Below are 57,671 nucleotides of genomic sequence, written 5' to 3'. Positions count from 1 at the left end.
GGATCAGCGCACCGTCGGCGTCCTCGTAGGCCCGTCCGATCTCGCCCGCCTCGACCGCCTTCTCCTCGAGCTCGCAGATCTTGCGGTACCGGATGCGGCCGCCGTCGGCGGTGTGGATCTGCCGGAAGGAGACCGAGTGGTCCTCGGTCGCCGGGTACATCTTGATCGGGATGCTCACCAAACCGAAGGAAATGTTCCCATTCCAGATAGATCGCATGCTTGATCCCTTTCGTGAGATTCTTATCCTATGTCCCCGATCACGGAGGTGGAGGGGCGGCGGATCGCGCTCAAGAACCTCGACAAGGTCATCCATCCGGCCACCGGCACCACCAAGGGCGAGCTGCTGCACTATCTGGCCTCGGCCTCCGGTGCCCTCCTCGGACATCTCCACGGGCGGCCGCTGGCGTTCCTGCGCTACCCGGACGGTCCCGACGGTCAGACGTTCTTCACCAAGAACCCGCCCCCCGGCACCCCCTCCTGGGTGACGACCGCCGAAGTCACCCGCCACGAGGGGGAGACCGCCCGCCAGGTCCTCGTCCAGGACCTGCCGTCGCTGATGTGGGCGGCCAACCTCGTGGTCGAGTTCCACGCCCCGATGTGGCGGATCGACGTGGGCGAGGGCGTCGCCGACCGGCTGGTCCTCGACCTCGACCCCGGTCCGCCCGCGACGATCGTCGACTGCTGCGCCGTCGCCCTGTGGCTCCGTGAGCGGCTGCGCGCCGACGGGCTCCCCGCCTACGCCAAGACCAGCGGCTCCAAGGGGCTGCATCTGCTGGTCCCGCTGGAGCCGACCCCCTCCCGGCAGACCACCGCCTACGCCCGGCGGCTCGCCGCCGAGGCCGCCGCGGCCCTGCCCCGGCTGGTCATCCGCAAGATGACCCGCTCCCTGCGGACCGGGAAGGTGTACGTCGACTTCAGCCAGAACGCGGCGGCGAAGACCACCGCGGCCCCGTACACGGTCCGCGCCCGCCCCGAGCCCACCGTCTCCACCCCCGTCACCTGGGACGAGATCGAGCGGACGGCGGAGGAGGAGGCGGCGGAGGCGGCGGAGGACACGGGCGGAGCCGGGCCGCTGGTGTTCCGGATCGACGACGTCCCCGCCCGCCTCGAGCGTCACGGTGATCTGCTCGCCCCGCTCCTCGACCCCGGCCGGGCCCATCCGCTGCCCGCCGGTGACGGCCGATGACCCCGGCCGGGCCCCTGCTGCCGCCGGTGGAGGTGGCACTGGCCCGCGCCGTCCCGTCCCTGCCCGTCGCCCCGGAGGGACGGCGGCTGGCGTACGAACCGAAGTTCGACGGCCACCGGCTGGTGATCTTCCGGCTGGAGGACGCCGTACGGATGCAGGCCCGCTCCGGCCGTATCGTCACCCGCGCCTTCCCCGACCTGGAGGCCGCCGCCCGGCCGCTGCCGTCCGGCACCGTCCTGGACGGCGAGGTGGTGGTGTGGGCGGGCGGCCGTACCGACTTCGCCTCCGTCCAGAAGCGCGCCTTCGCCGCCACGGAGTCCCGTGCCGCCCGGCTCGCCCGGGAACTCCCGGCCTCCTACGCCGCGTTCGACCTCCTCGCCCTGGGTGGCGAGGATCTGCGCCCGCTGCCCTACGCACAGCGCCGCGCCCGTCTGCTGGCGCTCCTGGAGCCGCTCGGCCCGCCGCTCCAGGCCGTGCCCATGACCACCGATCCGGAACTGGCCGCCACCTGGTACGACGCGCTCACGGCCATCGGCGTCGAGGGGCTGGTCGTCAAGAGCCTCGACGAGCCCTACCGTGCGGGCCGCCACTGGCGGAAGGTGCGCCATGCGGAGACCCGGGACGCGGTGGTCGTCGGCGTGGTCGGGCCGCGGCTGCGGCCGCGCTCGCTTGCGCTGGTGCTGCCCGGCGACGACGCCCCGGTGGTCTCCAGCCCCCTGTCCCCGGCGGTCCGGGCCCAGCTCGCCGCCGCTCTGCGGGACCTGCCGGAAGTCGAACCTCCGGTCCCGGCGGGGGAGCTGCCCACCGCGCTCGACACCGTCGGCACCCGGATCGCCTACCGCCCCATCCCGCCGGAGCTGACGGTCGAGGTGCGCCAGGAGAGCACGGTGCGCCATGCGGCGACGACGGTGATACGGCTGCGGGGCGGGGAGTAGCGGCACGGTCCCGATGTCACTGCCCACGATGTCACCGCCCACGATGTCACCGCCCACGATGTCACCGCCCACGGCGTCACCGCCCCGGCAGTGCCTCACCCGCCGGGGCCGACGGGGTCCGGGGGGCCGGTGATCACGGCGGTGATCCGGGTGCCGGGCGGCAGCGCCCCGCGGCCCACCAGGTCGTACACGCACCACAGCGCCTTGGCCACGTACCGCCGCTCCAGGGCGATCCCGTGCCGGTCCTCGAACGCCGCCGCGAAGGTGTCCAGTTCGGGAGGCACCCGGCCGTAGCCGCCCCCGTGGTGATCGTGGTCGATCCGCCAGTTGCCGAACGTCCGCCCCCACCCCCGTTCGTGCAGCCGTGTCACCTCGTCGTCCAGATACCGGGCGCCCCGGACCACCGCGATCCCCAGGGCCCGCGCGCCGTCCGGCAGTCCGGCGGCGATCCCGGCCAGGGTGCCGCCGGTGCCCACCGCACAGCACACGACGTCGCGCTCGCCCAGGTCCGGCAGTTCGGCGGGCAGCTCCGCGGCGCCCCGCGCGGCCAGGACGTTCGTACCGCCCTCCGGCAGCACCCAGCAGCGCCCCCACCGTTCCTCCAGCGCGCGCCGGGTGGCCGGGTCGTCCAGGGTGCGCAGCGTCTCGCGGTAGCCCGTACGGTCCAGGAACGCCAGCTCCATGCCCTGCGCCTCGGCTCGCGTCAGCGACCAGTTGCGCGGCGCGTCCGCCAGTTCGTCGCCCCGGACGACCCCGACGGTGGACAGCCCGTACACGGTCCCGGCGGCGGCCACCGCGCGGAGGTGGTTGGAGTACGCGCCGCCGAAGGTGAGCAGCCGGGTGTGGCCGCGCTCGACGGCCGCCCGCAGATTCGGGGTGAGCTTGCGCCACTTATTGCCCGGCACCAGCGGGTGGATGAGGTCGTCCCGCTTCAGCCGCAGCTCCACGCCCCGGTCGGCAAGCCACTCGTCGTGTACGCCCCGCAACGGGGACGGCGGCCAGGGCTCATAGAGAGTGGCGAGGTCTATCGGGGATCTCACCTGTCCATTCTGGACGCTCCTTCCGGGGTCTCGCCCGTGCCGCCCGTGAGCCGGGTGGGCGCGGGGCCCGCTCCAGTCACGCAGCGTAAACATTGGCACGGCGGCCACGCCGAGGTGAGCAGCGGAGCCAGCGGCTCATTGCTGCGGATCACCCGTTCGGCGCCCCACGTCCGGCCACTGTCACGAGAGACACGCAGGCTCATCAGCCGCTGTGCTCTTTTCGTCATCTCCATCACGATCCGCCTCTTCTGTCGCGGTCGGCCGTGATGGTTCCGCCACCGCCCAGGACATCGCGACGACAGAAGAGGCGTTGTTCGGGCGTCCCTCAAAGGGCGTCATTTCGGTGTCATTACCGGGGGATCGTGGCTAGCGTGGACATCATGACAACCGAGGTTCACGTACCGAACGACGCGCTCAGGGCCGTGCGAATCGGTCTGCGTATGAGCCAGGACGACTTGGCGAGGGCGCTCCGCCGGGCGGGTGCCGAATCAGGCGAACCGAACGAGGCCAGCAAGAGGCTCGTCCAGCGTTGGGAAGCAGGTATCAGCAGGTCGCCGAGGCCGGTGTACATCCGAGCACTGGAGAGGGTCACAGGCATGCCGATCGAGTCGTTGGGGTTCGCCCCGCAGGTGCCCATGGCGAGAGTCCAGGGCGACGGTGCCGGGGGGCACGACATGGCTCCGGGCGCAGAGGGTGTCGCCCCTGCCTCCGAGGAGACCCGGCCAGGCCAGCAGACGGCCGGGGACAACTACAGCGGCGTATGGCTCTCCCGCTACGAGTTCTACTCATCGGGCCGTGAGGACGTCTTCGAGGGCAGGCATTACGTGGTGCTCGTCCAGCACGGAAACCGCCTGACAGGGCGGTCCCTCCCCGGGGCGTCCGTGAACCCTGATTCCCCGCTCTCCCTGGACCTGACAGTTGACCGGAGCGTGATCACGGGTACCTGGACCGAGCAGACGGCCACGGACGGCTACTACCAGGGAGCGAGCTACCACGGCGCGCTTCAGATGCTTGTGGAACCGACCAGCCGCCGCATGGCCGGCAAGTGGGTCGGCTTCGGCAAGGACTTCGACGTCAACACCGGACCGTGGGAGCTCAGGCTCATGGATACGTCGACGTCCAAAGCGACCTTGGAGCGGTACAGCCTGCCGCCCGAGTGACCGAACCGGACTCACCGCATGCGGCCCCGGCAGTGACGTCTACGCCACGGCGTCGTAGCGGGCGCGGGACGTGCGGGCCCTCCGTCAGCTGAAACGGGTGAGCACCGTCATCGTGGGGCGCAGGTTCCGTACCGCGGGCAGTCGGCGGATCAGCGGGGCCACCGCCCCGTGGTACAGACCCCGGCCGCGCGGCGGGGGCAGTTCGCGGACCTCGGTGACGGCCGGGTGGGCGGTGCGCACCTTGGGCAGCTCACCCGCGTCCATGCCCCATGGCATGGGCGGCGTCCGGTAGCCCTGCGGGGTGCGCATCCCGCCGGGCAGCGTGCGCGCGCTGAACCAGCGCGGCACCGCGTCGAAGACCAGCGTCCCGCCCCGGAACCGTTCGGCGCACCCCGCGATCAGATCCCGTACCTCGCCCGGCCGCAGATACATCAGCAGCCCCTGGGCGGTGATCAGCACCCCGCGCGAGGGATCGACCTCGTCCCGCCAGGACAGGTCGAGCGCGGAGCGGGCGAGGGTGCGCCGCCGGTCCTCGTCCGGCAGCAGGGCACGGCGTACCTCGGCGGTCTCCGGCAGCTCCACGCACAGCCAGCGCGCCCGTCCGTTGTCCACCCGCCAGTACTGCGTCTCCAGCCCCTCGGCGAGGGTGACGACCGTGCCCTCCGGATGCTCCTCGAGAAAGGCCCGTACGGCGCCGTCGAAGGTACGGACCCGCAGCGCCTGGCCCTGTGCCAGCAGCGGGGCGGGTGGGCCGAAGGTCTGCTCGAAGGGGTAGTCGATACGGTCGACCAGCTCCACGGCCTTGGGGTCGTCGAGCACCGGCCGGGGCCGACGGGCCTCGGCGGCACGCATATAGAGGTTCCACAGCAGGGTCTCGGGCACCCCGCTGAGCTTGACGCTCCAGCTGTCGCCGGCCGCTGCGTCCGCCATGGCGCTGCTCCTCGCATATCGCATGTCGCGTGCGCGGTGGTGGGCGGTTCTCTCCCGCCATTCAACCTCACCTCGCGGGCTCCCGGGCCGCCGAACGCCCCGGACCGGCGGGGATGCCGGGTCCGGGGCGCTCGGGCAGGGCGTGGCCACCGTGGCGGGAAGTGGCTACCCCGCCTCGGCCGGGACCGGGCCGATGGCCCGCCCCGCCCACTCCGGTGTCTTCTCGACCAGGGCCGACAGCCGCTCACGGACGTCGTCCGGGAACGGCGCCGCGCGCCCCGCCTTCCGGTCGGTGTGCACGGCGAGCAGCTCGGTCGTGGCGACCGGCGCACCGTCCGGCTCGCCCACATGCATCTCGTGCGAGAACCGCACCTTCTTCTCGTCGACCCCCAGCACCCGCGTGCGGATGGTGAGTTCGGAACCCTCCTCGACCTCGCGCAGATACCGGATGTGCGACTCCACGGTGTAGAGCGAGCAGCCGGTCTTCGCGCGATAGCTGGAGTCGAGCCCGGTCTCGACCATCATCTCGTCGGTGCTGTGGCCGAAGACGAGGACGTAGAACGCCTCGCTCATATGGCCGTTGTAGTCGATCCACTCGGGCCGGACGGTCTGCTGGTAGTCGGGGAGCGGGGTGCTCATGAGTCGCCTCCCTGGGGCGCGTGGGTGGTGCTTTGCCGCGGAAGCGGGCTGGTGGTGTCGGTGGTGCCGGTATTGCCGGCGGTGCCGCTGCTGCCGACGCGTTGCCCCGGAAGACGCCCGGTGGCCCGCAGCACGTCGATGACGCCCTGGTCGCGCTCGGCGACCAGCTGGGCGATGGTGCGGCCGTCGGCCGCCGTCTCACAGCCCTCGACCATCGCCGTACGCAGCGCCTCGTCCAGCTCCGGCGCCTCCAGACGGGTCCAGGGCGACTTCAGCGAGGGTCCGAAATGGTCGAGCATATGGGCCATCCCGCCCTCGCCGCCCGCGAGGGCGAACGTCAGACACGGACCCATGAAGGCCCAGCGCAGCCCCGGCCCCTCGGTGATCGAGTCGTCGATCTCCCGCACCGTCGCCTCACCGTTGGCGACCATGTGCAGGGCCTCGCGCCACAGTGCCTCCTGGAGGCGGTTGGCGATGAAGCCGGGCAGCTCACGGTCCATGGTGATCACGGACTTCCCGGCCACCGTGTAGAAGCGCGAGGCCCACTGGACGGCCGCGGCCTCCGTCCGCTCACCGCCCACGACCTCGACCAGGGGGATGAGATACGGCGGGTTGAAGGGGTGGCCGACGAGCAGGCGGCCGGGGTCCGCCGCCTCGGTCTGCATGTCCGTCATCGGATAGCCGGAGGTGGACGACGCGATGACCACACCCGCGGGCGTCGCGGCATCCAGCTCGGCCAGCAGCCGCCGCTTCAGCTCCAGCTTCTCGGGAGCGCTCTCCTGGACGAACTGCGCCTCGGCCACGGCCTCGTCGAGCGTCGCGGCGAAGGCCAGCCGACCGGGCGAGGCACCCTCGGCGAGGCCGATCTGCTCCAGCGCGGGCCAGGCGGCCGTGACCAGACGGCGCAGCCGCTCCTCGGCGTCGGGAGCCGGATCCCAGGCGGTGACGTCGTAGCCGCGCGCCAGGAAGTGGGCGACCCAGCCGCCGCCGATGACTCCGGCACCGATGCAGGCGACCCGCCGAACGCCCTCGGGCGGGCAGGGGGGAAGGGGCATGGGGACGTGGTTCCTCACAGTGGTGGGGGACAGGAGTGGGGTCGTGTCGAGGCGCGGTGCCCGGGAAACACCCGCGGGATCATCCGCGGGGCTTGAGTCCCAGCCGCTGCCGCGCCTCGTCGGGTGTGGCGACCCGGGCGCCCAGCAGTTCGGTGATCCGTACGGCACGTTCGACGAGCTCGCCGTTGGTGGCCTTGACGCCCCGGCTGAGGTACAGGTTGTCCTCCAGCCCGACCCGGACGTTGCCGCCGAGCAGGATCGACTGGGCCACCCAGGGCATCTGCATCCGGCCCAGCGCGAAGCTGGCCCACTGCGCGCCCTCCGGCAGCAGATCCACCATCGCCTTGAGTACGCCGGGCTCGGCCGGGGCGCCCCAGGGGATGCCCATGCAGAGCTGGAAGACGGTCGGGTCGTCGAGCAGTCCCTCGGCCAGCAACTGCTTGGCGAACCACAGCTGCCCGGTGTCGAAGATCTCCAACTCGGGCCGTACGCCCAGCTCCTGGATGCGCTTGGCACCGGTGCGCAGCATGTCGGGGGTGGAGACGTAGAGGTTGCTGCCGTCGCCGAAGTTGAGCGAACCGCAGTCGAGGGTGCAGATGTCCGGCAGCAGCTCCTCGACATGCGGAAGCCGCTCGAGACCGCTCACCAGATCGGTACCGGGAAGCTGCCGCAGCGGCTCCTCGGGGTCGATGACCAGGTCACCGCCCATGCCCGCGGTCAGGTTGATGACCACGTCGGTCCCGGTCCCCTTCACCCGCTCGACGACCTCGCGGTACAGCCGCGGATCGCGGGCGGGAGCGCCGGTCTCGGGATCCCGGACATGGACGTGGACCACGGCGGCCCCGGCCTCGGCGGCCTCGACGGCGGACCGGGCGATCTGCGCGGGGGTGACGGGGACATGGGGACTGCGGCCCACGGTGTCACCGGCGCCGGTGAGGGCGCAGGTGATGATGACGCTGTCGTTCATGGGCATGGGTATCACTCCGAATCTGCGGAACCTAGGGCCCGTCGGCGGCGTGGTGGTGCGGGGCGGAGGGGTCCGTACCGGCGGGGGAGGGGCCGGTGCCGGTGACGGGCGTGGCCCCGCCCCCGGCGGCCAACTCGGTGTCGACGTAGGCGGCACAGGCGGTGTGCATGGCCTCGGCGCTCATCCCGACGCCCGCCGCACCGCCCTCACCGGGGGCGGCGGCCAGCACCTGTGCCGCCAGCCCGTCCATCAGCGCGGTCAGCCGTACCGCGGTGGTCTCCGGGTCCACGCCGCGGAAGACGCCCTGCGCGATCCCGCGCCGGATCACCTCGGCGACGGTCTGCCGCCACTGCCGGTAGAAGTCGGCGTGCAGCCGCCCGATCGCCGTGGACCGCGCGGCCTCGGCCCACAGATCCATCCACACCAGCCACTGCCTGCGCTGCTGCACGGTGTACGGCACCTGGAGCGCGATCAGCTGCCGCAGCTCCTCGTACGCGTCGTCGGCGTCCGCGATCCGGGCGGCGCGCCGCGCGGTGTCCTCGTCCATGCACCAGCGCACCGCGGCCTCCAGCAGCTCGGCGCGGCCGGGGAAGTGGTAGTGGATGGCGGCGGTGCTGGTGTCGCAGGCGGCGGCGATGTCGGCGACGCGTACCGCGTGGAAACCGTGCTCGGCGATGAGCCGCACCGTCTCCCGCACGATCTGCAACGGCCGTCCGCCCTCGGGGGCGACGGCGGGTCGCCGCGCCGTCGTCGACCCGGTGGAGGGGGCGGGGGCCGTGGGCTCGGCGGCCGTGGCGGTACCGAGCAGCCACCCCGCGTCCACGTTCCCGGCGTCGGCGATCCGGGCCAGTTCGGCAACGGTGAACCGGCGGCTGCCGCCGAGCGAGCGCGACAGCTTGGACGGGTCCATCACGATCCGCCGCGCGAACTCCCGCTGGCTGCACCCGACTTCGCCGATCACCTGGCGAACGCGCGCGGCCACCTCGGTGCCGGACTGCTGCTGCATGGCCGTCACCGTACGGACGCGTTGAGATAAGCGCAATGAAGGAGTGTCGCGTATGCCCGCTGGGGAGAAGAATGCTCAGCTAATTGACGTCAGTGGGCCTTCGTACCCCAACTGACTCTAAGATCAGTTCACCGCGGCCGCCGACGCCGCGCCCGTCGCTTGCCGTTCGGTGCGGGCCAGGGCACCTCGGCCCGTACCAGTGCCCGGGCCAACGGCTCACCGCTCTCCCGCGCGTACGCCATCCGCTCCCGCACCTCGGCCGTCGTGCGTGGCCGGTAGCCGGGTCCGCAGGAGCACCCCATGGGGAAGAAGCGGATACCCGCGTGCAGCAGCAGCGACAGCGTGCGCCACCCCTCGGTGTCCCGCCGCGGGGGCGGCGCGAAGGCGGGCCCGGCGTGGATCAGCGGCTCCGCGCAGCGCGGACAGCGCCGTTCGGGATGGCGGGCGTCCCGCGGCTGCTTGTAGGAGGCCCGACAGGGGAGGCAGACCCAGGAGGATTTCGCGGGCGGCATGGGGCCGAGGGTAGGTCCGCCGCCGACCGCCGCTCCAGATGTTTTCCCGGGGGTTTTCCCGGCGAAAGCCGCCGGCGGCGCGGTCAGGGTCGGCTCGGTGTGCGTCCGCGGCGGCCGTGCCCGCCGATCCCGTTCTCCGGGCCCCTCTCAGATCTCTTCCTTCTTCTCCTTGAGCTTGTGCCACACCCGGCTGAGGGCGGTCAGGTCCTCCTCGTCGAGGACACCGGTGAAGACCGGGGCGAGGCAGGCCCGGCGGGTGGCGTCGGCCTCCTCGAAGAGCCGGCGGCCCTCGGGGGTGAGGCTGATCTCCACGGAGCGGGCGTCGTGCGCGGAGGGCGTACGCGTGACCAGTCCGCGGTTCCGCAGGGCGTCGATCACCCGCGAGACCTGGCTGCGGCTGAGCATGGTGCTGTTGCCGAGCACGGAGGCGGGGACCGGATCGGGGCTGGAGGCGAGCCAGAGCATCACCTCGAACCAGGAGACCGGCAGATCGTGCGCCTTGACCAGGGCGCGGTCCACCCGTTCGGTGAGGACGGTCCCGGCCCAGACCAGTCCGTAGAAGGCGTGGTCGGCGACGGGCATGTCGGCCTGGGTGAGCTTGCGCTGTGCCATGGTCCGAGCATACCCGCGTTGCGTGTGCACACACACAATGCTTAAGGTGTGTGTACACGCACCTAAACGGGATCGCCTCGGCGGCCCCCCAGGGAAAGGCCCTCGCATGTCCTCCACCGCCACCCCCTCCAAGGTCGTCCTGATCACCGGCACCTCGTCCGGTATCGGCCTGGCCGCCGCCGTGGCCGCGGCCGAGGCCGGCTGGCACACCGTCGCGACCCTCCGCGACCCGGGCCGCGCCGACGCCCTGCGCGAGGCGGCCGCAGACGCGGGCGTCGAGCTGGACATCCGCCGCCTCGACGTCACCGACGAAGCCGCCGCCATCGCCCTGGTCGAGGCCGTGCTCGCCGACTACGGCCGGCTCGACGCCGTGATCAACAACGCGGGAGCGGGCCATCTGGGCACCCTCGAGAACGAGACCGTCGCCGACGTCCGCGAGGTCATGGAGGTCAACTTCTTCGGCGTCCTCCACCTCTCCAAGGCCGCCCTGCCGCACCTGCGCGCCTCCAGCGGCCGCCTGATCACCGTGACCAGCGTCGGCGGCGTCATCGGCCAGCCCTTCAACGAGGCGTACTGCGCGGCCAAGTTCGCGGTCGAGGGCTATATGGAGAGCCTGGCCCCGGTCGCGAAGGCCCTCGGTGTGACGGTCTCGGTCGTCGAACCGGGCGCGGTGGCCACCGAATTCGTCAACAACATCAACCTCGACCTGGACGCCGAAGTCGCCGCCGCCGGTCCCTACGCCCCCACCCTGCGGGCCTACCTGGAACGCACCACCGCCCAGTTCCGCAACGGCGCCCAGACCCCGGCCGAGGCGGCCCACACCGTCCTCGAAGCCCTCACCGCCGACCGCCCCGCCTTCCGCATCCAGACCTCCGACTGGGCCCGTGACTTCACCGCCACCAAGCTCACCGACCACGACGGCTCCGCGGTCATCGGTCTGACGGGCACCTGGATCGCCTGACGGACGCGTGGATCGTCCGACGGCCGGCGGGGCGGCCGTCGGCAGGGCTGGGCACGACAGAGCCGGGCGAGGCAAACGAGGCACGCGTGGCATGGGCCACTAGAACCCCGTGTGGCCGATATTCTGTTGAACACAGAACGGCCGTCCCTTCCCGCGCCCGGTCCCCTTGGGTCCATGCGCGGCGGGCATATGACACCCGGCTGGCGTCCGCTGTGACCCGACCGCGACATGCGGCGGATCGGCTCGATCCAGAGGGCTGGAAGAGGATTCACCCCCTCCTCCTTCCGGTATCACATGGACGATGCACGTACTAGATCCTTCTGCGACGATCAAAATGTTTGCCTGCCCGAGAGGGCCATGAGAGCGTGAAAGCTCACGGGGCAACAGAAAGCACTTGTCCCGTTCGTCGCTTTGGGGGAGCGTGTATGGCAATCTCGTTATGCCTCGACAATCCCGCCGCGGTGCTGTCCGCGTATCTCGCGGACAAGGGTTTCGGCCCTTTCTTCGGGACGCCCTGCGGGATTCTGGCGCCGCTTTACCAGCGGGTGGAGGACGAATTCGGACTCCGGACCGTCCCGCGGGAGGACAATGCGGTGGGCGTCGCCGCCGGGGCCGCCATGGCCGGCCAGTCGCCCGTGGTCATGATGCAGAACTCCGGCCTGGGACAGTCGGTCAACGCCCTGGCCTCGCTGGTCGTCCCCTATGAGATCCCGTTGCTGCTGATCGTGAGCCTCCGCGGGATCCTGCCGGACACCACTCCGGAGAACACCGTCATGGGGCGGCTGACCGAGCCCCTGCTGAGTGACCTGGGCATTCCGGCCGAGCGGCTGCAGGCGGACATGTTGACAGCCCAAGTCGACCGCGCACACGAAATCATCCATGAACAACGGCGTCCGGCCGCGCTGCTCGTTCCCCCGTCACTCTTCGGGTGGCAGGCGTGAACAAGACCCAGGCCATTCAAGAGATCGTGTCGGCCACCGGTGGCCGACCGGTCGTATTCACCACCGGCTATGCATGCCGTATTGCGCAGCACATCGCTGACCGCCCCGGGCATTTCTATATGACGGGCTCGATAAGGCTCGCCGCATCAGTCGGCACCGGTGTCGCCCTGGCGACCGGTGCGCCGACCGTCGTCGTCGACGGTGACGGCAGCCTCCTGATGAACCCGGTCGGCCTGGTCTCCGCCGGCGCGATACCGGATCTGAGGCTGATCCATGTGGCCCTCGATGACGGTGCGTACGCCTCGACGGGCGGCCAGGCGGTCCCGTCGGACCGGACCGATCTCGCGGCCTGGGCCAGGGCGTCCGGCTACGCAACTGTCCTGCGGGCGGAGGATCCCGACACTCTGCGCGTGATGCTGTGCGACGCGCTCGCGCACTGCGCGGCCCCGGTCTTCCTGCACTGCGCACTGACCGCGCGGGACGCCGCGGTGCCACCGCGAGTCCGCGGCGATCTCGGCGACCACCAGCGTCGTTTCAGCCGTCACCTGGCCACCTCTGCCCCCCACGCCTAGGAGAGACAGTGAGCGTCAACGAGACCGCCGCATCTGACCCCTCCCCCCTGGTCACCCGGGAGAGTCCCAGCCTTCTCACCCGGTACTACCGCGCGGTCGCGGAATGCGCGGCCCGCTACGGGACAGTGCCTGCCGACGGCGAGTTCGAGCCCTCGATGCGCCTCCCCGAGATGGACGCCCGGGTGGCGGAGTTCCTGTCCCCGGCCACCGCCGGCCTGTACGACCTCGGCGACCACCGCGGACTGCCGTTACGTCTGCTGGACCTGCGGCAGAACCCGCACACCCAGACCACCAAGACCTTCGCATCGCTGATCATCGTCGCGCGCGCTGTCCGCCACATCCAGGAGACCGGCGAACCCGTCGTCCTCTTCTCGCCCTCCTCCGGGAACAAGGCCGTCGCACTGCGCGACGCGGTCGCCCGCGCCCTGACCGCCGGGCTCGTCCAGCCGGACCAGCTGCGAGTGGTGACCCTGACCCCCGCGCAGACCACGGGCAAGCTGCGCAGCTCGATCCTGTCCGAGGACGCCGAACTCCGGGCTCTGAACCCGGTGTTCGTCCTGGACGACGCACCGCCGGAGACGGTCAAGCAGGTGGGGCGGGAATTCAAGAGCCTCTTCGCTGTCAGCGGCCACGACGGCTTCCGGCTGTGGCACTCACTGCGGCTGGAGAACTACCGGGTCGCGGACATCGTGCGCGCCCTGTACGACTACGAGTTCGGCCAGGCGGGCCGTACCCGGCTGCGCACCGTCCACGCACACGCGGTGTCCAGCGCCTTCGGACTGCTCGGCTATCAGAGCGGTATCGACCTGCTCAAGGAACTCGGCCACCAGGTCGCCGATCCCTCCTTCCTCCTCGTCCAGCACATGGCCACCCGCGACATGGTGCTGCACACGCTCAACGGCTCGTTCGATCCCGCGAACACACCGGAGTACACCAAGGGCCCGGACGGGGTCTGGGTCCAGGATGCCTCCCCCCACTTCCCGCGGCGCACCTGGTCCCCGCGGGAGACGCTGGAGCACACCTTCTACACCCATGAGCCGCCGACCGCCCCGGAGATGAGCGGCCTCATAGCCGCCCACGGCGGCACGGGCATCGTGGTGTCCCTGAAGGAGTGCATGGACCGGTACGGCGAATGCCGCGAGCTGTTGCGGAAGAGCCCCGTACCGTTGCCGAGCGATCCGCGACGGCTGACCGAGTGGTCCCTGGTCATGGCCGTCACCGGGGTGCTCAACGCGATCGATCGCGGACTGCTCCCCGATGCCGACGGTGTCACCGTCCATGCCTCCGGCACCTACGGGCGGGACGACTACACACCCCTGCCCGACGCGTGGATCAATCATGTGGACAGCGCGGGCCAGATACTCGACACCGTGCTCGGCAAGGTGCGCTCCTGACGATCGCAGAGGGGTTTCGGAGATGAATGACAGCCCCGGCTATTTCCTCCGGGAGAACTCCGGTACGACCGGACTCGGTGAGTCGGCCCGCACCGTTTACCTCGGTGCCCAGGAGGGTCTCACCTATATCGCCCCGTTCGTGGAGGACCGCTTCCTGACCGAGCGGTCCGGCGAGCGGACATCGTCGCTCGACGATGTCTCCGACCTCGTCAAGCGCTGGTCATCGGCCGACGCGGAACTGGCCGTTCTGGTGGCACCGACCGATGTGGTCGACTCCCTCGCCGGCCCCGGCGACATCCGCGCCGTGGCCCGCATCCACCAGGTGGTCGACACCAGCCGTGGCCACGCCCATGTGATGTCGCGGCTCCTCTCGCGACGCGAGGGCAGACGCCGCCGCAACGCCGAGCGGGACGGCTTCACCTACGACGTCTCCCACGAGGACGACCACTTCTACGAGTTCTACCGGACCATGCACCTGCCGACCATGCGCGTGCGGTACGCGGACCGGGCCCGCAGTGTGGAGGAGGAGCCGGCCTTCCGTACGCTCTTCCGGCAAGGCGTGCTCTTCCGTGTGCTCCGGTCCGGGGAATGGGTGGCGGGCAGTGTCTGCCAGATCGACCGGGAACGCCGCAGACTCAACGCGCGGTTGATCGGAATCAAGGAAGGCTCCGATGTCCACCGTGCCGCGGGCGCCCAGACCTATATCTACTACGCGAACCTCGACTGGGCCGCGTCGGAAGACGGGATCGCCCTGCTCGACTTCCAGGGCTGCGAGCCGTTCCTTACCAAAGGAACATTCCAGTACAAGAAGAGATTCGGCACCACCGCCGTCATCCCGGACAATGCCTTCGGCCGCCTCCGCATGCTCATCCGTCCGAAGGTGCTGAGCCCATCGGTCCGCCGCTTCCTGGTGAACAATCCGGTACTCGCCGAGAACGGCTCCGGTGCACTGGTCGCCACCTACTTCTTCGACCGGAACACCCCTGTTCGCTCCGACATCCAGCACAATTCGCCGGGAATCACCGAGGCCGTATCGATCAACCTCGACGAGCTGTAGAGGCCACTGATTCATGAAACTGCTGACCGTCGTCGCGTCGGCCGCGATCTACGCCCTGATGAGCGCCGTGATGAAGGAGGCGAGCAGCACCGGCGACGCGTCCGTGGCGCTGGTGGCCAGATATGTCTTCGCCTGTGCCACCCTGGTGCCGATCTACCTGGCGAGCGGACGTCCCACGGTGCGCACCTCCCAGCTGCGCTGGCACCTCCTGCGCGGCGGGCTGGGGTTCGGCATGTTCCTGTGCTACACCCTGGCCCTCGAACGGCTCCCGTTGCAGAACGCGATGGTGCTGAACTCCAGCTATCTGCTGTTCGTGCCGATCCTGATGCTGGTCTTCATGCGCCAGCGGGTCGGGCCCGTCGCGGTGGCGGGACTGGTGCTGGGTTTCGCGGGGATCGTCGTCGTGACCGGGGTGCGACCGGACGGCTTCCTCGACTGGGGCAGCGTCTTCGCGCTCGCCTCCGGAGTGGCCTCAGCGGGCGCCAACGTGATCGTGGCCCGGCTGCGCCGCACGGACAGCAGTTTCTCGGTGGTCTTCTACTTCTTCGGTGTCTCCCTGGCACTGTCCGTCGGGTGGGCGCTGATCACGAGCCATTCGCTGTCCCTGGGCAGCTGGTGGCTGATCATCGCCGTCGGCGCGCTCAGCGCGGTCTACCAGCAGCTGCTCGCCTACGCGCTCAAGCACCTGAGCAGCGAGCTCGTGTCCAGTGTGATGGCCAGTTCGATGGTGTTCGGCTTCGCCCTGGACATGCTGATGTTCCAGCACTTTCCGAGCCCCCGTGATTACGGGGGCTCGGTCCTCATCCTGGCGGGCGCGCTCGTCGTCCTCTGGGCGAACCGCCTCCGCTCCCGACACCCCCGGGCCCCCGGTCTCCCGGAACTGCCCCAGCCCGCCGACACAACGCCGAGCGACCGCACGGCGGGAATCAAGGGCGCGGAAAGGTAGCACCCCGGGGCCGCCACGGAGACGCGGTACTCCGCGTCCTCGCTGCCGCCCTCGTGCCGCTGGACGCCGGGCTCAGGCCATGGTGTCCCGCCCCGGGGGTGAACAACCCCCGGGGCGGTTACGTTTACTCACGTAGGCGCCCCGCCGAGTGTTCCGGCGGGGGCGCTCTCCCGTGGCGCGGGCCTCCCCGCCCACTGCTCACGGGTCTGCTGAGGCAGGAATCGACGGCACTGGATGGGGAGCGGAGCCGTCCCTCGTGGTCTCGCTATATGAACTGGTACCCCCGCTTGCGAGGGTTACGCTCCGTTGCATTGCCATGATCAATCGGTGATGTGGCATCTATGTGGCACTCGATCATGGCGAAGGCCCCTCGAATAAACGAGGGGCCTCGCGACCCTCTGACCTGCTGCGCAGGTGGTGCCCCCGGCGGGGCACCAGACAGATGGGAACGGTGGCGAACGGTGGTTCCCAGGATCACGGATCACTGTGGAGTCCACTCTGTGCCTATGGAGCGGCTCGGTCGTTGGCCGCAGGTTCGAGTCCTGGGCAGGAGCCACAGCCAAGGGCTGGTCGTGCCGTATCCGCTGTGACCTGCGGAGATGCGCTGATCGTTCGGATGGTGACGCATCTTCCGAAGACGTGTGTGGCTAGCCACCGCTTTGTCGCCCCGGAGGGCGACCGCCACGCTGTCTGAACAGCGGAAAGAGCATAGCGAAGGGCCGGGCTGTCCGACGGGGATACCTACTCCGTCAGCTGGCGGTCGTACACCTTCCGGCCTGAAAACCATGTCTGTTCCACTGTGGTTGCGGCGAGTTCTTCGACAGGGACGGAAAGGGGATCGCGGTCGAGGACGACGAAGTCGGCGGACTTGCCCGGGGTGAGGGATCCGGTGACGTCGTCCAGGCCCATAGCGCGGACGGCGCCGAGGGTGTAGGCGTGCAGGGCCTCGGCCGTGGTGATGGCCTGTTCGGGCCACAGCCGACCGGAGAATGTCCCGGTCGGATCGGCCCGGCTCACCAGGCCCTGGATGCCGGGCCAGGGATTCGGAGAAGGCATCACCGGCCAATCGGAGCCGCCGGCGAGGAGTACGCCGGCGTCCAGCAGACTCCGGTTGGGGTGCAATTTTTCGGCACGTTCGCGCGGGACGCATGCGCAGATGGCGTCGAAGATGGCGCCGGGAAACCACAAGGGGGGGGAGATGTCGGCCACGACGCCGAGTTCGGCCAGACGCGGCACATCCTGTTCGGCGACGTACTGCCCGTGCGCGATGTGAAAGGCGGGCACAGTGTGGCCGGCGGCGCGGACAGCCGCGACTGCGTCGAGGGTCATGCTCACCGACCGGTCGCCGGTGCAATGGATCTTTGCCGATAGACCCTGCGCGGCGGTACGCAGCAGCCACCCCGTGAGTTCCTCCTGGCTCATGGTGGTCTCCCCGCGCCAGTCGGCTTCATGCACAGCGTCGGGCAGGTAGGGCTCGAGGAACGCGGCCGTCCTCGAAGGGGGTACACCATCGAGGAAGATCTTGACGAAGTCGGGACGATGATGGTGACTGCGGTAGGTCTCGCGCAGGCCAATGAGGTCCTGGCCCAGCGGATGTGTGCCGAATATCTTGTCGTTGACCTGGAGCGAGGTCACGACCCAGGCGTCGAGGCGGCCGGTGTCGTCGAGGTGCTTGAGCGCCTCCAGCAGCGGCAGGGACGTGGCAGCGTCCTGGAAACTGGTCACCCCGAAGGAGTGCAGGATCTCGACAGCCCGCCGGCTGGCTTCGGCGTGCTGCGCGACGCCGACGGGGGCCAACGATGCGTAGGCGCGTTCTACCGGAATGAGGGCGGACTCAATGAGCAGGCCGACGGGCGCGCGAGTGCTGGGATCGCGGACGACGATGCCGTCGGTGGGGTCGGCCGAGGCGGCGTGGATACCAGCGATGGCCAGCGCCGCGGAGCTGACCCAGCGGTTGTGGCAACTGTCGTCGCGCAGCAGTACAGGCCGTCCTCCGGCGGCCTCGTCGAGGGCGGAGAGGGCTTTGAGGTCGGACAATGCGGGAATCAGCCCGGTGCCCCACCCACCGCCGACCACCCAGGCGCCGGGCGGCAAAGCCGACGACCAGGCGCGGATAGCATCGAGTACCCCGTCCACGTCCGTGGTCGGGTCGAGTTGGAGCTCGAACAGGTCGGCCCGGCCAGCGAGCATGTGATGGTTGTGGACGTCGGCGAGACCTGGCATGAGGAACCCGCCATGGTGGTTCACGACCTCCGGGGTGCCCGCGATTTCGTCGAGCAGTTCCTCGCCGCCCACAGCGGCGATCGCGCCGCCGGCCACCACCAGGACCGAGGCCCAGGGCAGGGCCGGGTCGAGTGTGTAGACGCGGGCATTGTGATGGACCGCGTCAGCAGGGATGGGCATCTTTCTCCTTCAGGTGCTCGCGGCAGGGGCGAGGGTCAGGCGTAGTTATTCTGGGCGTCTGGGGTGGCGGCGGGGTCCGCAGCGCGACGGGCCGCCGGGCGGGTCGCGAAGATCAGGCCCATCGAGGCGAGCACACCGACGAAAGAAACAGCCAGCATCGGGGCGAAGCTGCCGCCGGCGCCGTCGATGAGCATCCCGGAGAGAATGGGGCCGGTCGCGATACCGGTGCCGATCATCAGGTTGGTGGTGTTCATGACGTGTCCGCCCTTGCTGAGGTCGGAGAGCGCGGAAAGCAGGTAGGGCAGGATGAACGTCCACGCGAACTTGAAGAGGATCGCAGCGGCGGCGAAGCGTGCCACGGTCGGCGCGCCGAACAGCAGCGCGACGCTGAGCGCCATGATGAGGTAGCCGCCGAGCAGGAAAAGGGATCGGCGCGGGCTCTCCCCGACGACAGTGGCGATCATCGCGGACGCGATGCCGGCGACGGTCGCGAGCGACAGCACGACGGAGATCGTTCCGGAGGCATTCCCGGCCTGCGCGCCGATCCGCTCAAGGAACGTCCACACACCGCTCAGCGCGAGGTAGAAGCACAGCATGGAGGAGAGGCCGAGCACGTACCTGATGGGATTGGCGGCAGGGCGCTGAGCATCGGCCGGTTCCGCAGATGCCGGTTCCGCACGAAGAGCGTCACCATCGATGAGGCGGATGGTGGGCAGACAGAGAGCGATGAGCCCTGCGAGGGTCCAGTAGACGACCGCGACCGGCGCGGAGGCGAAGACCAGCGGGAACACCCCCAGGATCAGCGCCCCCATGGAGAGCTGGCAGCACACCCAGAGCCCGAACGCCCGCCCCGGATTCGCGGTGCGCCCGCTGAGCGACAAGACGATCACGGTGATCGACCCGGCAGCCAGCGCGGTGCAGACGCGGAGCGCGACGAGCAGCGGGTAACTGTCAATGAACCCCGAGACCAGGTTGCCGACCAGGACGCCGATGGTGCCGAGGTAGCTGGCGGTGCGCAGGTTCACCCGTCGCAGCCACAGGTAGGCAGGCACCGTGGCGATGCTGAACGAGCCGAGCTCGAGAGAGAACAGCAGACCGAGCTGGGACGGTGTGAGGCCGAGCTGCTGGGCGAGCTTGCCTCCGAGGACCGGGGCGATGAGCAACACGGTGTAGAGCGAGGCGCTGAAGGCCGCGATGTACGTGTAGGCACCCCGGTCGCTGAACCGGGGCACGGCTGTGGTCGGTGTGTTCATTCAGCATCATCCTTGATGGGCTTTGAAGCGCCGATTCGGAGAACCGGGCCTGGTACTGGACGCGCCGGCGCGCGCTCAGTAGCCGGAGGGGAGTCGTCGGGTAGTTCCGACCCCGCGATCGGAAAAGTCCGTCGTTTCCGAGGAGCGGGTGTTCAGGGAGACGAGGAGGCCGACGACGAAGCCGGCCGTGATGCGGCCAGGTTTCCCGGCCAAGGCGACGGAGCCTCTGACGAGGGCGGCGCAGTTCATCAGCATCAGCGCGGTGACGAAGACGATGCCAATCAGTCAGCGAGCGGCAGATGCATGCGCCAGGTGTAACCGGCTCCTGCGTCCGCCGCGGCGGCAGGAGACGACACGTTGGCCCTTTTCCATTGTGGTCAATGTTCCGCCGCGCCGGCCACCTGGGAGCGCATCGAACCCGGAGGGGTTCGGTGCGTCACCGCGTGCCTTGCGTCGATACCGCGGCCAGGTCGGCGTGCGCCAAGCGCATCCTCGCGCCGGAGTCTGTGGCGGCGAGCGGGTGACTACGTCTCCGGCCACGAGGCTCTCCTAAGTACGATAATCGCACACTGTGTGCGCTTGCGGTGAGAGTAGACCATCGGCTGATCGAGCGGAACCCTGCCGACGGGACATGTGCGGGCAACACCCGCAGCTGTCGTGCTTCAGCCGAATTCGTCTGGCGGGGCCAGAGCTTTCGCTGGTCGGGGATAGGGCGGTGGTTCCGTGGGAGTGGTGGCCTGTCGGGTCGTCGCTACCGGGGAGGTCGCGAATGCCGTCGGTCGTGGGACTACTGGAACACCACGAGCTCGCCGCTCGCCGTTGAGTCGACAGGCTGCGTGAGGAGGCCGACCGCATCCAGGCCGGGCTGGCCGCGGCCGAGAAGGACTGGCAGAAGTGGGTCATCGCCCGCTCGTGGGTCGGCGAGGTGCCTGCCTTGGTGGACGAGACCGGGCTTTGCTCAGACTGGGATTGGGCTGGCCGCGCCGGCCGCCGAGGGGCAGACTGTGGAGACGTCGTCGGTGTCGGGTGCGGCAAAGCCCACATTCGCAGGTGCCGATGTGGCGTGAGGGGCTGGCCTGGTCGGCATTGTCGGTGGACTGCCAGCGCGCATCCTGCAGGCGCTCGCGGGTCGCGTCCGGCTTGGGCAGGGGCCGCTGCCCTGCCAGGAGTTGGCTGTCTTGTTCGGCATGCAGGTGGTGCCGGCGCGGGTGGAGGCGCCGCGGTCGAAGGCGAAACGACTGGTGGGCCGCTGGCCACTCGAGTCGGCGCCGGGCCGGTTTGCGCTCGCGCAGGTCGGCGGGCCCCGCAGGCATGGATGTCTACCTACACGCTCCAGACACCCTCCAGTCGCTGTATCGACAACGCACCCGCACGCGCGACGTCGGTAAGCGACGGGCACCTCGCTCCCCACGGAACAGCCCCTGTGGAGCACTCATGTTCTCCCGGGATGCGCCCGTAGGCGGGGGAAGATTGCCGTCCGCTCACCGGCTCGACGGCCCCGCTACGCGGAATCCGTCGGCCTGCGAGCAGAAATGGGCAGGCTCTCGTGCATCCCGAGCGCGAATACGCGTGCCGCCTTCGCGACGGAGACCACATCCCGTGTCGCCTCCTCGACGTGGTCGCGTCGGTGCGAAACGAACATGACGCAGGCGTCCAGCAGGTCGCCGTCGCGGGACAGCGGGGCCGCGACCGCGTGAGCCCCGGGTTCCACCTCACCATGGGTGATGGCCCAGCCTTGTCGGCGCACCTGGCGGACGGCGGGTGAGTCGTCCTCGTCCGGCGCCCGGCCGGCCCGGATCGCGCGCGGGGCGGCTCCCCGGTCCAGCGGCTGGCGACTGCCCTTTCGGTAGGCCAGGTGGTAGTCGGCATCCTTCGGAACGGCCGTGGCCACGGCGACGACGCTATCCGGCTCCGCGAAGAAGAGGATCGCCGTGCCGCCGTACCGGTCGGCAAGCTGTTGCAGAAGCGGCTGCACGAACTCCGAGAGGCTCGGCCGCGAGGTGCCCGCGAGTGCGTGCACCTCACCTCCGGGCACATATGCGCCGTCCGCGGTCCTGGCCACGAATCCTTCCGCAGCAAGCGTGTTGGCGAGACGGTGCACCACTGTGCGGTGCAGTCCAGTCCGGGATGCGATCTCCGTCACAGTCAGGCCCCGCGGCTGATGAGCGACGGCACGCAGGACGGCAAGCCCACGGACCAGGGTCTGCGACGGGGGTTGGCTGGGGCGCTTCGCCGACCCCTCGGTTGCGTTCTCCGATTCGTCTGCGGCCTCTGTCCGCACGCTGCCTACCGCCTTCCAGGATGCGCTCACGCGTTCAGCGTATGGCACTACTCCGGCCCGGGTCTTGACGCAGGCGCCGCCGCTTACCATGCTGTGCACTATACGCATAGCCGGTGCGTATAGTGCACAGCATGGTAAGCATGACCCACGAAACAACCGCCTGGCAGGCGAATTGCTCTGGTGGCCTTGCTGGAACCGAGGTCCTGATCAAGACCTCGCCCATCCCCGGAGTGGACATCCGCTTCGCCAATCCCAGGATCACGGAGATGCACCTGGTCGCCGTGTTGCACGCCGGTTCGGACGGCACCCGCGCCGTACCCGGACTTTCGAGGGTGGATGCACCAGTACTCCCGGCCGATACGCCCGTATCGCGGGCAGGCTGGCGATGACCCTGCTTCATCACCGCCTCCTCGTCCCCGCCATGCTCTGCGGCCCTGCTGCCCCACACAAAGGAAAGTCGGAATGACGATCGACGCGGCCTCCTCGCCAACCGCACAGGAATACATCGACGCCATGGCACACGACCGGGGTTACGTCCTCGATTACCACAAGGTCATGGCACAGCACGACTTCGAGGTCCTGCAAGCAACGAACGGCCTGGTCAAGGCGGCCTATCTCGCGCCCCGCGCTCTGGACCGTCGCACCAAAGAGCTGTTGTTCATCCTCAGCCTCACCGTGATGAGGGCAGGCAAGGGGCACATCCAGAGCCATATCCGAGTGGCCCTCGATCTGGGGGTCACCCCTCAGGAAATCCTGGAGGCGATCGAGATCGCCCTCCCCGAGGCGGGCGTCGTCGCGTTCCAGGTCGGGCTCGAGGCCTGGCGGGAAGCAGTCGGCGCCATCGGCGTCGAGCCGACGGTCACCGTGCACGAGGGCGGCTCCGGCACGCACTGAGCGGCCCCGAGCACAGGGCTCATTGGACGGGATCAAGAGGGGTGTGATCACACGGACACACCCCTCTTCCACGTCCCCTGCCACGTACGGCGCTACGTCTGGCCCTTCGTTTCACAGTCATTGCGCGGACGTGGATGGAGTCAGCCAGGCGCTCGATGACCTCGGCGCGCGCTCCGGATCCAGCCTCCTGGCCGGTCGAAGGCAGGCGGGCTGAGGTGACCGCCGCGTCGGCTTCCGCCGCGGTTGCCTACGGCGTGCCGCCGAGAAGCTTGCCGCTGCTGGGATTGACCGGAGTGATCAGGCGGTGAGCGCTGGCGCGAACCCGGGCGCCGCCGAACAGGGTCTCGCGGCTGCCGCCGTCCATGTGCATCCTTTTCTTCCGGTGCGTGGAGTGCGCAGTGACCCTTCGCGGACGGACCGCGGACGATCCCCGTTGGGGAAACGGGAAGCCGTTCGGCCATGCATGCATGTTTCCCTGCCAGCCGGGACGCCCCGGAAGGAACTCGTGCACCTATTTCGCGGACATGGCCGTGACGAGATCGAACTCGTCCTCGGCGGCGAGGCTCTGCTCGCACCAGATGATCTTGCCGTTCCGGGTGTGCCGAGTACCCCATCGCTGGGTCACCTGGGCAATGAGGAGCAGGCCGCGGCCGCCTTCGTCGAAGAGCCGGGCGCGGCGCAGATGCGGGGCCGTGCTGCTGGCGTCGCTCACCTCGCAGATCAGGGTCGTGTCCTTGATCAGACGCAGCTGAATGGGCGAGGCGCCGTACCGGATGGCGTTGGTCACGAGCTCGCTCACCACGAGCTCCGTGACGAAACCCAATGTCTCCAGTCCCCAGGTGCCCAGCCAGTCGGTCGCCCATGACCGGGCCTGGGCGACGAAGGCCGGGTCCGCCGGTACGTTCAGGACGGCCACCCGGTCATCGCCGAGGGTATGGGTGCGGGCGATCAGCAGAGCGACGTCGTCGGGTGGGTGGTCGGGCAGCAGATCGCCGAGCACGTTGTCGCAGCGGTCCTGCAGCGATGCGGCAGATTTGCAGAGAGAGCTCCGGAGGTGCTCGAGCCTCTCGTCGGCATCCAGATTGCGGTGGCTGATCAGCCCATCGGTGTACAGGGCGATCTCGCTGCCTTCAGGAAGCTGAATATCGCGCACCTCGAACGGCAGGCACCCCAGACCGAGCGGCGGGCCTGGCGAGACGTCCAGGAACTCGGCGCGGCCCCCCGGGAGCATGACCGCTGGAGGTGGATGGCCGGCGCTGGCGAGCGAGGCCTTGCCCGAGACCGGGTCGTATATCGCATAAAGGGCCGTGGCACACATGTCTGAGGCACCTGACTGCCGGGGTCCGAAGGGCTCCTCGTCGCCCAGTTGGGTGACGAGATCATCCAGATGGGTCAGGAGTTCGTCCGGGGGGAGGTCCACATCGGCCAGGGAACGGATCGCCGTACGCAGGCGGCCCATCGTGGCCGAGGCATGGATGCCGTGGCCGACCACGTCTCCCACCACCAGAGCGACCCTCGCTCCCGACAGGGGTATCACATCGAACCAGTCCCCTCCGACCCCGTAATGGGACATAGCTGGCAGGTAGCGACTGGCAACCTCCAAGGTGGGCCGCTGGGGCAGACGTCCGGGGAGGAGGCTGCGCTGAAGCGCCAGGGCTGCGGTGCGCTCGCGGGTGAAGCGGCGGGCGTTGTCCAGTGAGATCGCAGCGCGTGTGATCAGTTCCTCTGCGAGATCCACGTCTGTCTGCTCGAACGGCTCGGTAGGCCATGACCGACAGAAGAGCGCGACGCCCAGGGGCACTCCGCGGGCTTGGATAGGGATGAACATCAACGAGTGGAATCCGTAGCGGGCCGCCTTCTCGGCGCGATGTGGATCTTCGGTGAACCAGTGAGAGGTGTGGGAGTCCGTGCTGCGAAGCAGCAGGGGGCGACCTGTGGCCAGGCAACGGGCAGGAGGCGAGTGCCAGGGCAGGTAGTCGACCTCACCCACCTCGACCGCCGCCTCCGGGGTGCCCGCGCGCACAGACAGATGCGTTATCCGGCGAAGTTCGGCCCTGCGGGTGACCGGGCCGGGTTCTTCGCCGCGGAGCAATGGTTCGAGCAGATCCACGCTGATGAAGTCGGCGAGGCGGGGAATGACGACGTCGGCCAGTTCCTGGGCGGTTCTCTGTACATCCAGTGTGCTGCCGATGCGGGTGCTGGCGTCGTTCAGGATGGCCAGCCGCTCCTGGCGGCCATGCTCGTCGGTGATATCCCGAACGGTGGCACAGACGCCCACCACGTTCCCTGTCGGGTCGTGCAGGGGAGAAGCCGTGGCGGTGAAGACGTGGCCGTGGTCCGGATCCGTCGGCGTGCGCCCGCGGATGGTGAGGGTGGCTGTCGGGGTGCCGCTCTCCAGTACTTCCCGCAGGAGTCTCTCCCACTCGTCGGTGTCCGGGCTGGTCAGAACGTCTCCGAACTGACGCCACGGTCTGACGTCCGAGGACATTCCGACGATGCGGTTCATGGCTGGGTTCTGTCGCACACAGCGCAAATCCGAGTCATAGGTTGTAATGGCGACCGGCGAATCGGTGAACATCCACTCAAGCACGGGCAGCTCAGCCGCCGGTGTCTGTCGGTTGTTCCAGTCGCTCGCGAGGGTGAGCAGCCAGTCATTGTTCCCTTGCCGGAAAAGAGCACGTACCTCGGCAGGCAACTTCAGAAGGCGCCCGTCACGGTGCTGTATGGCCAGCTCGCCGCTCCATCCGTCCCGCAGTGCGGAACGGAAGTCACTTCCGGAAACCATGACGTTACTCAACGGCCGACCCAGCATCTCCTGATGAAGGTGGCCTAGCAGCAGGTTAGCGCCGGGACTCCACCCCGTTACGACACCGGCTGCATCGATTGTTATCGTCGCGCTCGGCTTGGCGCCGGCGGGGTTATCGTTGTGCCAGCTATGGCGAGTGGCTGGGGGCGGGGCCATCGCTACCTGTGCCTTAATCCGGCGGAGTCACCATTACTTCCGAGGTCGGGAACCATTTACAGCATGCTCCTGACCTCCGAGAGAGGCAAGCGGAGCCGACATTGCGGACCTGGCGCGCACCCGCATCGCAGCCTCAGGAGCAGGTCATCGGGCCGCTCTGACTGCGTGTGGTCCCACGGAGATCGGCGCGGTTGCGCCACCGCACCGATCGTGGACGCACCTGCCTCAGCAGGCGTACCGTGAAAAACGCCCCACGACACAGCGGGGGTTTTGGACGTGCGCACCTGGCCGGAATGCAGAGGAAGGGTGCCGCTTGACGATGGAATCGCTCCCACCTCAGGGATGAGACCGAAACGGTCTCCACGGCCGTTGCGTGGTGGCCGGGTGAGCGCCAGTCCGTCCGCGGCGGTCAGGGCGGCGGTGTCCTCCCCCTTGATAGATCGACGTGGGTCCGTCGAGCGGCCGTGGGTTGCCCGGGGCAGCAGGGCCAACCCCCGGCGAGGCTGGCACCGGAGCGTCCGGCAATTCGCTTCTTCGCTCCTGAGGGCTTGACACCGAACATGCCTCCCCGCACGATGTGCTTCCAACAAGCGTACATCATGTACGAATATCGCACACGCTCGAGATGGGCTGTCCCGACCAGTGATTTTGGTGGCCGACCCAGTGGCGGCGGTGCCAGAGAAATGACCGCACTTCGGCACTGCTAGCCGCCCCCCACTCGTGATCTGTCCTTGCCACACGCAAGCTGGAGCAAACCGCAATGACCACGCCGGATGCAACGCCACATCCGTACGATCCGTTGAGTGCCCAGGAGATAGAACAGGCCGTCGACGTAGTTCGTGCGAGTCAGTCCCACCGGAGGGCGATCAGGTTCCCCCTGGTACGCCTGGACCTCCCGGACAAGGGCGCGGTGCGCGCGTACGATCCTTCGAGCCCTGTTCCTCGCGTGGCCTTTCTGGTCGTGTACGACCGCGATGCAGGAGCCACGTTTGAGGCGCGGGTGGACCTCGGTGACAACACCCTGGCTTCTTGGGAACACGTTCCCGGGGTGCAGCCGGCGATCATGATCGAGGAACTGCTCGCGCTTGACGAGATAGTGAAGAACGACCCCGCAGCGGTCGATGCCCTGGTCCGCCATGGAGTCGAGGATCTTTCCCAGGTGCAGTTCGACCCGTGGTCGACAGGCACCCTGCCGATTGAAGGGGTGGACGCGCGGCGACGCGTCATCCGGGCGAGTGCCTACGTCCGACACTTCAAGGAGGACAACGGCTATGCGAGGCCGGTCGGAAACCTCGTGTTCGTCATCGACTGCGACACCCGTTCGGTCGCCACGATCATCGAAGGGGACCCCGTACCGCTTCCGCCAGAGAGCGGCAACTACGACGTGGAAAGCGTCGGGCCACTGCGGGACGACCTCCGCCTGATCGAGATCACGCAACCCGAAGGCCCTTCGTTCATGGTGTCCGGCAACATCATCGAATGGCAGCGATGGCGGCTGCACGCCCACGTGGACGTAGTGGAAGGCCTCGTCATCAGCGATGTCTCATACCAGGACGGCGGTCGTCGCCGTTCAATCGTGCACCGGGCCAGCATCAGCGAGATGGTCGTGCCGTACGGCGACACCAGCGACGACTTCTACTTCCGGAACGTGTTCGACGCGGGTGAATACAATCTGGGAAAGACGGTGGGATCTCTGAGCCTCGGATGTGACTGCCTGGGTGAGATCCGGTACCTCGATGCGGTGCTCGCCGACGAGTCGGGCACCCCGCACACTATCTCCAACGCCATCTGTCTGCACGAAGAAGACTACGGAATCCTCTGGAAGCACTGGGACTTCCGCTACGTTGAGCAGGCGGAAGTCAGGCGCTCCCGACGCCTGGTGGTGTCCTCCATCCACACGATCGGCAACTACGAATACGGCTTCTTCTGGTACTTCTACCTCGATGGAACAATTCAGTTCGAGGCCAAACTGACCGGCATCGTCCAGACACGGGCGGTCGCGCCCGGGTTGAAGCCGGAGTACGGAGCGCTCGTAGCACCACAACTCGATGCGCCGAACCATCAGCACTTGTTCAACATGCGCTTGGACATGGAGGTGGATGGGCCGCGGAACACGGTCGTCGAGATCGATGCGGTGGGTCTGCCCACCTCGTCCGAAAATCCGTATGGTAATGCGATCGTCGCCCGCCGCACTCCGATCACCAACGAGCGTGACGGCCGCCGAATGTGTGATCCGCTCACCGCCCGTACCTGGAAGATCATCAATCCCGACGTGCGGAACCGATTCGACGAGCCCGTCGGCTACAAGCTTGTCCCGTTCGTCGGCCCAACCCTGCTCGCCGCCCCCGAAAGCGACCTGGCGCGCCGCGCAGAGTTCGCCCGGGCCCACCTGTGGGTGACGCGATATGACCCGGTCGAGTTGCACGCGGCCGGCGATTATCCGAACCAGCACGCTGGCGACGGGATCGGGAACTGGGTCAAGCAGGAACGCGATCTGGAGAACACGGACATCGTGCTATGGCACACCTTCGGAACATCGCATCTGCCGCGTCCGGAGGACTGGCCCATCATGCCGTGTGAGTACGTCGGATTCTCGCTCAAGCCAGTGGGCTTCTTCGACCGTAATCCGTCGTTGGATGTTCCGCCCCTGCCGGGCCGGCCCGCCATGCACTGCCACCCAGCGCCGCACCAGAGCGAGCTAGGCGACGAGTGATGAACCCGCAGTGGCGCCCTGGCCGGGCTCGCAACGTGCGGCCGAGGGAAGAGCTCCATGCCACGGTGTCCGTACTCGTGCGGGGTGCGGACACCATGCGGGCACGGAACCACGCCGCCGCGCGACGCCTACTGAGTCGGCGTTTGGTTCTGCGCGACTGCTTCAGGACCGGATTTGCCGCCCAACCGCGTCGCGGCCTCTCTGGCAGCCTCCGTCACCACCAGGGGAACCTGGTCGTCCTCGAGCCTGACGCCGAGTTGCACCACTCCAAGGCTTGCGGTCGCCCAATCCGACACCCGTATGGGAGCAGCGATCCCCATCGCTCCCTCCTGCAGCGAACCGATGCTGAGGGCGTAGCCGCGGCTACGAGCCAACCGGACGTCTTCGGGATCCTCCTCGCTCTCCGGTCTCCCGGCCAGGATGGCGATCCCGTCCGCACCCAGGGTCAGCGCATGCCGGGCGCCTTCCCGCATCGCCAGGTGCATGGTGCTCCGCGGCGGTTCGGCGGTCAGCAGGATCAGGGCCTGGTTACCGTCAGCGACGCTCAGGAGCGCCGTACTGTTGGTGACCTCGCTGAGCCGGAGCAGAATGGGAAGCACCGTGGCCTGCAGCCGCGGCTTCAGCTGCCCCGCCAACTCGGCTACACCGAACCAGAGAACATATCTCGTGTCGATGCGGCCGACGAGGTTGTGAGCTTCGAGGGTACGAAGAAGGCGGTAGACCGCTGCGCGTGCAGTCCTCAGTTCCTCGGCGAGCTCAGCTGCCGTAAGACCGTTGGTGCTACGCGCGAGCAGAGACAACACGGTCAGGCCACGGTCGAGTGTCTGGGACGTTTCCCCACCGGATACCGCCACGTTTTCCTCTCACCTCGCACGTTTCTGCACCACACATCATGCCACGGCGGTGTGTGCCGGCCGTCGCTTGTATGCCCGGATGAATGGTTCGTCGTCTCACGACTCGCTCTCACCGTAGCGAACGGTGAGGACGGTGACTGCTTTGCAGCATCCGAAGGGTCCCTTGACGGGTTCCCCTCCGGACCCTACGGTTCATATATCGTCCAACTAGAACGGTAATAGTACATGGTAGCGCGCAGCGAGGCCGAACAGCTGGTCAGGACGGTCCCCACCGAGCCGTACTACGCCGGAGGATGGGACAGCAGTCGGGGTGCGGACACGTTCGACGTGATCGACCCGGTAACCGAAAGACGACTCGCCACTGTGGTGGCAGCGGGGGCAGCCGATGTCGATGGCGCCGTCTCCTTCGCCCGGTCAGCCCTCGACGACGGGGCGTGGGGCCGGACGGACGGAACCGCCAGGGGGTACATGCTGAACCGCCTGGCCGATCTGATCGAGGAGCGGACCGAGGTGTTCGCGACGCTGGAGTCGCTGGATATCGGCAAACCCGGCTTCGAGTCGCGCGCCATCGATCTGCCTCAGACGGTCCATGCCTTCCGGTACTTCGCCGGGTGGGCGGACAAGGTGGAGGGTCGCTCCATCCCGACGTCCGCCTACATGGGTAGACCCACGCACAGCTACACAGTACGCGAACCGGTCGGAGTCGTCGCGGCCATCACGCCGTGGAATTCACCGACCATGATCGGAGCGTGGAAGATCGCGCCGGCGCTTGCCGCGGGCTGTGCCGTCGTCCTGAAGCCTCCGGAGGACGCCCCCCTGACTTCTCTGCTGCTTGCGTCACTCATCGAAGAGGCGGGATTTCCGGCGGGAGCATTCAGCGTCCTTCCCGGGCGTGGGGCGGTGACAGGCCAATTGCTCATTGACCACCCCGGGGTAGACAAGATCTCTTTTACGGGAAGTCCCGAAACGGGATACAAGGTGGCCCTTGCTGCAGCCAAGGGATTCCGCCGCACCACTTTGGAACTCGGCGGAAAGAGTCCGCAGATCGTCTATGCGGATGCCGACCTGGACGAGGCAGCGCGGGGGGTGGGAATCGGAATCTTCGCCAACCAGGGCGAGGTGTGTGCAGCGGGCAGCCGGATCCTCGTCGCCCGCGCCGTGTACGACGAATTCGTCGAGCTCCTGGTGGACCAGGCACGCAACGTCAAGCTCGGGGATCCCTTCGATGAAGGCACGACGATGGGCGCTTTGATCAACGAGCGCCATGTCGATCGCGTGTCCCGGTACATTGCTTCGGGCCTGGACGACGGAGCCCGCCTGCTCGTGGGTGGCCATCGACCGGAGCGCAAGGGTTACTTCATCGAACCGACACTCTTCGCCGAAGCCAGTAATTCGATGACGATTGCCCGCCAGGAGATCTTCGGCCCGGTGGGCACGATCATCGCATTCGACTCCGACGAGGAAGCGGTCGCGCTGGCGAACGATAGCGATTATGCGCTGGCGGCCACGCTGTGGACGTGCGATGTGAGCAGGGCGCATGTTGTGGCACGCCGAATGAAAGCCGGTGCTGTCGCGATCAATGGTTGGTCTCCGCTCGACCCTCGCCTGCCATGGGGCGGTTTCAAGCTCAGCGGCCAGGGCCGGGAATTGGGCTGGTCGGGAATCGAAGCGAATACCGAGGAGAAGGCGGTCACGGCTGTTCTCTCGTATCCGCTTCCCAGGTGAGAGGGCAGTCGACGCCTTCCCCGTTGTCAAGCAGTGCTCATCGAGAAGGAGTTTTCATGCCGACACGAGTGTTGGTCGCCTACTACAGCGCTACCGGATCTGTCTACCGTCTCGCGGAGGCGGTTGCGGAAGGAGCAGAATCCGCGGGTGCCGAAGTCCGACTCCGAAGGGTAGCCGAACTCGCGCCCGCCGAAGCCGTAGTCTCCAATCCTGCATGGGCCCAGCATCGTGCGGACACCGACTCTGTCGTCAACGCGGCAACGCTCGACGATCTCGAATGGGCAGACGGATACGCGTTCGGAACGCCCACGCGCTATGGGGCACCGGCGGCACAGCTCAAGCAGTTCATCGACTCGGCCGGCAGTCTGTGGCAGGAGGGCAAACTGGCGGACAAGCCGGTGACGGCCTTCGTGTCGTCCGCTGAGCAGCACGGAGGCCAGGAGTCGACGATCCTGTCGTTGAACAACGTCTTCTACCACTGGGGAGCCGTCATCGTTCCGCTTGGCTACACGGATGACATTGTGTATGCCGCAGGCGGAAACCCCTACGGGACATCGTGGCCAGCCGGATTCCCCTCGACGCCGCCCGACGAAACCACCCTGAACTGCGCCCGTTTCCAGGGTGCCCGGCTGGCGCGATTCTCGACATTGCTCGTATCGGCCAGAGCGGAGGCCGCCGGCCAGGGGTGAGCGGGTGGCATACCGCGCTCCATCCGGAGCACGGGCGATCAGGGAGGACGACCGGGACGGTTTCGATGTTCTCAAAGCTGACACCGCTCCCGGCTCTTTCGGTCAGGAACTCGGAATTCGTGCGCCCGACTGCGGCTACGGGCTGTGTATCACTCAGCTACGAAGAAGTAACGATCACTTCCGATAACTCGCCCCGAATTTTCCGTCCTCTAAGATCTTTCCATGGCAATCTTCGGAAGCTGGGGAAGGTCCGGGCCAAGCCTGCTTCCCGAACTCGACGACGAGCCGCTTGGCAAGGTGCGCAGGTTGTTGGAATCTCCGCCCAGCCCAGGTGTACCGGTGGTGGATTTTCGGGCGACCCAGATCGAGCGCGTCCTAAGCGAGGCAGGAAATGACTGGGATCGGCGGACACATCGGATTTCGGTTCTCGCTGACGTGGTGGCACATACGCAGCTGGCGGAGTCATGGGTGACTCGGCAGCCACACAATCCCGTCGCCTTGACCTTTCAGATGTGGGTGACTCTTGCACGCGAGCGTATCGGCCCGGCCGGTGTGGAAGCCCGCTCCGCCATCGACGCCTGTTATCGGATTGCGGAACTGCGGCCGTATGACCCGGTCCCCTGGATAGCTTTGCTCGGTATTCTGCGGCAGCTGCGCCGTGAGTCACGTGACGTGTTCGCCATCTGGAAAGAGGCGACAGCCAGGGACCCCTGGAATCGCAAAGCGCATTTGCAGATGCTCGGTTACCTCTCGCCCGAGGAGTGCGGATCTTCTGCGAAGATGCTCGACTTCGCCGAGGTTTCGCGCTTGCATATGCCCGCGGACGCGCCGGCCACTGGTGTGGAGCTCGTCGCGACCATCGAGTGCCACCGTCGCAATGTGTCGCGTGGCGGCCTCAACGCGCTGCTGACCCGACATTGGTGGACTCAATTCGGCGCCGCAAGAGTTGTGGATCAAGCCCTGGCTCGTTGGACAGAACCCGGGTTTCTGCGTTATGCAGCGGCCCTGGCCGATCTCAATGCCCTGGCCTACGCCCTGGTGCAGGCGGGTCGGCTCCCGGATGCTGCGAAGGTGTTCCGCATGACGGGACGAGTGGCCACGGTGTGGCCTTGGTGCCTGAATGGAGATCCGCTCCACGAGTACGGCCACTGGAAGAAGCGAGTCGTACGGTGAGTTCTGGGGTGCTCGGGGCGCGGATACCCGCCTCGGGTACCGCGTACGCCTGCTACGCCCTGCTGCACGTGGAAGACCGCCCGGTCTGAGGCGTCGGCCTTGCCGACACGCCTCAAGTGGCCGCCGTGCGGGCGGTCCTGTCCTCCATACAGCGCAGCAGCGCCAAGCTGGAGGCTGGCGGATGCCTCTCCGGTCTGGCCGGAACGAAGGAGAGCATCTGATGACCGGCGCGGCCCCGGCCTCCTACGTCGAACCGGAACCTGGACGCCCGTGAGGACGACGGCCTGTCCTATGAGGACTACGTCGTCGGCCACGTCTCTGAGCACCAGCCCGGCCGCACGATCACCGCCACGGACGACATCTGGAGTTCACTGCTCTGCCTCAACCAGCATCCGCTGCACATCGATGACGTCTACGCGTCCGGTACCCCGTTCAAGAAGCCACTCGTCTCCAGCCTGGTGACCTTCGGGATCGTGAGCGGAATGACGGTGAAGACCATCAGTCAGAAGGCCGTCGCCAACCTCGGCTGGGACAACGTCGGGCTCAACGCCCCCGTGATCGTCGGGGACACCCTGCATGCAGAGACCACGATCGCCTTCAAACGCCTTTCGGCCACCCGGCCGGGCGAGGGCATCGTCGCCACCTCCGGCTGCACGTGGTGGCGGTTGCCGCCGGTCTTCGGTCCGTCGGGGCCGACCGCGCACCGACGTTTCACCGAGTGGAGTGCCGCCCGGGTCTGGGCGAAGCTGGACCGTCGGGTACTGGACGAGCTTGGCTCGCGCGGGGAGCTGGACTGGTCGCGGTGCGCGATCGACTCGGTCATTCTCCCGGCTTCTTCCACGTCAGATGGCAGTCTGCCTGGACGCCGTGGCCGCAGGGGCTGTCACCACGGCGGCCACGGCTCTGACCGGGGAATGAGGTGATTCAGGTCGGTAGTGCCGGTGTGAGGATGCGGCTCGACTGGCGGACGAGCAGGTCCCTGACCTGGCTGCGGAAAACGGCGAAGTCAGCGTCGGAGGCGAGTTCGGCACGTTTTCGCGCCCGGTCCTCGTGACTGTCGTAGCGCCAGAGGTAGATCAGCGTGTTGAGCTCGCCGGTCTCCGTTGTGTAGAAGCCGAGCAGATCACCGAGGATGCGGGTCTGCGGTTCGCGGCCGAACTGCGCCCAGAGGCGGGTGTACCGGGCTGTCGCGCCCGGCTTGAGCAGGTACTCGCGTTCCTCGACGATCACGACGCACCTCGCATGCGGGGGGCGAGCAACCGTTCCAGGTCGGCCGTGGCAGAGGTGAGCCCGAGGGGCTCGGTCACCGCTGCCACGTAACGGTCGGGGCGGATCACGGCGACCGTGCCCGGCTGCTGCGCGAACCAGTCGCGGAGCGAGCCGTCGATGTCCTCCACCACCAGCGTGTCGGTGCCGGAGTCGAGACGCTGGCCGGATGCGCGGCCGGAGCGGGATTCCACCACGCTCACGTAGTGCGTGCCGATGCTGTCCCAAAAGGCACGGGAACCAGGGTCGAGATGGACGAGCGGGTCGGTGCCGTAGCCGACGAGTGCGAACCACTTGCCAAGCGTCTCGTCCAGCAGGGCGGTCTGCCCGTCGGCGGCCTCGACCTTCGGCTGGATCAGCATGCGTCCCACCGAGGTCTTCTGCGCGTCCTTCTGCCCGTGGTGCAGTACGATTCCCTGGCGGTACAGGGGCATCGGCTTGAAGCGCATCTGCAGGAGCCAGTCGCGTACGGGGGGCGCGACGGTGAGGCTGTGCAGCAGGGCGTCGCGAGTGCGCGCCAGCCAGCTGTTCGTCGGGGACAGAACCTTGCCCAAGGTATCGGACAGGTCCACCATTGCTCGGGCGTGCTCGCGTCGCTCGGTGTCGTAGGTGGAGAGGATTCGGGGGTGTGCGCGTCCGGTGACCGCGGCGGCCAGTTTCCAGGCCACGTTGGTGGCGTCGCGGATCCCGGTGTTAAGGCCCTGGCCGGCCCATGGCGGCATGAGATGGGCGGCGTCTCCTACGAGGCATATCCGGCCCTCCACGAAGCGGCTCGCCACACGGGAGTGATGGGTGTAGACCCTGGCTCGGATGATGTTGAGGGCAGCCGGGTCCGGCACGTGGCCGGTGAGCAGCTCGCGCACTCCGTCCGGCTGGATCATGCCCTCGGCGTCCTCACCGGGGAAGAGCATGAACTCCCAACGGCGGTGGTTGTAGGGCAGGTCCAGACAGACGTATGGCCGTTTCGGGTCGCAGTGCAGACCGGTGTAGGGGGCGTCCAGCGGGTCGTTGTCGCACTCGATCACTACCCACTTGCGCGGGTGGGTGTCGCCGACCAAGGGGATGCCCAACTGGGTGCGGATCGTACTGCGTCCCCCATCGGCGGCGACCACGTACTCGGCGCGGACGAGCACCTTCTCGCCGTCGGGCCCCGTGACATGCAGGCGTACTTCGTTGCCGTCCTGCTCCAGCCGAACGAGTTCGTGCCCATAGAGTGGGCGCACCTGCGGGTAGCGTTCAAGCCCTTTGCGCAACGTGCCCTCAGCGAGCTGCTGCATGAACATGTTGCGCCGTGGCCAGCCGAACTCCCGGGTGGAGGGCCGGATATGGGCAAAGCAGCGGCCGTCCGCCCCGAACATCTTCAGCGGGATGTTCTGGAGCATGTCGGCAAGCATGTCGTCGGCAAGGCCGATGCCCTGGAAGCTGCGCAGGCTCTCGTCGTCCATGCCAACGGCGCGGGGGTATTCGACGATGTCGGTGCTGCGGTCGATGAGCAGGGTCTCGATCCCGTACAGCCCCAGGTAGTTGGCGACTGTGGTGCCGCACGGTCCGGCACCGACGATCGCCACCTGTGTGCGGATTTCGGTGGATGCGCTCATGCGGCGGTCTCCAGGCTGGCAAGGAACAGTTCGATCGTGTGACGGAAGGCGTCGGACGCGTCGTCGTGGACGTAATGGCCGGCGCCCGGGATTTCCACCGTCTGGATGAGAGGGTTGCGTGCGCTCATCTCGAAGGCGGTGGCGGCGGGGAGGAAGTCGGAGGTACTGCCGCGGACGACCAAGGTTGGGCAGCGCACAGCCTCGACGCTGGGCCAGAGGTCGACTTGGCGGGCCGGGTCGCGGTTGAGACGCGCAGCGGCGATGCCGGCGATATCGAACTTCCAGAGCTGTCGGCCGTAGGTGCCCGGCCGCAAAGTGTGGCGGAGACGGGATTCCAGTGCTTCGGTGGTGATGCCGGGCCGGATACTTCGCCAGTACGCGCGTGCCGCGTCCAGGGAGGGGAACTCGTTCGGAGTGTCGGCCACCTCGCGTCGGATGCGCTCGGCGCCGGCCCCCGTGAGCGACGAGCCCGGACCGATGTCTTCGATGATCGCTGCCTTGACGCGCTCGGGGTGGCGGGCCGCATATACGTATGCGGTGGCGCCGCCCATGGAATGACCTAGAAGAACGAAGCGGTCCAGCCTGAGCCGGTCGGCGAACTGTTCGAGGTCGCTGACGTATGCCGGGGTGTAGTAGTCCCCGTTCGGGTCCCAGGCGCTGTCGCCGCGGCCGCGAGCGTCCAGGGCCACGACTCGGTGGCGCCTCGCCAGATGGGCGGCCAGCGAGTCGAAGGTACGTGCATAGCTGCGCAGGCCGTGCAGCATGACGATGGCCGGATCGCTCGGTTCGCCCCACTCGACGTAGTGGGCGCGCAGACCGTTCAGCGTGGTGAAGCGGTCGGCGCCGGTGATGCCGTCGGTCATGTCAGTGCAGCCCGTCCTGCCCCTGGATCTCGTCGGCCTTGATCCCGCCCAGCCGCGCGTGCAGCCGGCCACGTGTGGCGAAGGCGAAAATGACGACGACCTCGTCCGGGTCCGGGGTGTCCGTGAAGGTCAAGGTGACCGTGTCGTAGTGCGAGCGGACGTACAGCGCATCCTTGTGCGCCAGTGGTACGTCGATGGCCGTGCCCGGTGCCCCCCGCTTGCCGGTTGAGGGGACCCAGGACTTGCCTCCGCCGACGGCGTCGCGCACCGGGTGTGCGAAGACGGCGGTGAGGAACGCGTTTCCGTGTTCGTACTCGCCGTTGGTGCCGACGAGGCAGGCCTTGCCGTAGCTCTCGATCGGCCGTCCCGCTGCGACTTCGGTGATCCGTCGGCCGAACTCCTCGCCGAGCTTGGGCGAGTCGGCGATGATCAAGTCCAGGTTCTCGCTGAACCGGCCGGCGTACGGGTTGTGGACGGCGGCGGCGATGACGATCTTCCGAACCGGTTCACCGTCCGCGAGCGTTCCGGTTTCGTTGGCGAGGGTGTCCTCGATCTGGGTGTACCACTTGCGGATGTGGTATCCGGCGAAGTTCGGGTCGGGCATGGAGTGCTCCAATTGCTGGAAGGCGGCGGGAAACGGTCAGTTTTGCAGGGGTTCGACGTCGAGCGGTTCGCTGGGAGCTCCGTAGAGGCCGAGAATCCGCTTGCCTTCCTCGTCGTCGGTGACGGTCTCGTGGAAGAACTCGAAACGGTTGCCGTCCGGGTCGGTGAAGTACAGGCCGAAGCCGACCTTGTGGTCGGTGGTCTTGACGACGGGCACGCCCTTGGTGAGGAGCATTCCGTACAGGCGGCGCCACTCGTCGAGGTCGCCGGCGACCTCCAGCCCGTAGTGCTGGAGGCCGACCCCGCCCGATGCCGCGCCCTCGTCGGCGCGGATGAGCGCGATGTCGTGGTGCTTCTTGCCGAAGGACAGGAAGACCCACTGAGGGCCGCGCGCGGTGACTTCCATGCCGAGCACGTCCTGGTACCAGACGGCCGAGGCCTCGGGGTCACGGACGAACAACGACAGGTGGGTGCGGATGACCCGGGGGTGGATGCTGCGGGACGCTTCGTCGAGGAGCGGCGTCGGCTCCTGATGTTCCTCCAGTGTCCGCTCGTCCGGGTCAACACCTTGGGCCCTGACATCGTGTGGGTTGGCGCTCATCAGTGTCCTTCCGGGGCCGGAGCAACGGCGGGGGTCCAGGCGACGTCCGTGATCTCACTGAACTCGCGCCATTCCTTGATCCAGGTACGACCGGCGTCGGTTGAGCGGAAGAGGTGCCCGTACTTGGTGCCCGCGAAGGCGAGATCGGGGTCGGCAGGGTGGACACCGAAGGCCCACACGGTGGAGTTTGCGGGCACGTCGAGAGACGACTCTTGCCAGGTCCTGGCCAGGTCGGTGGAACGGAAGATCTTCGTGGTGGTGCCGGGGGTGGCATCGCCGATGCCGAGTAGGAGTTCGTTGGTGCCCGGGATCTGCTGCACGAGGCGGGTGTAGTAGATACCCCACTGCTTGCGTGTGTCCGTGCGGGTCCAGGTCGCGCCGTCGTCCTGGCTGACGAACAGCGCGTTGACGACCACGACGACGATCGTCTTGGGCGGGCCCTCGAGCACGACGACGCAGTGGATGTCGGAGTTGGTGACACCGTCGGGGAGGCTCGCGGGTGTGCCGTCGACACGGGTCCATGCGTCACCGCGGTTTCCGCTGCGCCACAACCCACCTTCCTCGATGCCGAACCACAGGTTCTTGGGGTCATACCGGTCGACAGTGGCGGTGAGGATGCGGGGCTTGCTGACGCCGGAGCAGAACTCCGGTATCTCCGGGGGCAGTCGGTTCCAGTCGGTGCCGCCGTTACCGGTGCGGAACACCGCCGCCCGCGAGGGTGCGCCGGTGCCGGCGATGATGAAGTCGGGATCGTTCGGGTCGACGGCCAGGGACCAGATCGTCTGGTCGTTCATGGGGGAGTCGACGCGGGTCCAGGTCGCGCCGGCGTCCACGCTGCGGACGAGCCCCGCGTCGGCGCCCGCATAGACGAGGTTCGGCCGACCGGGGTGGACCGCCAGGCAGCGGACGACAGCGTCGAACTCGATGTCCTGGCCGAGCCCGAGGCGGTGCCAGGTGCGGCCGTCATCGGAACTGCGCAGTACCCCTTGCCCGGCGGTGGCGACGAGGATGGTTCCTTCCATGGATGTGGCTCCTGTTGGGTTGAGCGGGTGTGTGGTTCAGAGGAAGATGCCGCGGGTCAGGCCGCCGTCGATACCGATCGACTCCCCTGTGATCGCCGCAGCCCGGGGCGAGGAGAGAAAGCAGATGATTTCGGCGATCTCGGTGGCCTCCAGGACGCGCCGGATCGGCGTGCGGGCGGCGTAGTCGGCCTCGACCTCGGCGGCGGTGATGCCGCGTTTGACGGCCTCCTTCTCGTACAACTCGTGGATGTGCTCGGTCTCGACCACGCCAGGGTGCACCGTGTTGACGGTGATACCGTCCGGGCCGAGCTGGTCGGAGAGGGCCTTGGTCATGTGAACCACGGCGAGGTTGCGCATGCCGGACAGGGCATGACTGGAACGGCCGGTGAGTCCGCCGATGTTGATGATCCGACCGTAGCCGTTCTGTTTCATGTGCCGTGTGACGGCCTGCACGCACCGGAAGTAGCCCACGACCTTCGTGTTGATGTCCTGGAGCAGCAGCTCGGGGTCGGCCTCCTCGACGGAGTTGCGCACCAGACCTGAAGGAGCTGCCGCGCCGTTGACGAGGATGTCGAGGCGGCCCATAGCGGCGACGGCATGGTTCACCATGTTGCGCACGGACACCGAGTCGGTGGTGTCCGAGGGCAAGGCCAGCACTTGCTTGCCGGTCTCCGCCTCGATGTCCTTGGCGGCCTCTTCCAACGGAGCCATCCGCCGGGCGGTGATCACCACATCGGCGCCCTCCTTGGCCAGCTCGCGTGCGACGGCCTTGCCGATACCCAGGCTGCCGCCAGTGACGAGGGCCACCCGGCCGGTGAGTTCGAGGTTCATACGATTGCTCCTAAGCTCCGGTAACTCTGTCGAGATTGACCCAGACGCTCTTGACCTCGGTGTAGAGGTCGAGCACCTTGCGCCCCATCTCTCGCCCCCAGCCGGACTGCTTGAAGCCACCGAAGGGGGATGCGGGATCAGTCAGGTTGAAGCAGTTGATCCACACCGTGCCGGCCTGAAGTTCGTCGGCGATTCGGTGGGCATGGCCCAGGTCGGAGGTCCATATGCCAGCCGACAGTCCGAAGGGTGAATCGTTCGCCTTGGCGACGAGGTCGTCGACATCACTCCAGCGCATGGCGGCGAGCACGGGTCCGAAGATCTCCTCGCGCACGATCCGCATGCCGTGGTCGGCGTCGGCGAAGACGGTGGGCCGGAGGAAGTATCCGTCCGCGTAGACCGCGTCCAGGTCGGGCCGACCTCCTCCAGCTGTCAGCCGAGCGCCCTGTCGCAGACCGGCCTCGACGTATTCGGTGACTCGCGCGTGGTGCCGCGCCGAGACCAGGGGCCCCATTTCGCTGTCCGGGTCGCTGCCCGGTCCGACCACGATTTGCTCGGCACGGGCGGAGACGGCGTCCAGTACCTCGTCGTAGAGCGCGTCATGGACGTAGAGCCGCGATCCCGCGGTGCACACCTGGCCTTGGTTGAAGAAGATGGCCTCGGCGGCGGCCTCGGCGACCGCTTCCGGATCGGCGTCCGGCAGCACGATGTTCGGTGACTTCCCGCCGAGCTCGAGCGAGACCTTCTTGAGGTTGCCGGCCGCGGCACGGACGACCAAGCGGCCGGTCTCGGTGGATCCGGTGAAGGCGATCTTGTCGACGCCGTCGTGCGAGGCCAGGACCGCTCCGGTGGTCGCACCGCGACCGGTGACCACGTTCACCACTCCGTCTGGTACGCCGGCCTCGCTGAGGATTTCCGCCAGCCTCAGGGTGGACAGCGGGGTCTCCTCGGCGGGCTTGAGCACAATCGTGCAGCCGGCGGCGAGGGCCGGGGCCAGCTTCCAACAGGCCATGGACATGGGGAAGTTCCACGGCACGATCAGGCCGACCACGCCGACCGGGTGGTGCGTGGTGTAGTTCAGCACGCGCAGGCCACCGCGTGGTGAGACGGGGATGGTGCTGCCCTCCAGCTTGCTGGGCCAGCCGGCGAAGTAGCGGAACAACTTGATGCTGGTGCCGACATCCACGGAACGGGCCACGGAGACCGGCTTGCCGTTGTCACGGGCCTCCAGCAGGGCCAACTCATCGGCATGCGCCTCGATGAGGTCGGCGATGCGATGCAGCAGCAGGCCGCGGTCCATCGGGGACATGCGTCGCCAGTTGGAGTCGTTGAAGGCGCGGCGTGCGGCGGTGACGGCGCGATCGACATCCTGGGCGTCTCCGTCTGGGACCTGGGTAAGGACCGAGCCGGTTGCCGGGTCGACGGAGTCGAAGACGTGGCCGGAGACAGCGGGAACCCAGGCACCACCGATGAGCATTGCGCGCGGTGAGGACAGGAAACGCCGCACCTTCTCGCCGGGAGCGTCGTACGCGGACTGTGTGTGCTGGACCGTGGGGGACACGGGGTCTCCTTTCACAGGACCATCTCGATGAGCTGGGGGCCGTCCTCGACCAGGGCCCGGGTCAGTGCGTCGATGAGTTCGATGCCGCTCTCGGCACGCTGGGCCGGGACTCCGTACCCCGCGGCCAGCGCCGGCCAGTCCAAGGCCGGGTCGTCCAGGCTTGTCAGGGCGGCGGACGCGGATCCCGTGGCGCTGCCGCCGTGCCGACCCAGCTCCGTGCGCAGGATGCCGTACCGGCGGTTGGAGGCGATGAGCGTGACCACGGAGACCTGCTCGCGTGCCATGGTCCACAGGGCCTGGATTGTGTATTGGGCGCTGCCGTCCGATTGCAGGGCGATCACCCGGCGGTCGGGGGCTGCGACCGCCGCCCCCAAAGCTGCGGGCAGCCCCTGGCCGATCGCACCGCCGGTGTTCGTCAAAGTGGTGTGCCGGGCGGCGTGCGCCGAGGCGGTGAAGAAGGGGTAGCCACAGGTGCCACCCTCGACGGAGACAATCGCGTTGTCGGGTAGCAGGGTCGCGACGATCCGGCCGATCGCGGCAGGATCGAGCCGGCCAGTGGGCAAGGAACGATCCGGCAGGTCCGGTCGGCGGTCCGACGACGCGAGCGGCGCGCCGAGCGCGGTGGCCAGCTCCTCCAACGCCTGAGCGGCGTCCTCACCCGGCTCGGCGAGCACCCGGACCGTGCCAGGTGGCGCCAGCAAGCTGGGCATATTTGAGTATCCGAAGTAGGCGACCGGTTCCAGGGCCCCGGCGAGCACCACCGTTTCTGCATCGGCCAGCGCCTTGATCGCGGCTTCCGGGAAGTATGGCAGCCGGTCGAGGTCTGGAAGGCCGCCCCCACGCTCGGCCGCCGCCGGGAACGTCTCGCTGTACAGGGTGGCGCCGGTCGCTCGCGCGATTCGCTGAGCCGCACGCTGTCCCCGCTCGGTCAGCCCACCCGCCCCGAGCAGCACCACCGTGTGCTTGCTCCGGCGAACTTTCTCGGCGATCCCATCCACCGTGGCCGGAACAACACGGCCGGGACCGGGGGGCGGCGGTACGGCGGTCAGCGGCTCGCCGAACGTCTCCTGCTGGAAGTCGGCCGGGACGATCAGTGTGGCACCACAGCCGGGGGGCGTCCGCGCGGCCGCGAGGGCCTCGACGGTCGCCCGGCTTGTGTGCGCGGCCGATTCCACGGTACCGACCCAGCCGGACACCGGGGTTGCCAGCGATTGGATGTCGCTTGTCAGCGGAGCGTCGTAGGGGAGGTGCCAACTGGCATGATCACCCACGACGTTGAGGACCGGCGAGTGGGCCCGCCGGGCGTTGTGCAGGTTCGCGATGCCGTTGGCGAAGCCCGGCCCCAGGTGGAGAAGGGTCATGGCGGGCTTGCCGGCGATGCGGGCGTAGCCGTCCGCCGCCCCGGTGCACACCCCCTCGAACAACCCCAGTACCGGACGGATGGCGGGCACTTTGTCGAGCGCGGTCACCAACGGCATCTCCGTCGTTCCGGGGTTGGCGAAGCACACTTCGACGCCTCCGGCGGAGGCGGTCTCGATAAGCGCCTGGGCTCCGTTCCTGGTCGCTGTGGGGCAGGTGGACTCGTCGGTGAGGGGATCGGGCATGGGGCGGGCTCCCAGTGAGTGCGCTATGTGCACAATGAAGTGCGTTAATCGCACTAAGCTTGCGATGGCGGAACGCCGTCGTCAAGAGGGAAACGTGGATGACTCAGCTGTGTCCGACCTGATCTGCGGTGACAGTGGGTACAAAGGACGAGGTTCTGCCCCGCGGCGTGAGTGAACGTGCACAGAGCGCAGCCGGGTCAAGTCCCGCGAAGTGGTGTAGCGGAGCGGACCACATCAGTCCGCATGCCTCACGCCGGGCCAGCGGGGACGGCCGCCAGGACGCGTTCTCAGCGCTGCTCCCCGTACGCGCTCCGGGACCTGGCCGCAGTGGCACCGTTATCCCGGCACGCATGACTCACGGCCAGGCGGGTCCGCTGATGTGACCGAAGGGCTCACTCTCCGGTGACGTCGACCAAAGCCCGGCGCCGGAACTCCCTCGGCGTTTCGCCGTACACGGACTTGAATACCCGGCTGAAGTGCCGGTGGTCCAGCAGTCCCCAACGGGTCGCGACCATGCCGATGGGCTGGTCGGCTGCATCTGAGTTCGCCAGATCGCGGGCGCAGTGCTCCAGGCGTCGGGTCCGGATCCAGCCGGCGACGGTTGTGCCCTCGGCGGCGAACAGCTTGAACAGATACCGCCGCGAGATGCCGTGGGCCTCGGCGATCGTGTCCGGCGAGAGCTCCGGATCGGCGAGCCGGTGCTCGATGTAGGCCCGGATGCGGAGCATCATCGCGTCGTGCGGCGCGGCCCGGTCCAGGCGCTCCATGACCAGGGCGGTGAGCAGGGACACCGTGCCGTCCATGAGACTGTGGGCCGCCGGCCCCACGAAATCGCGATCCTGCTCGCCCAGCGACTGCAGGAAGGGGGCCACCACCGCGCCGACCCCCTCGTCGGTTGAGATCCGATGTGCAGTGACCTCCGACACGGCCTCGGGGCGCAGGGGCAGCAGGGGCCGCGGGAGCAGCAGGATCACAGTGCGAAAGTCGCCGACGTACGTGAAGGAATACGGACGCGCCGCATCGCAGATAGCGATGTCCCCGGGACCCAGCGCCGTCTGTGCGCCGCCCTGCTCCACCACCGAGGTGCCCGATATCTGGAGGGCGACCTTGTAGTAGTCCTCCTCGTACTGGGCGCACAGCCGTGCGGTGCGACGGACTCGCAGAGGCCCCGCGCTGATGGAGTTCAGTTGCACCGAGCCGACCGAGCCGCGCGCAGCGATCCCCTGGAACGGGCCCTTGGACACGGGCCGGGTGTCGAGACCGGCGAATACCTGGGACATCTCATACACCCAGTGGTCGAACCGATCTGCCTGGGCCACTGACTCAGTGGTGATGATCGTCCGCATGCTGCGCTCCACCCGGTAGAGGTCTTCCGCTGACGATAGCTCCCGTGAGCCCGCCGTGAATTTCTTGAATGTTGCATCACTCCACCTGTCCGGAGGATGCCGTGCATGCAACGGTGACTTCGAGTGCACCCCACCGCACCTTTTTCGTGCGCAACGAGCGCACAGTACTCAGCACCAGGCTGGCGAGACACGCCCCAGGGTGCGGCTGCCCTTCACTGTCCTGGCCCTCGGCGAGAGAGGCGAGGGACCCGGCCCACACCGTGCCCCGCGCTCGGCGGAGTCATCCTCGGCCTTACCCGGCGCGGACCACACGGGACGCCGCCGACAACCGGCCCTAAGACCCGTATAAGGCGTGCCTGCCTCCGTCTGAGCGGCGACGTCCTCGCGAGGGGTGCTTCCGGACCAGGAAGCACCCCGATCGTCCACTTTTTTTCTTCTACCGACGTAGAAAAAGCACCCCTGGAGGGACACATGACCACCGCGGTACACCCCTTGACCCCTCTTACCGCAGATGAGATCACCGCTGTCCGCTCGGTGCTGGACCGGGCCGGAGTGCTGTCCGACACCTCACGTTTCGTCTACGTGGGCCTCGAAGAACCCACTAAAAACGTCCTGCTCGCCTGTGTGGACGGTGACCCCGTGGACCGGCGGGTGCGAGTCCAGCTGCACGACACCTCGGGCCGGGCGCCTGGTCAGGACCTCGTCGTCTCCCTGAGCCGGCGGGACATCGTCGCACGCCGTACGCTGGACGCCGCGAAGGACGGCCAACTTCCGGTTTTGGAAGAGGAGTTCGACCTCGTCGAAGAGATCCTGGCCCAGGACGCTCGGTGGCTCGCCGCACTGAAGAGCCGGGGCCTGGAAGTGGCACGGGTGCGGGTCGCCCCTCTCTCTGCCGGAGTCTATGCCGATGAGTACCCGGAGGAGGCAGGGCGCCGCATCCTGCGCGGGCTGGCCTTCGTCCAGGAACACGACACGGACCACGCCTGGGCCCGTCCCGTCGACGGATTGGTCGGATACGTCGACGTCCTCAACCGCACCGTCGACCGGGTCGTCGACCTCGGCCCGGTCCCGGTGCCCACCGGCTCCGGGAACTTCGACGACCCCGAGGTCACCGGCTCCGCCCGCACCACGCAGAAACCCATCGAGATCACCCAGCCCGAAGGCCCCAGCTTCACCCTCCAGGGCAACCTCCTCACGTGGGAGAACTGGTCGCTGCGCATCGGCTTCGACGCTCGGGAGGGCCTGGTTCTGCACCAGCTTGCCTTCCATGACCGGGACAAGGGCCGCAACCGCCCGATCATCCACCGCGCCTCGATCGCCGAGATGGTCGTGCCCTATGCCGACCCCTCCCCCGTGCGCTCGTGGCAGAACTACTTCGATACGGGGGAGTACCTGATCGGCCGCTCGGCCAACGCCCTGCGACTCGGATGCGACTGTCTCGGCGACATCACGTACCTCGACGCGGTCATCGCCGACGAGTTGGGCCACCCGCGCACCCTGCCCAACGCCGTGTGTTTGCACGAAGAGGACTATGGCGTCCTGTGGAAGCACACCGACCTGTGGGCGCAATCGAACGAGACCCGCCGCCAGCGGCGTATGGTGCTCTCCTTCTTCACCACCATCGGCAACTACGACTACGGCTTCTTCTGGTACCTCTACCTCGATGGCACCGTCGAATTCGAGGCCAAGGCAACCGGCGTCGTCTTCACCTCGGCGCATCCGGGAGGGGACTATCCCTACGCCACCGAGATCGCCCCCGGACTGGGGGCCCCCTATCATCAGCACCTGTTCTGCGCCCGCCTGGACATGGCGCTCGACGGAACGACCAACCGGGTCGAGGAGGTCGACGTCGTACGCGTCCCGATGGGACCGGAGAACCCCCGCGGCAACGCCTTCACGTACCGCCGCACGCCCCTGACCCGGGAGAGCGGGGCGCAGCGCACCACAGACATGTCGGTCGACCGGGTGTGGCATATCACGAATCCTCACTCGCTCAACGTCCTGGGCAAGCCCGTCGGTTACGTGCTGCATCCCGAAGGCAAGCCGTCGCTGCTCGCCGATCCCGAGTCATCGATCGCCTCGCGGGCCGCTTTCGCCACGAAGCATCTGTGGGTGACCGCCTACGACCCTGCCGAGCGGTACCCCGCCGGCGACTTCGTCAACCAGCACCCCGGCGGTGCCGGATTGCCCGCCTACGCCGCGGCCGACCGGGACATCGACGGACGGTCCCTGGTCGTCTGGCACACCTTCGGTCTCACCCACGCCCCCCGGCTGGAGGACTGGCCGATCATGCCGGTCGACTACACCGGCTTCAAACTGAAGCCCGTCGGCTTTTTCGATCGCAACCCCACGCTGGACGTCCCCCGGACCGCCGCGGCCTCGCGCTGCTGCAGCGACGGTGGCCATGAGTGAGGTGCTGTCGCTGGCCGGCCTGGCGGGGGCGCTCCTCTGCCTGGCCGGCCGCCTGCCCGGGACCGTCCACCGGTGGGGGCCCCACCTCGCGGCATTGAGCGGCATGGCCCTGATGACGGGGGGCCGACCGGTGACCGGTGCCTGGGTCACGGCGCTCGGATGCGCCTGGAGCGCCGTCTGCGCGTTGGCTCACCACCGGGGTTGGACCGAGGTGATCGACCTGGGCGCGATGACGCTTCTCATGGCACTCATGACGCTCGGCCCCTCCCCTCACGGAGCACATACACACGTCTTGGCCACCTCCTGTAGGCCGGGCGCGGGGCCGGCGGTACTGATCCTTGTTCTGTGGACCACTGCCAGAGCCGGCGCGGTCATGTTCCGCTCCCTGCGGGGCCGCCCCCGAGATCCAGTAATACGACGCCCGTCGATGAGCGGGGCACGGGCGTGCCGGCACGCGGGCGGAACGCTCATGATCCTCAGCATGACGGCCATGCTCGTGTGACCGAGGAAGTCGCCGGAACGGAGAACGACCCCATGCCGAAGCACGTGGATCACGACGCACGTCGGCGTCTGATCATCGAGTCGGTTTGGACGCTCATCGGCCGACGCGGCCTCGCCGCCGTGACCATGCGGGAGCTGGCGGCCGAGGCAGGCTACGCGAACGGAGGACTCGCGCCCTACTTCCGGGACAAGGACGAGATCCTTCTGGCCGCCTTTCAGTACGCCTGTGACGCCACCGAGCGACGCTTCGAGCCGGCCGTGGCCCGCACCGGTGGCATGGCCGGGCTGCGCGGCCTCTGCCACGAGCTGATGCCGCTCGACGGCATCCGGCTGCTGGAGGCGCGGGTGGTGATCGCCTTTTGGGACCGTGCCCTGTATGACCCGCGCATGTCCCGCGCGTACCAGGCCACGATGAACAGGTGGCGCGCGCTGATGCGCAGCTGCCTGCTCCAGGCCAGAGCCCTTGGTGAGATCACCACCCGTACGTGCGACGAGCACATCGTCGAAACGCTCTTCGCTGTCGTGCTGGGCTTCCAGGTCGATGCCATTCTGGCACCGGAAACCACCACGGCCGAGCATCAACTCGGGGTGCTGGACGGGCTCCTCGAGTCCTATGCACGACCGCGGCTTCGCGACAGCAGCGGTGATCAGACGTAGAGGGACTGTGGCCGCAGGTACGTGGTCAGGCCCTCGGGCCCGAGTTCGCTGCCCAAGCCACTGGCTTTGACGCCGCCGAAGGGAGCGACGGGGTCGGGTGCGTAACGGTTCACCCCGATGGTGCCAGTGCGCACGCGCCGCGCGACGGCAGCCCCGCGCTCGGGATCCGAGGTCCACACCGTGCCACCGAGTCCGTAGTCGGAGTCGTTGGCGATCCTGACCGCGTCCTCGATGCCGTCGTACGGCAGCACGCACAGCACCGGCCCGAAGATCTCCTCTTGGGCGAGGACGAAGTCGTTGTCGACGTCCGCGAACACCGTGGGCTCCACGAACCAACCCCTGTCCAGACCGGCGGGGCGTCCACCCCCGGTGGTGATGCGACCCCCTTCGGCACGCCCCTTGGCGATGTAGCCCTCCACCCGGTCCCGCTGCAGAGCTGTGGCCAACGGGCCGACGAGGGTCCCCTCGTCGAGAGCGTTCCCCACCGGCAGGGCGCGTAGCAGCTCGGTGAAAAGATCCACCACCTCGGCATAGCGGCTGCGGGGCGCGAGGATGCGCGTGCTGAGGAAACACGTCTGACCGTTGTTTGTCAGGGTCGCGGCGATCAGGTCCTCGCCGATCATCGCCGGATCCAGATCGACGTCGTCCAGGATGATGCCGGCCGACTTGCCACCGAGCTCCAGGGATACGGGTCGCAGCAACTGTCCGCAGGTCTCCGCGATTATACGCCCGGCGGCGGTGGAACCGGTGAAGGCGACCTTGTCCACTTGGCGGTGGGCGACCAGATGTGCTCCCGCCTGCCGACCGCCCGGCACGATGTTGATCACTCCGTCCGGTACGCCGGCGGCTTCCGCGGCCTCCGCGATCAGGAACGAGTCGAGCGCCGCCTCAGGCGAGGGCTTGAGGACCACGGTGCATCCGGTGGCCATCGCCGGTGCGATCTTGAACATGGACAACGTCTGCGGATAGTTCCACGGCACGATGGCCGCGACTACTCCCACAGGCACCCGGCGCACTTCGATGGCACCTCCCAGGACCCCGGTGCGCGTCTCGGTGAAGGGTGTGGTTCGAGCCAGACCGGCGTAGTAGCGCACGACCTCCGCCGGATAACCGATCTCCAATCGCCGGGCCATGCTGATCGGCATGCCGTTCTGGCTGCTGACCAGTTCGGCAATGGTCTGGGCGCGTTTGTCGAGCTGCTCGGCGAAGCGATCCATCACTTCGGCCCTGCGGGCCGGCTCCCAGCTCACCCAGCCACCGGGCTCGTCGAAGGCGCGGCGTGCCGCCTGGACCGCCGCGTCGACATCGGCCTCCATGGCTTCGGCGACGCTGCCCAGCACCTCCTCCGTACTCGGATTGATTGGAGTCAGGAGCCGGCTGGTGGAGGGCTGGACCCACTCCCCTCCGATGTAGAAGCGCTTGCGGTGACGGCCCATCGATTCTCTCCTCAATATCCGACGCCCGCTTCGGGAGCGGACAAGCAGGCTTCCCACGATGTTCACGCCGATGTGGAAGTCGAGGCCCCCGCCGAGCGCACGAACAGTCACCAGGCAGTGCATGGGTGCACCAACAGCCGGGTGGGCCGCAGCGACACGGTCGCCTCCTGAGACATGGTGTGGGACGGCACCCAGCGGTGGACCGCACCTTCCTGCCGCGAGGTGCGTAGCGCGCGTGGAGGACGCGGTCACCCCGCTGAAGCACCGGGCAGCGACGCGGAGCGGGCGTGGGCCGCAGGTTCGAGTCGTGGGCAGCTCTCTCGACCCGTTGGCCTGCGTGCAACACATGAGTCTGTTACGATTAACGTTCGACGTGAACGATATTCGTGCCCGACACCCGGCCAAGGTGTCTCGACGATCAGTCATCCTGCGCCCCGCACCCGCACGGACGACGCTCGAAGCCACCCGCGCCAAACGTGAGCGAACCGTCAAGCGGACAAGAGGAGATGGCGTGCGCACCAACGAGAGTCTGGCCAACCTGCTGAGGGAGGAGCGCCGTTTCAACCCGCCCGCCGAGCTGGCCGGGACCGCCAATATCACCGCAGAGGCATATGAGAAGGCTCGGGCGGACCGGCTAGGGTTCTGGGCCGAGCAGGGCCGACGGCTGAGCTGGCAGACGGAACCGACGCAGACGTTGGACTGGTCGAATCCGCCGTTCGCGAAGTGGTTCGCCGACGGCCGGCTCAACGTCGCCTACAACTGCGTGGACCGGCATGTCGAGGCCGGGCTCGGGGACCGGGTGGCGCTGCACTTCGAGGGCGAGCCAGGCGACGCGCGGCCAGTGACGTACGCGCAGCTGAAGGACGAGGTCTGCCAGGCGGCGAACGCGCTGACCGAGCTGGGGATCACTGCAGGTGACCGGGTCGCGATCTATCTGCCGATGATTCCGGAGGCGGTGGTGGCGATGCTGGCGTGCGCCCGCATCGGCGCGGCGCACTCGGTGGTCTTCGGCGGCTTCTCCGCCGACGCACTGGCCACCCGGATCGAGGACGCCGGGGCCAAGCTGGTCATCACCGCCGACGGGGGCTACCGGCGGGGCAAGCCGACCGCCCTCAAGCCGGCGGTGGACGAGGCGCTGACCCGTCCGGGTACCGATTCCGTGCTGCACCAGCTGGTGGTCCGACGCACCGGCCAGGAGACCGCGTGGCAGGACGGCCGCGACCTGTGGTGGCACGAGGTGGTGGGTCGGCAGCCGGTCGAGCACGAGCCGGAGGCGTTCGAGGCGGAGCACCCGCTGTTCATTCTCTACACCTCCGGGACGACGGGTAAGCCGAAGGGCATCCTGCACACCTCGGGCGGCTACCTGACACAGACGAGCTTCACCCACCACACCGTCTTCGATCTCAAGCCGGAGTCGGACGTCTACTGGTGCACGGCCGACATCGGCTGGGTGACTGGGCACTCGTATATCGTCTACGGACCGCTGTCCAACGGCGCGACCCAGGTGATCTACGAGGGCACGCCGGATACCCCGCACCAGGGCCGGTTCTGGGAGATCGTGCAGAAGTACCAGGTGTCGATCCTCTACACCGCTCCCACCGCGATCCGCACGTTCATGAAGTGGGGCGACGACATCCCGGCGAAGTTCGACCTGTCGAGCCTGCGCATCCTCGGCAGCGTCGGCGAGCCGATCAACCCCGAGGCGTGGGTGTGGTACCAACGGCACATCGGCGGCGGCCGCTGCCCGGTGGTGGACACCTGGTGGCAGACCGAGACGGGCGCCATCATGATCAGTCCGCTGCCCGGCGTCACCACGACCAAGCCGGGCTCCGCCCAGACGCCGCTGCCCGGTATCGCGGCGACCGTCGTCGATGACGAGGCCCGCGAGGTGCCGGACGGAGCTGGCGGCTACCTGGTCCTGACCGAGCCCTGGCCGTCGATGCTCCGCACCGTCTGGGGTGACGACCAGCGGTTCCTGGACACCTACTGGTCACGCTTCCCCGGGCAGTACTTCGCCGGGGACGGGGCGAAGAAGGACGACGACGGCGACATCTGGCTGCTGGGCCGGGTCGACGACGTCATGCTGGTCTCCGGCCACAACATCTCCACCGCCGAGGTCGAGTCCGCGCTGGTCTCGCATCCGAAGGTGGCCGAGGCGGCCGTGGTGGGCGCGACCGACGCCACGACCGGGCAGGCCATCGTGACCTTCGTCATCCTGCGCAACAACGCCGAGGACGACGGGGACGAGCTGATCGGCGAGTTGCGCGACCACGTCGCCCGGACACTGGGCCCGATCGCCAAGCCGAAGCGCATCCTGACGGTCGCGGAGCTGCCCAAGACCCGGTCAGGGAAGATCATGCGCCGTCTGCTGCGGGATGTGGCGGAGAAACGGGAACTGGGCGATGTCACGACGCTTACCGACTCCACCGTCATGGACCTCATCCAGTCCACATTGCCCTCTGCGTCGGCCGAGGACTGACATCGCACGACTGAGGTCCAGAGGCGCCCGGCAAGCACCATGTCGGGCGCCCCTGGCGCGTTCAGCCGACGAGCGGGGCGCCGACGCGACCACTGGGGGGCGGCGGGCCACTGCCCCTTTCCTTTGCGTCAGATGCTGTCCTACGTGGAGCTGAGGACTATCTGATCTTGTAACTCGCAGCCTTGGAGTCCTTAACCCCCTTGTTTGTCGGCGGCATGCGTCAAGGGCCCTGGGCAGAACGTCCGGATTGATCGGCTTGGCGGAGAGGCCGGAGTATGTCGGTGGTCAGCCAGAAGGAAGTGACATCCACCCTTTGGGAATGCACGCGGACTTCACTCGGGGACGGTGGCCGGGTGGCAGTGATCCATGGTGCGCCCGGGGTGGGGAAGACTTTTCTGCTCGAACGGTTCGCACGGGAGGCGCGTGCCGTCGGAGTGGCGGTTCGGGAAGCCACCGGAGTACCGACGGAGCGGAATGTACCACTGGGACTGGTCAAGCAGCTGTTCGGCGACGATGAGATCGTGCGGAACGCGGACGCGGAAGGTCCGCTGGAGACCGCGCACTGCTGTGACGTCGAGGTGGCACGGCTATGCGGGCCGTGCCAGTCTCTGGCGTCCAGGATGTACGCACTGATCGAGGAATCGCTCCGGCTGTTCGACGGAACGTCTCCCATGGCCCTCATCGTGGACGATGTGTACCTCGCTGACTCACCCTCACTGTGGGTGCTCCGGTCTCTGCTGTACCGACTGCGGCGGCTTCCTGTCTTACTGGTTATCTCCGGCTGCTACGCCACCACGTCGCGGCAGCTTCGGGACTTCCGATTTGACCTCATGAAGAACTCCTCTCTGCTGTCGCTCGAGCTGTCGCATTTCACGTCATGCGAAGCGACCAAGTTGATCCGGCAGGCGACGGGGAGCCGCCCCACGGCGGCCTACATGAAAGGAGTCATGGAGCTGACCGGGGGGAACGCGCGGCTGCTGGCGGCCGTCGCCTACGACATGAAGATGCTGCCAGAGCGCAAGCATTCGCCGGAGCAGGTGCCGTACCGAGGAACGGGTCTCCGGGAGGCAGTTCGGCTGATGCTCTGCAACAGCCATGTGGCCAATCTCGAACGGGTTGCTCGAGCCATGGCGGTCCTGGGCGGTGGCGTGCCGGTCACCCTGTTCAGCGCCCTGAGCAGGGTCGAGCCGACCGGGACAGCCGATGCCGTTGAGCTGCTCAAGAATATCGGGCTGACCTCAGGGGGTGAGTTCAGGCACCCGGCTATCCGTGCCGCAATTCTGGAGGACCCCGCTTTCAAGGAGCGCGGGGTGTTCCACCGGTCGGCGGCGCGGCTGTTACACCAACGAGGCGCTTCCGCACGCGAGGTGGCCGAATGCATTGTCGCCGCCGGAGTCGCGACGGAGGCGTGGGAGATGGCAGTGCTGCGGGAGGCCGCGCGGCACGCACAGGCCGAGGGTGAGTGGCACGAGGCGGTGGGCTGTCTCGAGCTGGCGCGGATATCCCTGGGCGAACCTGGCGAACAAGCGGAAGCCTTGCTGGAAGCAGCCCGCGCGAAGTGGCGGGTAAACGCCCACGCGGCCTTGAGCCACCTCCCCGAACTGGTCGTTCACGCGCGTCGGGGGCGGCTGTCCGGCTGTGGATCCTTATCGGTCTCCGCGATGCTCACCTGGGTTGGGCGCCAGGCGGAGGCCAACTACATCCTGGGCCTCCTGAGCGACTCGGACCGTGCGGTACTGGGCGGGGCCCGCAGCCTGCTGGAAGGCCCGGAAGCGGCGCTCCAGCAGGCGATGGCACCGAATCCCTCCCTGGTCGGGCCGGAGCACACTACCGCACCCGCTGTCCCGTGGCGGTGCGATGAGACGGCGGCCGTGGTCGACACCGCCAGGGACAGAACGTCAGCGGAGTTCATACCGAGCGAGCAGATGATCCGCTCCTACTTCCTGGACCCCGAGTGGGTGAACTGGCCCATGGACATCGGGTGCTTCACGCCGAGGCTGCTGCACCACGTCTGCCTCGCGCTGCCGGACATACCATGCGTCGACGGCTTGGCAGACGACGACTGCGCGCGCATGAGCCCGTTCCGGCGCATGATCCTTCACTGCCTGCAGGCGGTCAACGCGCAGACCCGCGGCCATCCGGCCAAGGCGGAGAGGGAGGCTCGCAGCGCGCTCGTCCAGTCTGCCAGCTGGGGGATCTACGTGGGTCTTCCGTTGAGTGTCCTGATCCTTTCCCAGGTCCAACAGGGCAAGTTCGAGGAAGGGGAGTCGACGCTCCGCAGGCCCATGCCCGCAGAGTTCTTCGAATCAGAGTTCGGCCGCCTGTACGTGCATTCTCGCGGGGTCTATCGGATCGCCGTCGGAATGCCCTACTCCGCGCTGGGGGATTTTCTTGCATGCGGTGAGATCGAGAAGCGCCTGGTGATTCCTTCCGTGGCCACCTGCCCCTGGCGGGCCCAGGCCGCCTACGCGTATCTCCTCCTGGATCGGAAGGAGGAAGCGATACGTGCCGCGCGAGATGTGGTCGCCACGTCTGGCGGCGTCTGGGCGAAGGCGATAGCCCTGCGGGTGCTCGCGCTCACCCGTCCGGTCGAGCGCCGGGCGGATCTCCTGCGTGACGCGGTCGGTCTGCTGGAAGGCTCCGTGTATCGCATCGAACTTGCCACCAATCTGTGCGAGTTGGGGCGTACTCAGTACGCTCTCGGCCATGCAAAGGCGGCCCGCGTGCTCATGCGCCGGGCCTGGAGCATGGCCAGGTTCGCCAGGTTCGAACCGCTCCTGAGGGCCATATCGTCCAACGAGGCGCCGAGCGCTCTCCGGCAGGACCCCGACGCATCGGCCGAGCCCCCGGCCAAAACCGCCAGCCTGCTCAGCTCCGCCGAACGGCGGGTGGCCTGGCTGGCGGGCATCGGGCACAGCAACCGGGAGGTGGCGGCCCGGCTCTGCATCACGGTGAGCACGGTCGAGCAGCACCTCACGAAGATCTACCGGAAGCTCGGCCTGAAGCGGAGGGAAGACCTAGTGACGGCGGTTCCGGTTCCGCCGGATGGAATTCTCCGGTGACACCCAGCCCGTGAGGATCCTGGGTACCTGCCGGCCAGAGCTGCGAGCAGGGAGACGGGGCCGCCAGGGGCACCGGCCCGTCCGCACGCCGTCGTGTGTGATGATCCATCCCGTGATCACCGCCCCAACGCGGCCCCGGTAGCCCGGATCCGTGCCCAACTGGACGCGGTGGTTGGTGGTCTGGCCGATACAGACGGTCGCGCGTCCGGTCGCCGCCAGCAGGACGACCGCGGCCGGGCAGCGGGGCGACCCGCCTGCCGCGATCTCAAGCAGCCCAGAAACCGCGGCCGACACGACATCGGTACGGCTCGACGGGCGCCCGTTCCGAGTGGTGATGCACGGCACCGCTGAACGCCAAACGGCGGAAACTGGGCGCGCTGACCCCAGGGCCAGACCGGGCTCACCCGTCAAGGAGAGGACGAGCCGGTCCTGGGCTACGACCATCATCCAGGTGCCTGACACTCGCCTCGACGCCGGGCGCGGTGGACCGGAAAGAGCCCGGGCCACCGGGTCAGCTCCGCGCGTTCGGCGTCGAGGCATGGGCTCGACGAGCCCGCAGCCGGCGCCAAACGTCCCGGGCGGGTAGAGGCGCAGTGGGCCCCAGCTCCTCGGGCACCCGTCGCGCTCCAGCGCCTTGGACACCTGACCGGGGTGATCGCCTAGGTATACCCGCATCCCGACATATCCAGCTGGTGAGCTGCTGCGGCGGGTGCGCGTATCGGGCGCCGAAGTCGTCCAAGGCCACTCGCAGGAGCCCGGCCTGCTCAGTCACCCTCAGGCCGGCCGACAGCCGGGCGGCTACCCGGTAACCGGGCCGGTGCGCGGCGAGCACGGTGAGCCCGAGGGCGGCTCCCAGTGACAACAGCCACAGCTGTGGGCGGGCAGGGTCGTCGAGGGAACCAGCGTTCATGCCGCCGTCGTGCAGTGCCACGACGACGGTTCGGGGCGGCGCTTGGAGGGGCCCACTCAGCCGGGCGAACAGGATGACGCCGTCGGCGTCGAGTCTGATCTGCCGTACGTCGGTGGCCCGCTCACAAGCCAGTGGGGCCATGAGGGATTCTTCCCGTGTGGCCTGCCGTCAGGGAGCTACGGGCTGCGCCGGAGAAGCCCGGAGATGACCTTGTGTGTCTCCTCGGAAGAGGACGGCCTGGACAGGGCCGACAGGGAGTTGAGGATGGCTTCCTGAAGCTCCCGAAGCTGGGGAGACGGCTCGATGCCGACCTGCTCCATCATGGCGGCGTAGAAATTCCGGTAACTCTGGAGCGATTCGGCGATCTGCCCGGACCGGTACAGTGCTAGCATCCGCTGGTACTGCAGTTTCTCGTTGAGCGGATGCAGCCCGGCCAGGGAATTCAGTTCGGGGAGGAGCTGGAGATCGCAGCCCTGTCCGAGGCAGGCGTCCACGCGCAGGATCTGCGCGACCAACCGCGCCTCTTCCAGTTTCACGGCGTAGCTGTCCAACAGGGAGCCGCGGTGGACGTCGACCAGGGCTGAGCCGCGCCACAGGGCGAGCGCGTCGGTGAGTAAATCCACCGCTTCCCCGTAGCGGCCGGATAGCATCTTCTGATGACCTTTCCCAACGGATTCGTTGAAATCTTCGAAGTCTTTCCTGGTCGACTTCGGGGTCTGGAGCAGGTAGCCCCCTGGGTGGGTGATTATCGAGCTGGATAACTCATTCTCCCCAGCTTCTCTGTTGCCTGTCGCCCTAAGGAGCTTACGGATTTGAAGAATGTAGGTCTGAAGGGTGGTGGAAAGGCTTCGAGGCGGGGTGCCACCCCATATTTCGTCGACGAAGTCAGTGATGGTAACTACGCTGTTGGAGTGTATTGCCAGCAGGGCGAGTATCTGCCGTAGCTTTGGCGCGGTGGGGGTGATGGAGTTTCCCTGAACGACGATTTCGAGTGATCCGAGTATTTTCACTTCCACCATGGCATGCCCTTTCAGGTGACGAGTTTCCTGTCGCCGCCTTTTCTGTCAACCCCCAGCAAAGATTCGACAGTGACACTAGAGGAGGCCCTGGTAAGTGGCCAACCCCTGAAGTCATCACGGTGAATGATTCGCCGTGCAACGCTTCACGTGGCAGTCGGGGGGCGGTAGGGGCGGGGTAGGGGGAACCGGGCGGGTGTCGCTGCAAAAGGGGGGAAACATGCCCCGCAACACGTGCGTGCTGCGGGGCCTTCCGTCAGGCTTTGCCTTCGGCATACTCCTTGGCATGCTCAAGCGTGGCCAGACTGTTCGCGCTCAAGGCATTTCGGATGAATTTCCGGGCATCCGCCACTACCGCCGTCTCGCCGAGCAGCTGACGGATGGTGTCCGGGTTGAGCACCACGGTGTGCCGCGAGATCACGGCCAGCCCGCCGGGTTCCTCGACCAAGGCCCACTGGCCCGTGTGCACGGTCATCAGCGGGGGCACCCGGGTCTGCTTGTAGACGATCCGTGCGTGCGGGAAGCAGACCCGGACCGACTCCGTGGTGTGTCTGGAGCCATCTTTGGTCAGCGTATCCATGGTGAGCACCTGTAACCCGGGGTGGTCCTCGCGCAGCTCCACCCGGTCGACATGCGGCAACCGGTCCCGCCACCGGTCCGCCTCATTGAGGAAGTCGTAGACGTCCTCGGCCGAACCGTCGATGTACACGGTGTCGTCGAAGGTCAGGAACAGCTCACGGGAGTGGCTGGCCCGTTCCGCGCTGTCGCGCAGGGCGGCCAGTTCGGAACGGCTGTTGTGGTCGACCGCCTTGTCGATCCAGGCCAGCCCCTCGGGAGAGTTCCCGAGCGAGCGGTAGTCGTGTAGCAGGCGGACCCGGCAGGCGTTCGCGGCCAACGGCTCGATCACCCAGGCACCTCCCATCGTGGCGACCGGAGGCGCGGACGACTCCTGACGGAAGGTGATGCGCCGTGCCTCCGGATCCAGTGCCCTGCGGGAGGTCCAGGTCTTCGCCTCACCGCGGGCGGTCGCCCAGATCCGTATCCGC

General features: G+C 67.9%; 46 protein-coding genes and 2 pseudogenes (2 of these 48 running past the window's edge). 21 read left to right on the top strand and 27 right to left on the bottom strand.

All coding sequences use genetic code 11. The annotated features are described in order from the left end of the window. On the bottom strand, positions 1 to 217 hold the start of the coding sequence (locus HUT19_RS16270; RefSeq protein WP_176181182.1) for a Ku protein. 875 nt of this gene lie to the left of the window's left edge; only the first 217 of its 1,092 coding nucleotides appear in the window; the start codon lies at positions 215 to 217; the stop codon falls past the left edge of the window. 30 nt (positions 218 to 247) lie between these two features. On the opposite strand from HUT19_RS16270, the gene ligD reads away from it, so the two are divergent. After that, a complete protein-coding gene (gene ligD, locus HUT19_RS16265; protein ID WP_176181181.1) occupies positions 248 to 1,186 on the top strand; it encodes a non-homologous end-joining DNA ligase in 939 nt (312 codons plus the stop codon). Beyond that, positions 1,183 to 2,121, top strand: a complete 939-nt coding sequence (locus HUT19_RS16260) for an ATP-dependent DNA ligase (RefSeq protein WP_176181180.1) — start codon at positions 1,183 to 1,185, stop codon at positions 2,119 to 2,121. The genes ligD and HUT19_RS16260 overlap by 4 nt, the downstream gene beginning before the upstream one ends. A 95-nt stretch (positions 2,122 to 2,216) precedes the next feature. On the opposite strand, the gene HUT19_RS16255 is transcribed toward HUT19_RS16260, so the two are convergent. Further along, a complete protein-coding gene (locus HUT19_RS16255; protein WP_254885608.1) occupies positions 2,217 to 3,161 on the bottom strand; it encodes a 1-aminocyclopropane-1-carboxylate deaminase/D-cysteine desulfhydrase in 945 nt (314 codons plus the stop codon). 380 nt (positions 3,162 to 3,541) lie between these two features. Between HUT19_RS16255 and HUT19_RS16250 the strand changes: the two genes are divergently transcribed. Continuing rightward, positions 3,542 to 4,321, top strand: coding sequence for a DNA-binding transcriptional regulator (locus tag HUT19_RS16250; protein WP_176181179.1), 780 nt, complete (start codon positions 3,542 to 3,544; stop codon positions 4,319 to 4,321). Positions 4,322 to 4,405: 84 nt separating this feature from the next. Here the strand turns inward: HUT19_RS16250 and HUT19_RS16245 are convergent, their stop codons facing one another. From HUT19_RS16245 to HUT19_RS16215, 7 genes are all read right to left on the bottom strand, one after another. Next, on the bottom strand, positions 4,406 to 5,251 hold the full coding sequence (locus tag HUT19_RS16245; protein WP_176181178.1) for a class I SAM-dependent methyltransferase: 846 nt from the start codon (positions 5,249 to 5,251) through the stop codon (positions 4,406 to 4,408). A 165-nt stretch (positions 5,252 to 5,416) separates the two neighbouring features. Further along, on the bottom strand, positions 5,417 to 5,890 hold the full coding sequence (locus HUT19_RS16240) for a thioesterase family protein (RefSeq protein WP_176181177.1): 474 nt from the start codon (positions 5,888 to 5,890) through the stop codon (positions 5,417 to 5,419). Next, on the bottom strand, positions 5,887 to 6,945 hold the full coding sequence (locus HUT19_RS16235) for a 3-hydroxyacyl-CoA dehydrogenase NAD-binding domain-containing protein (RefSeq protein WP_176181176.1): 1,059 nt from the start codon (positions 6,943 to 6,945) through the stop codon (positions 5,887 to 5,889). Before HUT19_RS16235 ends, HUT19_RS16240 begins: the two co-directional genes overlap by 4 nt. Before the next feature lie 79 nt (positions 6,946 to 7,024). Continuing rightward, on the bottom strand, positions 7,025 to 7,912 hold the full coding sequence (locus HUT19_RS16230; RefSeq protein ID WP_176181175.1) for a 3-keto-5-aminohexanoate cleavage protein: 888 nt from the start codon (positions 7,910 to 7,912) through the stop codon (positions 7,025 to 7,027). Positions 7,913 to 7,943: 31 nt separating this feature from the next. After that, on the bottom strand, positions 7,944 to 8,918 hold the full coding sequence (locus HUT19_RS16225; RefSeq protein WP_176181174.1) for a TetR/AcrR family transcriptional regulator: 975 nt from the start codon (positions 8,916 to 8,918) through the stop codon (positions 7,944 to 7,946). 128 nt (positions 8,919 to 9,046) lie between these two features. Continuing rightward, positions 9,047 to 9,430 (bottom strand): deoxyxylulose-5-phosphate synthase, encoded by a 384-nt coding sequence (locus tag HUT19_RS16220; protein WP_176181173.1) that lies wholly within the window; start codon positions 9,428 to 9,430, stop codon positions 9,047 to 9,049. A gap of 147 nt (positions 9,431 to 9,577) precedes the next feature. Next, on the bottom strand, positions 9,578 to 10,042 hold the full coding sequence (locus HUT19_RS16215; protein WP_176181172.1) for a MarR family winged helix-turn-helix transcriptional regulator: 465 nt from the start codon (positions 10,040 to 10,042) through the stop codon (positions 9,578 to 9,580). A gap of 106 nt (positions 10,043 to 10,148) precedes the next feature. On the opposite strand from HUT19_RS16215, the gene HUT19_RS16210 reads away from it, so the two are divergent. The 6 genes from HUT19_RS16210 to HUT19_RS16185 all read left to right on the top strand — a co-directional run bounded on the left by HUT19_RS16210 (position 10,149) and on the right by HUT19_RS16185 (position 15,913). Next, positions 10,149 to 11,003 carry an SDR family oxidoreductase gene (locus HUT19_RS16210; protein ID WP_176181171.1) on the top strand — a complete coding sequence of 285 codons (855 nt, stop codon included), beginning with the start codon at positions 10,149 to 10,151 and terminating at the stop codon, positions 11,001 to 11,003. Positions 11,004 to 11,464: 461 nt separating this feature from the next. Next, the gene (locus tag HUT19_RS16205; protein ID WP_176181170.1) at positions 11,465 to 11,944 is read left to right on the top strand and encodes a thiamine pyrophosphate-binding protein; all 480 of its coding nucleotides are present in this window, start codon (positions 11,465 to 11,467) and stop codon (positions 11,942 to 11,944) included. Beyond that, positions 11,941 to 12,516 (top strand): thiamine pyrophosphate-dependent enzyme, encoded by a 576-nt coding sequence (locus tag HUT19_RS16200; RefSeq protein ID WP_176181169.1) that lies wholly within the window; start codon positions 11,941 to 11,943, stop codon positions 12,514 to 12,516. Before HUT19_RS16205 ends, HUT19_RS16200 begins: the two co-directional genes overlap by 4 nt. A gap of 8 nt (positions 12,517 to 12,524) precedes the next feature. Next, the gene (locus HUT19_RS16195; protein ID WP_176181168.1) at positions 12,525 to 13,910 is read left to right on the top strand and encodes a DUF6002 family protein; all 1,386 of its coding nucleotides are present in this window, start codon (positions 12,525 to 12,527) and stop codon (positions 13,908 to 13,910) included. A gap of 22 nt (positions 13,911 to 13,932) precedes the next feature. Further along, positions 13,933 to 14,967, top strand: coding sequence for a hypothetical protein (locus HUT19_RS16190; RefSeq protein WP_176181167.1), 1,035 nt, complete (start codon positions 13,933 to 13,935; stop codon positions 14,965 to 14,967). Between the two features lie 13 nt (positions 14,968 to 14,980). After that, positions 14,981 to 15,913: a DMT family transporter gene (locus HUT19_RS16185; RefSeq protein WP_176181166.1), complete on the top strand. Its 933-nt coding sequence runs from the start codon at positions 14,981 to 14,983 to the stop codon at positions 15,911 to 15,913. A gap of 741 nt (positions 15,914 to 16,654) precedes the next feature. Here HUT19_RS16185 and HUT19_RS16180 read toward each other — a convergent pair. The 3 genes from HUT19_RS16180 to HUT19_RS43970 form a co-directional block, all read right to left on the bottom strand. After that, positions 16,655 to 18,316, bottom strand: coding sequence for an amidohydrolase (locus tag HUT19_RS16180; RefSeq protein ID WP_217712266.1), 1,662 nt, complete (start codon positions 18,314 to 18,316; stop codon positions 16,655 to 16,657). A 35-nt stretch (positions 18,317 to 18,351) separates the two neighbouring features. After that, a complete protein-coding gene (locus tag HUT19_RS16175; protein WP_176181165.1) occupies positions 18,352 to 19,569 on the bottom strand; it encodes an MFS transporter in 1,218 nt (405 codons plus the stop codon). 1,501 nt (positions 19,570 to 21,070) lie between these two features. After that, a complete protein-coding gene (locus HUT19_RS43970) occupies positions 21,071 to 21,940 on the bottom strand; it encodes an IclR family transcriptional regulator (protein ID WP_303331910.1) in 870 nt (289 codons plus the stop codon). Between the two features lie 41 nt (positions 21,941 to 21,981). Here HUT19_RS43970 and HUT19_RS16165 point away from each other — a divergent pair, with 41 nt between their 5' ends. After that, positions 21,982 to 22,239: a hypothetical protein gene (locus HUT19_RS16165; protein WP_176181163.1), complete on the top strand. Its 258-nt coding sequence runs from the start codon at positions 21,982 to 21,984 to the stop codon at positions 22,237 to 22,239. Positions 22,240 to 22,312: 73 nt separating this feature from the next. Next, positions 22,313 to 22,744: a carboxymuconolactone decarboxylase family protein gene (locus HUT19_RS16160; RefSeq protein WP_176181162.1), complete on the top strand. Its 432-nt coding sequence runs from the start codon at positions 22,313 to 22,315 to the stop codon at positions 22,742 to 22,744. Between the two features lie 511 nt (positions 22,745 to 23,255). Here HUT19_RS16160 and HUT19_RS16155 read toward each other — a convergent pair. Beyond that, positions 23,256 to 25,529, bottom strand: coding sequence for a SpoIIE family protein phosphatase (locus tag HUT19_RS16155; protein ID WP_254885606.1), 2,274 nt, complete (start codon positions 25,527 to 25,529; stop codon positions 23,256 to 23,258). A 937-nt stretch (positions 25,530 to 26,466) separates the two neighbouring features. Here HUT19_RS16155 and HUT19_RS16150 point away from each other — a divergent pair. Beyond that, on the top strand, positions 26,467 to 28,419 hold the full coding sequence (locus HUT19_RS16150) for a primary-amine oxidase (RefSeq protein WP_176181160.1): 1,953 nt from the start codon (positions 26,467 to 26,469) through the stop codon (positions 28,417 to 28,419). A 128-nt stretch (positions 28,420 to 28,547) separates the two neighbouring features. Here HUT19_RS16150 and HUT19_RS16145 read toward each other — a convergent pair whose 3' ends face one another. Then, positions 28,548 to 29,273 carry an IclR family transcriptional regulator gene (locus HUT19_RS16145; RefSeq protein WP_176181159.1) on the bottom strand — a complete coding sequence of 242 codons (726 nt, stop codon included), beginning with the start codon at positions 29,271 to 29,273 and terminating at the stop codon, positions 28,548 to 28,550. 225 nt (positions 29,274 to 29,498) lie between these two features. Here HUT19_RS16145 and HUT19_RS16140 point away from each other — a divergent pair, with 225 nt between their 5' ends. The 5 genes and pseudogenes from HUT19_RS16140 to HUT19_RS43040 form a co-directional block, all read left to right on the top strand. After that, positions 29,499 to 30,998 (top strand): aldehyde dehydrogenase family protein, encoded by a 1,500-nt coding sequence (locus tag HUT19_RS16140; protein ID WP_176181158.1) that lies wholly within the window; start codon positions 29,499 to 29,501, stop codon positions 30,996 to 30,998. A gap of 56 nt (positions 30,999 to 31,054) precedes the next feature. Further along, entirely contained in the window at positions 31,055 to 31,687 is a 633-nt protein-coding gene (gene wrbA, locus HUT19_RS16135) for an NAD(P)H:quinone oxidoreductase (RefSeq protein ID WP_176181157.1), read from the top strand. Between the two features lie 222 nt (positions 31,688 to 31,909). Then, on the top strand, positions 31,910 to 32,860 hold the full coding sequence (locus HUT19_RS16130) for a hypothetical protein (protein ID WP_176181156.1): 951 nt from the start codon (positions 31,910 to 31,912) through the stop codon (positions 32,858 to 32,860). Between the two features lie 260 nt (positions 32,861 to 33,120). Beyond that, positions 33,121 to 33,441, top strand: a pseudogene (locus tag HUT19_RS44285) (MaoC family dehydratase); the annotation flags it as partial. A gap of 54 nt (positions 33,442 to 33,495) precedes the next feature. Further along, a pseudogene (locus tag HUT19_RS43040) lies at positions 33,496 to 33,693 on the top strand (IS5/IS1182 family transposase); the annotation flags it as partial. A gap of 91 nt (positions 33,694 to 33,784) precedes the next feature. Here HUT19_RS43040 and HUT19_RS16120 read toward each other — a convergent pair. The 10 genes from HUT19_RS16120 to HUT19_RS16075 form a co-directional block, all read right to left on the bottom strand. Then, a complete protein-coding gene (locus HUT19_RS16120) occupies positions 33,785 to 34,090 on the bottom strand; it encodes an NIPSNAP family protein (protein WP_176181155.1) in 306 nt (101 codons plus the stop codon). Next, complete coding sequence (locus tag HUT19_RS16115; protein ID WP_176181154.1) at positions 34,087 to 35,724, bottom strand: bifunctional 3-(3-hydroxy-phenyl)propionate/3-hydroxycinnamic acid hydroxylase; 1,638 nt, start codon at positions 35,722 to 35,724, stop codon at positions 34,087 to 34,089. The genes HUT19_RS16120 and HUT19_RS16115 overlap by 4 nt, the downstream gene beginning before the upstream one ends. Beyond that, the gene (locus HUT19_RS16110) at positions 35,721 to 36,587 is read right to left on the bottom strand and encodes an alpha/beta fold hydrolase (RefSeq protein ID WP_176181153.1); all 867 of its coding nucleotides are present in this window, start codon (positions 36,585 to 36,587) and stop codon (positions 35,721 to 35,723) included. Before HUT19_RS16110 ends, HUT19_RS16115 begins: the two co-directional genes overlap by 4 nt. Before the next feature lies 1 nt (position 36,588). Beyond that, entirely contained in the window at positions 36,589 to 37,191 is a 603-nt protein-coding gene (locus HUT19_RS16105; protein WP_176181152.1) for an amino acid synthesis family protein, read from the bottom strand. Positions 37,192 to 37,227: 36 nt separating this feature from the next. Then, a complete protein-coding gene (locus tag HUT19_RS16100) occupies positions 37,228 to 37,791 on the bottom strand; it encodes a VOC family protein (RefSeq protein ID WP_176181151.1) in 564 nt (187 codons plus the stop codon). Then, a complete protein-coding gene (locus HUT19_RS16095; protein WP_176181150.1) occupies positions 37,791 to 38,813 on the bottom strand; it encodes a glycosyl hydrolase in 1,023 nt (340 codons plus the stop codon). Before HUT19_RS16095 ends, HUT19_RS16100 begins: the two co-directional genes overlap by 1 nt. Positions 38,814 to 38,849: 36 nt before the next feature. Further along, entirely contained in the window at positions 38,850 to 39,644 is a 795-nt protein-coding gene (locus HUT19_RS16090) for an SDR family NAD(P)-dependent oxidoreductase (protein ID WP_176181149.1), read from the bottom strand. A gap of 10 nt (positions 39,645 to 39,654) precedes the next feature. Further along, positions 39,655 to 41,202 carry an aldehyde dehydrogenase gene (locus HUT19_RS16085; RefSeq protein WP_303331909.1) on the bottom strand — a complete coding sequence of 516 codons (1,548 nt, stop codon included), beginning with the start codon at positions 41,200 to 41,202 and terminating at the stop codon, positions 39,655 to 39,657. 11 nt (positions 41,203 to 41,213) lie between these two features. Further along, positions 41,214 to 42,806, bottom strand: a complete 1,593-nt coding sequence (locus tag HUT19_RS16080) for an acetolactate synthase large subunit (RefSeq protein WP_176181148.1) — start codon at positions 42,804 to 42,806, stop codon at positions 41,214 to 41,216. A 392-nt stretch (positions 42,807 to 43,198) separates the two neighbouring features. Then, positions 43,199 to 44,152 carry a helix-turn-helix domain-containing protein gene (locus tag HUT19_RS16075; protein WP_176181147.1) on the bottom strand — a complete coding sequence of 318 codons (954 nt, stop codon included), beginning with the start codon at positions 44,150 to 44,152 and terminating at the stop codon, positions 43,199 to 43,201. Positions 44,153 to 44,623: 471 nt separating this feature from the next. Between HUT19_RS16075 and HUT19_RS16070 the strand changes: the two genes are divergently transcribed. Then, positions 44,624 to 46,564 carry a primary-amine oxidase gene (locus tag HUT19_RS16070; protein ID WP_176181146.1) on the top strand — a complete coding sequence of 647 codons (1,941 nt, stop codon included), beginning with the start codon at positions 44,624 to 44,626 and terminating at the stop codon, positions 46,562 to 46,564. A gap of 498 nt (positions 46,565 to 47,062) precedes the next feature. After that, positions 47,063 to 47,722 carry a TetR/AcrR family transcriptional regulator gene (locus HUT19_RS16065; RefSeq protein ID WP_254885605.1) on the top strand — a complete coding sequence of 220 codons (660 nt, stop codon included), beginning with the start codon at positions 47,063 to 47,065 and terminating at the stop codon, positions 47,720 to 47,722. Here HUT19_RS16065 and HUT19_RS16060 read toward each other — a convergent pair. After that, positions 47,713 to 49,158 carry an aldehyde dehydrogenase gene (locus HUT19_RS16060; protein WP_176181145.1) on the bottom strand — a complete coding sequence of 482 codons (1,446 nt, stop codon included), beginning with the start codon at positions 49,156 to 49,158 and terminating at the stop codon, positions 47,713 to 47,715. The genes HUT19_RS16065 and HUT19_RS16060 overlap by 10 nt on opposite strands. Positions 49,159 to 49,669: 511 nt before the next feature. Here HUT19_RS16060 and acs point away from each other — a divergent pair. Further along, a complete protein-coding gene (gene acs / locus HUT19_RS16055; RefSeq protein WP_254885604.1) occupies positions 49,670 to 51,637 on the top strand; it encodes an acetate--CoA ligase in 1,968 nt (655 codons plus the stop codon). A 281-nt stretch (positions 51,638 to 51,918) separates the two neighbouring features. Continuing rightward, positions 51,919 to 54,699, top strand: coding sequence for a LuxR family transcriptional regulator (locus HUT19_RS16050; protein WP_217712265.1), 2,781 nt, complete (start codon positions 51,919 to 51,921; stop codon positions 54,697 to 54,699). Between the two features lie 1,086 nt (positions 54,700 to 55,785). On the opposite strand, the gene HUT19_RS16045 is transcribed toward HUT19_RS16050, so the two are convergent. Both HUT19_RS16045 and HUT19_RS16040 read right to left on the bottom strand, forming a co-directional pair. After that, positions 55,786 to 56,628 (bottom strand): AfsR/SARP family transcriptional regulator, encoded by an 843-nt coding sequence (locus HUT19_RS16045; RefSeq protein ID WP_176181142.1) that lies wholly within the window; start codon positions 56,626 to 56,628, stop codon positions 55,786 to 55,788. A 253-nt stretch (positions 56,629 to 56,881) separates the two neighbouring features. Next, positions 56,882 to 57,671, bottom strand: partial view of an aromatase/cyclase gene (locus HUT19_RS16040; RefSeq protein ID WP_176181141.1) — the 3' portion only. 155 nt of this gene lie beyond the right edge of the window; only the last 790 of its 945 coding nucleotides appear in the window; the start codon falls outside the window, past its right edge; its stop codon occupies positions 56,882 to 56,884.

Origin of the sequence: Streptomyces sp. NA02950 (assembly GCF_013364155.1) — a bacterium.
Classification (GTDB): domain Bacteria; phylum Actinomycetota; class Actinomycetes; order Streptomycetales; family Streptomycetaceae; genus Streptomyces.
The sequence above is the reverse complement of the archived record's forward strand: the minus strand, read 5'-3'. Positions and strand labels throughout refer to the sequence as shown.

Bases quoted from the DNA above. Each gene is read 5' to 3' on its own strand.
- HUT19_RS16225 (WP_176181174.1), bottom strand. From the start codon at position 8,918: ATGCAGCAGCAGTCCGGCACCGAGGTGGCCGCGCGCGTTCGCCAGGTG.
- HUT19_RS16160 (WP_176181162.1), top strand. From the start codon at position 22,313: ATGACGATCGACGCGGCCTCCTCGCCAACCGCACAGGAATACATCGAC.
- HUT19_RS16220 (WP_176181173.1), bottom strand. From the start codon at position 9,430: ATGCCGCCCGCGAAATCCTCCTGGGTCTGCCTCCCCTGTCGGGCCTCC.
- HUT19_RS16090 (WP_176181149.1), bottom strand. From the start codon at position 39,644: ATGAACCTCGAACTCACCGGCCGGGTGGCCCTCGTCACTGGCGGCAGC.
- HUT19_RS16070 (WP_176181146.1), top strand. From the start codon at position 44,624: ATGACCACCGCGGTACACCCCTTGACCCCTCTTACCGCAGATGAGATC.
- HUT19_RS16130 (WP_176181156.1), top strand. From the start codon at position 31,910: ATGGCAATCTTCGGAAGCTGGGGAAGGTCCGGGCCAAGCCTGCTTCCC.
- HUT19_RS16230 (WP_176181175.1), bottom strand. From the start codon at position 7,912: ATGAACGACAGCGTCATCATCACCTGCGCCCTCACCGGCGCCGGTGAC.
- HUT19_RS16175 (WP_176181165.1), bottom strand. From the start codon at position 19,569: ATGAACACACCGACCACAGCCGTGCCCCGGTTCAGCGACCGGGGTGCC.
- HUT19_RS16155 (WP_254885606.1), bottom strand. From the start codon at position 25,529: ATGGTTTCCGGAAGTGACTTCCGTTCCGCACTGCGGGACGGATGGAGC.
- HUT19_RS16110 (WP_176181153.1), bottom strand. From the start codon at position 36,587: ATGACCGACGGCATCACCGGCGCCGACCGCTTCACCACGCTGAACGGT.
- wrbA (WP_176181157.1), top strand. From the start codon at position 31,055: ATGCCGACACGAGTGTTGGTCGCCTACTACAGCGCTACCGGATCTGTC.
- HUT19_RS16060 (WP_176181145.1), bottom strand. From the start codon at position 49,158: ATGGGCCGTCACCGCAAGCGCTTCTACATCGGAGGGGAGTGGGTCCAG.
- HUT19_RS43970 (WP_303331910.1), bottom strand. From the start codon at position 21,940: ATGGTAAGCGGCGGCGCCTGCGTCAAGACCCGGGCCGGAGTAGTGCCA.
- HUT19_RS16215 (WP_176181172.1), bottom strand. From the start codon at position 10,042: ATGGCACAGCGCAAGCTCACCCAGGCCGACATGCCCGTCGCCGACCAC.
- HUT19_RS16240 (WP_176181177.1), bottom strand. From the start codon at position 5,890: ATGAGCACCCCGCTCCCCGACTACCAGCAGACCGTCCGGCCCGAGTGG.
- HUT19_RS16100 (WP_176181151.1), bottom strand. From the start codon at position 37,791: ATGAGCGCCAACCCACACGATGTCAGGGCCCAAGGTGTTGACCCGGAC.
- HUT19_RS16165 (WP_176181163.1), top strand. From the start codon at position 21,982: ATGGTAAGCATGACCCACGAAACAACCGCCTGGCAGGCGAATTGCTCT.
- HUT19_RS16150 (WP_176181160.1), top strand. From the start codon at position 26,467: ATGACCACGCCGGATGCAACGCCACATCCGTACGATCCGTTGAGTGCC.
- HUT19_RS16075 (WP_176181147.1), bottom strand. From the start codon at position 44,152: ATGCGGACGATCATCACCACTGAGTCAGTGGCCCAGGCAGATCGGTTC.
- HUT19_RS16235 (WP_176181176.1), bottom strand. From the start codon at position 6,945: ATGCCCCTTCCCCCCTGCCCGCCCGAGGGCGTTCGGCGGGTCGCCTGC.
- HUT19_RS16095 (WP_176181150.1), bottom strand. From the start codon at position 38,813: ATGGAAGGAACCATCCTCGTCGCCACCGCCGGGCAAGGGGTACTGCGC.
- HUT19_RS16245 (WP_176181178.1), bottom strand. From the start codon at position 5,251: ATGGCGGACGCAGCGGCCGGCGACAGCTGGAGCGTCAAGCTCAGCGGG.
- HUT19_RS16185 (WP_176181166.1), top strand. From the start codon at position 14,981: ATGAAACTGCTGACCGTCGTCGCGTCGGCCGCGATCTACGCCCTGATG.
- HUT19_RS16140 (WP_176181158.1), top strand. From the start codon at position 29,499: ATGGTAGCGCGCAGCGAGGCCGAACAGCTGGTCAGGACGGTCCCCACC.
- HUT19_RS16190 (WP_176181167.1), top strand. From the start codon at position 13,933: ATGAATGACAGCCCCGGCTATTTCCTCCGGGAGAACTCCGGTACGACC.
- HUT19_RS16250 (WP_176181179.1), top strand. From the start codon at position 3,542: ATGACAACCGAGGTTCACGTACCGAACGACGCGCTCAGGGCCGTGCGA.
- HUT19_RS16260 (WP_176181180.1), top strand. From the start codon at position 1,183: ATGACCCCGGCCGGGCCCCTGCTGCCGCCGGTGGAGGTGGCACTGGCC.
- ligD (WP_176181181.1), top strand. From the start codon at position 248: ATGTCCCCGATCACGGAGGTGGAGGGGCGGCGGATCGCGCTCAAGAAC.
- HUT19_RS16210 (WP_176181171.1), top strand. From the start codon at position 10,149: ATGTCCTCCACCGCCACCCCCTCCAAGGTCGTCCTGATCACCGGCACC.
- HUT19_RS16045 (WP_176181142.1), bottom strand. From the start codon at position 56,628: ATGGTGGAAGTGAAAATACTCGGATCACTCGAAATCGTCGTTCAGGGA.
- HUT19_RS16180 (WP_217712266.1), bottom strand. From the start codon at position 18,316: ATGCCCATCCCTGCTGACGCGGTCCATCACAATGCCCGCGTCTACACA.
- HUT19_RS16080 (WP_176181148.1), bottom strand. From the start codon at position 42,806: ATGCCCGATCCCCTCACCGACGAGTCCACCTGCCCCACAGCGACCAGG.
- HUT19_RS16115 (WP_176181154.1), bottom strand. From the start codon at position 35,724: ATGAGCGCATCCACCGAAATCCGCACACAGGTGGCGATCGTCGGTGCC.
- HUT19_RS16105 (WP_176181152.1), bottom strand. From the start codon at position 37,191: ATGCCCGACCCGAACTTCGCCGGATACCACATCCGCAAGTGGTACACC.